This window comes from Streptomyces ziwulingensis (assembly GCF_039542605.1).
In the GTDB taxonomy this organism is placed as follows: domain Bacteria; phylum Actinomycetota; class Actinomycetes; order Streptomycetales; family Streptomycetaceae; genus Streptomyces; species Streptomyces ziwulingensis.
Map to the genome: position 1 here is coordinate 1 of NZ_BAABIG010000046.1, position 57,671 is coordinate 57,671.

38 protein-coding genes and 2 pseudogenes (1 of these 40 running past the window's edge) are annotated in these 57,671 nt (G+C 73.5%); 15 read left to right on the top strand and 25 right to left on the bottom strand.

The genetic code is table 11. The features are described from left to right. Both ABEB00_RS22035 and ABEB00_RS22040 read left to right on the top strand, forming a co-directional pair. Positions 1–242 (top strand): annotated as a pseudogene (locus ABEB00_RS22035) (hypothetical protein); the annotation flags it as partial. Between the two features lie 16 nt (positions 243–258). Then, positions 259–1,023: a bestrophin-like domain gene (locus tag ABEB00_RS22040; protein ID WP_345621729.1), complete on the top strand. Its 765-nt coding sequence runs from the start codon at positions 259–261 to the stop codon at positions 1,021–1,023. A 146-nt stretch (positions 1,024–1,169) separates the two neighbouring features. Here the strand turns inward: ABEB00_RS22040 and ABEB00_RS22045 are convergent, their stop codons facing one another. Continuing rightward, a complete protein-coding gene (locus ABEB00_RS22045) occupies positions 1,170–1,655 on the bottom strand; it encodes a hypothetical protein (protein ID WP_345621730.1) in 486 nt (161 codons plus the stop codon). Between the two features lie 376 nt (positions 1,656–2,031). Between ABEB00_RS22045 and ABEB00_RS22050 the strand changes: the two genes are divergently transcribed. Next, positions 2,032–2,697, top strand: coding sequence for a class F sortase (locus ABEB00_RS22050; RefSeq protein WP_345621731.1), 666 nt, complete (start codon positions 2,032–2,034; stop codon positions 2,695–2,697). A gap of 31 nt (positions 2,698–2,728) precedes the next feature. Here ABEB00_RS22050 and ABEB00_RS22055 read toward each other — a convergent pair whose 3' ends face one another. Further along, positions 2,729–3,571, bottom strand: a complete 843-nt coding sequence (locus ABEB00_RS22055; RefSeq protein WP_345621733.1) for a polysaccharide deacetylase family protein — start codon at positions 3,569–3,571, stop codon at positions 2,729–2,731. 178 nt (positions 3,572–3,749) lie between these two features. On the opposite strand from ABEB00_RS22055, the gene ABEB00_RS22060 reads away from it, so the two are divergent. Then, positions 3,750–4,214, top strand: a complete 465-nt coding sequence (locus ABEB00_RS22060) for a universal stress protein (protein ID WP_345621734.1) — start codon at positions 3,750–3,752, stop codon at positions 4,212–4,214. A 54-nt stretch (positions 4,215–4,268) separates the two neighbouring features. Here ABEB00_RS22060 and ABEB00_RS22065 read toward each other — a convergent pair. Continuing rightward, positions 4,269–4,526 (bottom strand): annotated as a pseudogene (locus ABEB00_RS22065) (CapA family protein); the annotation flags it as partial. 233 nt (positions 4,527–4,759) lie between these two features. Here ABEB00_RS22065 and ABEB00_RS22070 point away from each other — a divergent pair. The 3 genes from ABEB00_RS22070 (at position 4,760) to ABEB00_RS22080 (ending at position 6,785) form a co-directional block, all read left to right on the top strand. Continuing rightward, entirely contained in the window at positions 4,760–5,302 is a 543-nt protein-coding gene (locus ABEB00_RS22070) for a sigma-70 family RNA polymerase sigma factor (protein WP_345621735.1), read from the top strand. Positions 5,303–5,447: 145 nt separating this feature from the next. Beyond that, complete coding sequence (locus ABEB00_RS22075; RefSeq protein ID WP_345621737.1) at positions 5,448–5,963, top strand: hypothetical protein; 516 nt, start codon at positions 5,448–5,450, stop codon at positions 5,961–5,963. 141 nt (positions 5,964–6,104) lie between these two features. Beyond that, positions 6,105–6,785, top strand: coding sequence for a zf-HC2 domain-containing protein (locus ABEB00_RS22080; RefSeq protein WP_345621739.1), 681 nt, complete (start codon positions 6,105–6,107; stop codon positions 6,783–6,785). Positions 6,786–6,822: 37 nt separating this feature from the next. Here the strand turns inward: ABEB00_RS22080 and ABEB00_RS22085 are convergent, their stop codons facing one another. Both ABEB00_RS22085 and ABEB00_RS22090 read right to left on the bottom strand, forming a co-directional pair. Then, a complete protein-coding gene (locus ABEB00_RS22085; RefSeq protein ID WP_345621740.1) occupies positions 6,823–7,686 on the bottom strand; it encodes an Fpg/Nei family DNA glycosylase in 864 nt (287 codons plus the stop codon). A 77-nt stretch (positions 7,687–7,763) separates the two neighbouring features. Further along, entirely contained in the window at positions 7,764–9,872 is a 2,109-nt protein-coding gene (locus tag ABEB00_RS22090) for a SpoIIE family protein phosphatase (protein ID WP_345621742.1), read from the bottom strand. Between the two features lie 158 nt (positions 9,873–10,030). Between ABEB00_RS22090 and ABEB00_RS22095 the strand changes: the two genes are divergently transcribed. Further along, on the top strand, positions 10,031–11,455 hold the full coding sequence (locus ABEB00_RS22095; RefSeq protein WP_345621743.1) for a lipase maturation factor family protein: 1,425 nt from the start codon (positions 10,031–10,033) through the stop codon (positions 11,453–11,455). Positions 11,456–11,464: 9 nt separating this feature from the next. On the opposite strand, the gene ABEB00_RS22100 is transcribed toward ABEB00_RS22095, so the two are convergent. The 4 genes from ABEB00_RS22100 to ABEB00_RS22115 all read right to left on the bottom strand — a co-directional run bounded on the left by ABEB00_RS22100 (position 11,465) and on the right by ABEB00_RS22115 (position 17,730). Beyond that, on the bottom strand, positions 11,465–12,436 hold the full coding sequence (locus ABEB00_RS22100) for an aldo/keto reductase (protein WP_345621745.1): 972 nt from the start codon (positions 12,434–12,436) through the stop codon (positions 11,465–11,467). Then, complete coding sequence (locus ABEB00_RS22105) at positions 12,433–13,188, bottom strand: SDR family NAD(P)-dependent oxidoreductase (RefSeq protein ID WP_345621746.1); 756 nt, start codon at positions 13,186–13,188, stop codon at positions 12,433–12,435. The genes ABEB00_RS22100 and ABEB00_RS22105 overlap by 4 nt, the downstream gene beginning before the upstream one ends. Continuing rightward, the gene (locus ABEB00_RS22110) at positions 13,185–14,543 is read right to left on the bottom strand and encodes an enolase C-terminal domain-like protein (RefSeq protein WP_345621748.1); all 1,359 of its coding nucleotides are present in this window, start codon (positions 14,541–14,543) and stop codon (positions 13,185–13,187) included. The genes ABEB00_RS22105 and ABEB00_RS22110 overlap by 4 nt, the downstream gene beginning before the upstream one ends. Positions 14,544–14,667: 124 nt before the next feature. After that, on the bottom strand, positions 14,668–17,730 hold the full coding sequence (locus ABEB00_RS22115; protein ID WP_345621749.1) for an alpha-mannosidase: 3,063 nt from the start codon (positions 17,728–17,730) through the stop codon (positions 14,668–14,670). Positions 17,731–17,973: 243 nt separating this feature from the next. Here ABEB00_RS22115 and ABEB00_RS22120 point away from each other — a divergent pair, with 243 nt between their 5' ends. The 3 genes from ABEB00_RS22120 (at position 17,974) to ABEB00_RS22130 (ending at position 21,385) form a co-directional block, all read left to right on the top strand. Continuing rightward, positions 17,974–18,999, top strand: coding sequence for an amidohydrolase family protein (locus tag ABEB00_RS22120; protein ID WP_345621750.1), 1,026 nt, complete (start codon positions 17,974–17,976; stop codon positions 18,997–18,999). A gap of 68 nt (positions 19,000–19,067) precedes the next feature. Further along, positions 19,068–19,988: an amidohydrolase family protein gene (locus ABEB00_RS22125; protein WP_345621751.1), complete on the top strand. Its 921-nt coding sequence runs from the start codon at positions 19,068–19,070 to the stop codon at positions 19,986–19,988. Between the two features lie 35 nt (positions 19,989–20,023). Further along, positions 20,024–21,385 carry an MFS transporter gene (locus ABEB00_RS22130; RefSeq protein ID WP_345621752.1) on the top strand — a complete coding sequence of 454 codons (1,362 nt, stop codon included), beginning with the start codon at positions 20,024–20,026 and terminating at the stop codon, positions 21,383–21,385. Positions 21,386–21,428: 43 nt separating this feature from the next. Here ABEB00_RS22130 and ABEB00_RS22135 read toward each other — a convergent pair whose 3' ends face one another. Next, entirely contained in the window at positions 21,429–21,602 is a 174-nt protein-coding gene (locus ABEB00_RS22135; RefSeq protein WP_345621754.1) for a hypothetical protein, read from the bottom strand. Between the two features lie 475 nt (positions 21,603–22,077). On the opposite strand from ABEB00_RS22135, the gene ABEB00_RS22140 reads away from it, so the two are divergent. After that, complete coding sequence (locus ABEB00_RS22140) at positions 22,078–22,527, top strand: hypothetical protein (RefSeq protein ID WP_345621755.1); 450 nt, start codon at positions 22,078–22,080, stop codon at positions 22,525–22,527. 16 nt (positions 22,528–22,543) lie between these two features. On the opposite strand, the gene ABEB00_RS22145 is transcribed toward ABEB00_RS22140, so the two are convergent. The 5 genes from ABEB00_RS22145 to glgA form a co-directional block, all read right to left on the bottom strand. After that, positions 22,544–24,049 (bottom strand): SDR family NAD(P)-dependent oxidoreductase, encoded by a 1,506-nt coding sequence (locus tag ABEB00_RS22145; RefSeq protein ID WP_345621756.1) that lies wholly within the window; start codon positions 24,047–24,049, stop codon positions 22,544–22,546. Positions 24,050–24,283: 234 nt separating this feature from the next. Next, positions 24,284–26,623 (bottom strand): GH92 family glycosyl hydrolase, encoded by a 2,340-nt coding sequence (locus tag ABEB00_RS22150; RefSeq protein WP_345621757.1) that lies wholly within the window; start codon positions 26,621–26,623, stop codon positions 24,284–24,286. 218 nt (positions 26,624–26,841) lie between these two features. Next, positions 26,842–29,493, bottom strand: a complete 2,652-nt coding sequence (locus ABEB00_RS22155; RefSeq protein ID WP_345621759.1) for a PA14 domain-containing protein — start codon at positions 29,491–29,493, stop codon at positions 26,842–26,844. 148 nt (positions 29,494–29,641) lie between these two features. Beyond that, complete coding sequence (gene glgC, locus ABEB00_RS22160; protein WP_345621760.1) at positions 29,642–30,862, bottom strand: glucose-1-phosphate adenylyltransferase; 1,221 nt, start codon at positions 30,860–30,862, stop codon at positions 29,642–29,644. Positions 30,863–30,982: 120 nt separating this feature from the next. Beyond that, positions 30,983–32,149, bottom strand: coding sequence for a glycogen synthase (gene glgA / locus ABEB00_RS22165; protein WP_345621761.1), 1,167 nt, complete (start codon positions 32,147–32,149; stop codon positions 30,983–30,985). Between the two features lie 405 nt (positions 32,150–32,554). Here glgA and ABEB00_RS22170 point away from each other — a divergent pair, with 405 nt between their 5' ends. Next, positions 32,555–33,784, top strand: a complete 1,230-nt coding sequence (locus tag ABEB00_RS22170) for a DMT family transporter (protein WP_345621762.1) — start codon at positions 32,555–32,557, stop codon at positions 33,782–33,784. Here ABEB00_RS22170 and ABEB00_RS22175 read toward each other — a convergent pair. Then, on the bottom strand, positions 33,774–35,120 hold the full coding sequence (locus tag ABEB00_RS22175; protein ID WP_345621763.1) for a transglycosylase family protein: 1,347 nt from the start codon (positions 35,118–35,120) through the stop codon (positions 33,774–33,776). The genes ABEB00_RS22170 and ABEB00_RS22175 overlap by 11 nt on opposite strands. Positions 35,121–35,402: 282 nt before the next feature. On the opposite strand from ABEB00_RS22175, the gene gndA reads away from it, so the two are divergent. Further along, positions 35,403–36,842, top strand: coding sequence for an NADP-dependent phosphogluconate dehydrogenase (gene gndA, locus ABEB00_RS22180; protein WP_345621765.1), 1,440 nt, complete (start codon positions 35,403–35,405; stop codon positions 36,840–36,842). Between the two features lie 480 nt (positions 36,843–37,322). Here the strand turns inward: gndA and panD are convergent, their stop codons facing one another. The 8 genes from panD to ABEB00_RS22220 form a co-directional block, all read right to left on the bottom strand. Further along, on the bottom strand, positions 37,323–37,742 hold the full coding sequence (panD, locus tag ABEB00_RS22185) for an aspartate 1-decarboxylase (RefSeq protein ID WP_345621767.1): 420 nt from the start codon (positions 37,740–37,742) through the stop codon (positions 37,323–37,325). Between the two features lie 204 nt (positions 37,743–37,946). Further along, complete coding sequence (locus ABEB00_RS22190) at positions 37,947–39,725, bottom strand: non-ribosomal peptide synthetase (RefSeq protein WP_345621768.1); 1,779 nt, start codon at positions 39,723–39,725, stop codon at positions 37,947–37,949. A gap of 53 nt (positions 39,726–39,778) precedes the next feature. Next, the gene (locus ABEB00_RS22195) at positions 39,779–40,570 is read right to left on the bottom strand and encodes a thioesterase II family protein (protein ID WP_345621769.1); all 792 of its coding nucleotides are present in this window, start codon (positions 40,568–40,570) and stop codon (positions 39,779–39,781) included. After that, the gene (locus ABEB00_RS22200) at positions 40,567–43,629 is read right to left on the bottom strand and encodes a type I polyketide synthase (protein WP_345621770.1); all 3,063 of its coding nucleotides are present in this window, start codon (positions 43,627–43,629) and stop codon (positions 40,567–40,569) included. Before ABEB00_RS22200 ends, ABEB00_RS22195 begins: the two co-directional genes overlap by 4 nt. Next, on the bottom strand, positions 43,626–44,987 hold the full coding sequence (locus ABEB00_RS22205; protein ID WP_345621771.1) for an MFS transporter: 1,362 nt from the start codon (positions 44,985–44,987) through the stop codon (positions 43,626–43,628). The genes ABEB00_RS22200 and ABEB00_RS22205 overlap by 4 nt, the downstream gene beginning before the upstream one ends. Then, positions 44,968–52,335 (bottom strand): amino acid adenylation domain-containing protein, encoded by a 7,368-nt coding sequence (locus ABEB00_RS22210; RefSeq protein WP_345621773.1) that lies wholly within the window; start codon positions 52,333–52,335, stop codon positions 44,968–44,970. Before ABEB00_RS22210 ends, ABEB00_RS22205 begins: the two co-directional genes overlap by 20 nt. Next, complete coding sequence (locus ABEB00_RS22215; protein WP_345621774.1) at positions 52,332–54,149, bottom strand: acyl-CoA dehydrogenase family protein; 1,818 nt, start codon at positions 54,147–54,149, stop codon at positions 52,332–52,334. Before ABEB00_RS22215 ends, ABEB00_RS22210 begins: the two co-directional genes overlap by 4 nt. Before the next feature lie 23 nt (positions 54,150–54,172). Then, on the bottom strand, positions 54,173–55,711 hold the full coding sequence (locus tag ABEB00_RS22220; RefSeq protein ID WP_345621775.1) for an amino acid adenylation domain-containing protein: 1,539 nt from the start codon (positions 55,709–55,711) through the stop codon (positions 54,173–54,175). Between the two features lie 368 nt (positions 55,712–56,079). Between ABEB00_RS22220 and ABEB00_RS22225 the strand changes: the two genes are divergently transcribed. Continuing rightward, positions 56,080–57,183 carry a DNA polymerase III subunit beta family protein gene (locus ABEB00_RS22225; RefSeq protein WP_345621776.1) on the top strand — a complete coding sequence of 368 codons (1,104 nt, stop codon included), beginning with the start codon at positions 56,080–56,082 and terminating at the stop codon, positions 57,181–57,183. A 339-nt stretch (positions 57,184–57,522) separates the two neighbouring features. Here the strand turns inward: ABEB00_RS22225 and ABEB00_RS22230 are convergent, their stop codons facing one another. Further along, a protein-coding gene (locus ABEB00_RS22230; protein WP_345621777.1) for an ABC transporter permease subunit crosses the window boundary here: on the bottom strand, positions 57,523–57,671 show its 3' end. 688 nt of this gene lie beyond the right edge of the window; 149 of the gene's 837 nt are visible here — the last part of the coding sequence; its start codon lies off the right edge, out of view; its stop codon occupies positions 57,523–57,525.

Here is a 57,671-nt window from a genome sequence, read left to right on the forward strand (position 1 = left end):
CGACGCCCACCCCGACCCCCACGCCGACGCGGAGCGCCGCCCCGGCACCCGCTCCGCCCGCCCCGGCGCCCCCGCCGGCCGGCCCCACGCCCCGTCCGTCGCTGACGCCGGTGCACTACCCCCGCTACCGCAGCTCCCCGCCGCGCCCCCGCAGGCCGAGCCGCGCCCCCTCCCCCCTCGTCTTCGTGCTGCTCATCACGGTTCCCGCACTGGTCGCCGTCGTCGCGCTGCGCCCCCGCTGATCCCTGGAGGCTCCCCTTGCCGGAATGGCTTGTTCTCACCCTCGCGATGCTGGCCGCGTGTGCCGTCGTGGTCGTCATCACTCTCGTACGGCACCGCAGAGCCGCGGCGGACGAGGACATCACCGAGACGCCGGACGTCATCGAGTACATGACGATGTGGATCGGCGTGGTGTACGCCATCGTCCTGGGTCTGGCGATCGCCGGTGTCTGGGAGGCGCGCAGCGCCGCCCAGGACCAGGTGCAGACCGAGGCGGTCGCGCTGCACGAGATCTCGGAACGGGTCCGGGTCTACCCGCCCGAGATCCGGGAGCGGATTCGGGACGATGTCAATGCCTATGTCGGACACGTCGTCACCACCGAGTGGAAGGTGATGCACGAGAGCGGGGAGGTCACCGAGCGCGGCACGGTGCTCCTCGACCGCGTCCGCGCCGACGTCACCGACTACGAACCGCGGTCGGACTTCGAGGCCCAGGCGTACCAGCCCCTCGTCGACCAGGTGGCCGCGGCCGACCAGGCCCGCACCTCGCGTGCGGAGTCCACCGGGGCGACCATGCCGGGCGTGGTGTGGTTCGGCCTCATCATCGGCGGCGCCGTCACCATCGGCATGATCTTCGCCCTGCAGATCCGCCGCACGCCCCGGGAGTTGATCCTCGCCGGGCTGTTCTCCGCGCTGATCGCCTTCCTCCTCTTCCTCATCTGGGACTTCGACTCGCCCTACAGCCGGGGCCTGGGCGCGTCCACGGACCCCTTCCTCAACCTCTTCCCGGGCGTCAAGGACTGACGGTTCCCCGGCGGCCCGACGCTCGCCGGCGGCGCGGTCGGCACGGCGGATGACCTCGCGGGGCGTCGCCCCGGACCCCCTGCCTCAGGGGGTCCGGGGCGACGCCCCGCGCGTGCCGGGTCCCGTGCCCCGCGTTCCGGTGGGCCTCAGACGCGCCGCTCGGCCCGGCGGCGCATCCAGAACAGCCCGCCGCCGGCGACGGCCGCCGCCACGAGTCCGCCGCCGATCGCGATGTCGGCCGGGGTGGCCCCGCTGGAGCTGCTGCCGCCGAGACCGCCGCGGACACCGCCGATGACGGTGAAGGCGGCCGGCCGGGTCAGCGTCCGGCCCGAGCAGTTGACGGTGATGTCGTACGAGCCCGGCGAGGCGTTGTGGTGGATCGTCGCGACGCCCTTCGAGGTCTCGTTGGCACCCCTGACCGGCGTCAGATGGGTCGTCGAGAAAGCCCGGGAGGTCATCGTGCCGCCGTTCGGGCAGCCGTCGACCGTGACGGTCATCTGGCCGCCGCGCGAGATGACGCTGGGCAGGGCGACGATGTTGCTCGGCGTGTCCCAGGCGGAGGCCGTGGGGGCGGCGAGCCCGAGGACAGCTACGGCGGCACCTGTGACCGCCAGGGCACGAGAGGTACGCATGTGATCCTCCGCGGAAGGCGCCCCGGGACCCGTCCCCGGTCGATCGGCGAGAAAGCGCCTCCCGGTACGACCCTCAGTTGGGGTGGCGGCGGCCGCATTTCGGCGATGGTCCGTCCTGGTGAGCCCATTCACCGCACCGGAACCGCGGGAGTGGACATCACCGCAGGTCACGGAGTGTCAGAGAATTCCTGACGGCCCCGCCCCGGATGGCGCACGGCAGGGGCGCGGCACAGGCGCGGCAGGAGTCCCGGGGGCGTGCGGCCACCGTGCGGGCCACCCGTTCGCTTCCGCCCCGTCGCCGGTCGGGCGGGCGGCACCTACCGTGCTGCGTATGCGCGACTGACAGGGCGACGGCCGTGTCGAGAGGGGATGTCGAATGTCTGCGTCCGAGCTGGCCGACGAGGAGGAGCGGCGGCACAAGCGTGCTCCCTGGGGCGTGATAGCGCTGGTGCTGCTGACCGGCCTCGCGCTCATTCGCAACGGTTCGGGGGAGTTCGACGTGGGGCCGCCGCAGCCCGCCGCCGCCGCGGCCGCGGACAGCCGCCGCGCCGAGGTGGGTGAGGCCGTGCAGGTCCCCCGTCCGCTGCCGTACGCGGTACCCGGCCGGGTCCGGATCGACGGCATCCAGGTCGACGCGCCGATGATGCCGGTGGGCCTGGACGCGGACGGCTGGGTCGGGGCGCCGCCGCCGGAGGACTCGAATCTGGCGGGCTGGTTCACCGGCGCGGTCTCCCCCGGCGAGAAGGGCACGGCGGTCGTGGTCGGCCATGTCGACAACAAGCAGGGGCCCGCCGTCTTCTACGGCCTCGGCGCCCTGAAACCGGGGAACGGGGTGGAGATCGACCGCGAGGACGGAAAGACCGCGGTGTTCGAGATCTACGGCATCGAGGTCTTCGAGAAGGACGATTTCCCCGGCGACCGGGTGTACGCCTCCAAGGGCGGTCCCGAACTGCGCGTCATCACCTGCGGCGGCGGATTCTCCAAGCAGAACGGTTACGCGGGGAACGTCGTCGCCTTCGCCCGCCTGACCGAGATCCGCTGAAGCGGTCGCCCGGCCGGGCGGGGGACGTCGCTCAGGCGGGCTGCCGCCGGGGCACGGTGAGGTGGTAGCCGGAGTCCAGGAGCCGCGGCAGATAGGAACGCAGGGCACGCACGCTCTGCGAACGGTCGCCCCCGGCGTCGTGCGAGAGCACCACGACGCCGGGGGCGGCGCCGTCCTCGACCCGGCCGACGATGGTGCGGGTGCCGGGGGCGGTCCAGTCCAGGGTGTCGACGGTCCAGGCGAGCGGCTCCATGCCGAGTTCCGCGCCGAGCTGGAAGGCGGCCCGGTTCCACGCCCCGTACGGTGCCCTGAACCACCGGGGCGGCTCCCCGTACGCCGCGTCGACGACCTCGCAGGTGCGTTCCATCTCGGTGCGGATGCGGCGCCGGGACAGGCCGGTCAGCAGCGGGTGGGACCAGGTGTGGTTGCCGACCACATGTCCGTCGTCGGCCATCCGGGCCAGCAGGTCCCGGTTGTCGTCGGCCATCTCCCCGCACACGAAGAACATCGCGCGCACCTCGTAGGCGGCCAGGGTGTCGAGGATGTCGGGGGTGTAGCGGGGGTCGGGTCCGTCGTCGAAGGTCAGCACCATGGTGCGGCCGCGTCCGGAGACGCTCAGGAGCGGCTCGCGGCGGACCGGGGTCCGCGCGAGGGAGGCCCGCGGCGGACCGTAGCCGGTCAGGGGCTGGAGCCGGTAGGCGGAGGGCCGGAGCGCGCGGCGCGCCGGGGGGCCCGGGGCGGGAGCGGCGGCGGGGACCGGTACCGGGTCGGTCCCGTCGAGCGCGCCGAGCACGCCGGCGGTCGAGGCCGCGCCCGCGGCGGCGGCGTCGGCCAGCAGCGCGCGGCGCCGCGTGAGCAACTGATCCTTCTTCATGACTCATCAGTCGCCCGGTGGCGGACGGGCGCACCAGTACAGCACCGGAGCGGCGGCACGAATCCACCCGCCCGGCGCAGCGGCTGCCGCGGCCGCGGGGCCGGCCGGGCCGGGTCCCGCCGCAGGTCTCCGGGTGCCCCGAAGCCGGTGGCCGGCGCGGGGCCGATAACCTCGCCGCGTGACGGAACAGCAGCACAGCTCTCAGTTCGAGCGCGGCACGGACGGCCCGAAGGTCATCGTGGTCGGCGTGGACGGGTCCGACTCCTCGCTACGGGCCGCGGCCTACGCCGGGGGCCTCGCGCGACGGCAGCGGGCGCTGCTCGCCGTCGTGTACGTACAGCCGATGCTGGCGGGGGGCGCGGCGCTCGGGGCGCCGGTCGCGGAGACGACCGACGAGATCGCCGAGGAACTCGTGGCCCACATCCGGGAGGCGGCCGAGACCGTCAAAGGGATATTCGAGGTGCGCTGGGAGTTCCACACCTTCCGCGGCGACCCCTACAGCGGCCTGTGCGCGGCGGCCGACGAGCTGAAGGCGGACGCCGTGGTGGTGGGCGCCTCCGAGCAGGCCGGGCACCGGATCGTGGGGTCCGTCGCGGTGCGGCTGGTGAAGGCGGGCCGCTGGCCGGTGACGGTGGTGCCGTAGCGGCGTCCGCTACTCCCCCGTCAGCAGGCCGTCCTTGGCCGCGCCCCGCGCGAGCGCCCGGCCGAGGGTCGACCGGTTGCCGCGCATCGGGCGGAAGTCGTGGCCGGTGGCACCGGCGTCGAAGCGGGCCCGGTCGATGACCGAGCGGTAGGGCGGCACGTCGCCGGAGGCGACCAGGGTGAAGGCGCCGGTGTCCTCGGGCGGCGGGGCCGGGCGGCCCGGCGGCGGGTGGTGGTCGCGGGCCTGGCAGGCCGCGCCCGCGCTGAGGACGACGGTCAGGGCCAGGGCCACCAGTCGGCCGCGTGTGATCATTCGTTCACCCCGCTGTGGTCACGCCCGGACAAAAAAGTATGATCTACACACAGATAAGTAAGGGAGTCGGGCGTCTCGGAAGCCCGCCGCGACACGCCCATTAGCCCGTCCGGCGTGCGCGCGGGAGGGGAAGCGACCGTTCACCGAACCGTTCATCGACGCGATCGACCGTCCGCCGCACATCCGTGCGCACGCCCTGTCCCCCGGCCCGCCTCCTGCGATGCCATACGGCCATGACGGCCGGAACCACCCTCACCCACACGACCGCCGAGCACGAGCTCGCCGCCCTCCAGCGCGAGCACGGCCGGCCGCTCTTCGCGCTGCTGCTGCGGCTGTGCGACGGCGACCGGCAGCGCGCCGAGGACCTGGCGCAGGAGACGCTGGTCCGCGCCTGGCAGCATCCGGAGGCGCTGCGCGCGGGCGGTTTCGACTCCGTACGGCCCTGGCTGCTCACCGTGGCCCGGCGGCTGGCGATCGACGCGCGGCGGGCCCGGCAGGCACGGCCGGCCGAGGTCGGCGACGCGGTGCTGCGCAACGCCCCGGCCTGCGCCGATCACGCCGAGCGGGCCGCCGCCGCGCTCGACGTCCGGGAGGCTGTGAAGACTCTCACTCCGCACCACCGTGACGTCCTGGTGCTGGTGTACTTCCACGGGGCGAGTGTGGCCGAGGCCGCGGCGGCCCTGGGCATTCCGGCCGGTACCGTGAAGTCCCGCGCGTACTACGCGTTGCGCGCCCTGCGCGGAGTGTTGCCGGGTTACGCCGCCGACCTGCACTGAAACCGGCGCTTGGGTCAAGCCTCCGTAAAGCGCCTTGCCGAGGACCCCCGCGGGGTAATCGGCTGTCCTCATCCGTGTTCCGGACGGGGCCCCTCGCGGGGCCCGGGTGGGGCGACGCGCACGCACCGGAGGAAGGCAGGAAGGGATGCTGGACAGAGGTCACGAGAGCACGGAGGGCGGCGCCGGGGACGAACTGGTCGTCCCCATGGCGTGGTTGTACGCCGAGTACATCGCCGACGAGCTGCTGCGCAGCGGCGACCTGATGCCGCCGACGTCCTTCGAGTTCCGGGCCGGCCGGGACGCGCTGGCGCTCACCGTCTTCCTGTCCGACACCGACGGCGAACTCAGCGGCATCCAGGTCGTCTCGCATCTGGAGACCTGGCTGTCGCTCACCGCCTACGACCAGCCGTGGCAGGACTGGGTGCGCGAGCGGCTGTCCGAGGCCGCGGCCGGGGCGGCCACCGGTGACGCGCCCGCGCCCGACCTCGCTCTGGCCCGCGCGGCGTGGCGCTGGCTCCAGGAGACCGAACTGCTCGCGCCGGACCTGAACGCGGTGCCCGGCGGCGCCGCGGGGACCGGCGAGGACGAGGGCCCGAAGGTGTGGACCCCGGCCTGGCAGCTCGGCCTCCCGCTGGGGCATCTCGCCATCCACCTCTTCTGAGGCGCACGCCGGAGCACGCCGGAGCGTGAATCGGAGCCGGGCGCTTGAGTGATTCCGCGGTCCGCCGCGTACGGGTGGGGGCGACACGCCCCCCGCCCGCGGCCGGCGGCACCAGATCACGAGGATCACGAGGATGCGAAGATGAGGTCCCTGGAGAGCCATCGCGACGCCGGCGCCTACGCGCTCGGCGTGCTGGACAAGGCGGACGCCTTCCGGTTCGAGGACCACCTCATGGAGTGCCCCCGCTGCACCGTCGCGGTCACCGAGTTCGGTCCGCCGGCACGGCAGTTGACGCTGTACCGGGTGGCCACCCCGCCCGCCGTGCCTCCCTTCGCCCGGCCCGGTCCCGGACTGCTGGACCGCCTGCTGCACCGGGTGGCGGCGGCCCGGCGGGCCGGGCGGCGCAGGCTCTGGCAGGCCGTGACGGCCGCGCTGGTGTGCGCGGCGGCGCCGGGGACCGGACTCCTCCTGCGGCAGGACGAGCCGGCGGTGCGGACCGCGGCGGCCCACGAACGGTCGGGGGTGCGGACCGCGGCGGCCGACGAGCGGTCGGGGGTGTGGGCGCGGGTCACGACCGAGGACGCGCCCTGGGGCAGTGGCGTGCGGGTCGAGGTCAAGGACGCGGCGGGCCCCCGCTCCTGCCGGCTGGTCGCCGTCGGCCGCGACGGCACCGAGGAGACCGTCACGAGCTGGCGCGTGCCCCGGCGCGACGCCCGGCCCAGCACGGTGCGCGGCGGCGTGGCCCTGCATCCCCACGAGATCGCGCGCTGGGAGGTGCGGACGGCCGCCGGGGAACGCCTCGTGACGCTCCCCGCGGGCTGACCGGGCCGCCGGGCCGGACCGGCGGGCCGCCCCGGGGTCACTTCAGCAGCCGGGACAGCCTCCGGTCCGCCAGCGGCCGGCCGCCGGTCTGGCAGGTCGGGCAGTACTGGAGCGAGGAGTCGCTGAAGGCGACCTCGCGGACGGTGTCCCCGCACACCGGGCAGGGCTCGCCGGTACGGCCGTGCACGCGCAGGCCGCTCTTCTTCTCGGCCTTCAGCCGGCCCGCCGCCACCCCCCGGGAACGGGCGACGGCCGCGGAGAGGGTGGAGCGCAGGGCCGTGTACAGCGTGGCCGTCTCCTCGGGGGTGAGCGACGAGGCCAGTTTGAAGGGGGACATCCGGGCGGCGTGCAGGATCTCGTCGCTGTAGGCGTTGCCCACCCCGGCGATCAGGGCCTGGTCGCGCAGCGCGCCCTTGAGCCGGCGCCGCTCGCCGTCCAAGAGCGCGGCGAAGCGCGCCTCGTCGAAGTCGTCGGCGAGCGGGTCCGGGCCGAGCCGGGCCACCCCGGGCACCTCCTGCGGGTCGCGCACGACGTACACCGCGAGCCGCTTCTGCGTGCCGGCCTCCGTCAGGTCGAAGCCGGCGCCGGTCTCCAGCGCGACGCGCAGCGCGAGGGGGCCCTTGCCCGGCCGGGGGAGGCCGTCGGGCAGCGGCTCCCGCCAGTGCAGCCAGCCGGCGCGGGCGAGATGGGTGACCAGATGCGGGCCGCCCTCGGTCGCCACGTCGAGGAACTTGCCGCGCCGGTGCACGGCGGCCACCCGGTGGCCGTCGAGGGCGGTGAGCGGAGGGTCGTAGGTCTTCAGGACGCTGATCGCCACGGGCAGGGTGCGGACGATCTCGTGGCCGGTGAGGTGCTCGGTCAGGAACTCCCTGAGCGCCTCGACCTCGGGCAGTTCGGGCATACGTCCAGGGTGCCACCCGCCACCGACAACGCCAGGCGGGGCCACCGGCCCCACCCCGCGTGACGGTGCGCCCGCCCTCACCCCTCCCGGTGCGGCACCAGGAACTCCGACCACACGCACTTGCCGCCGCCGCGCGCCTCCACCCCCCACACCTCGGTCAGCGTCTCGACCAGCAGCAGGCCCCGCCCCGAGACGCCACAGTCGCCCGCCTCACGGCGGCGCGGCAGGGCGCTGGAGGAGTCCTCGACCTCCACGCGCAGCCGCCGGTCGGCGCCGGAGAGGACCCGGAGGGTGACGATCGCAGCGCCCTCGGTGTGCATGAGGGCGTTGGTGATCAGTTCGTCGGCGACCAGTTCGATCTCGTCGCCGTGGTCCTCGGCGCCCCAGGCCCGGACGGCGGCCCGGATCAGGTGCCGGGCCTCGGTGAGGGCCTCGGGGTCGCCGGGGGCGACGTGCTGCTGGAGCCGGCCGCCCGGCTGCGCGGCGTCCTGGCCGCGGCGGCGCAGCAGGAGCAGCGCCACGTCGTCCTCGCCGCCGCGCTGCTCCGCCTCGTCGATGAGCAGGCCGGCGAGGTCGCGGACCTCCTCGGGGCCCGCGGCGACGGTGGCGGCGAGGGCCCGGACGCCGTCGTCGAGGTCGGCGCCGGGCCGCTCGACCAGGCCGTCGGTGCAGAGCACCAGGGTGCTGCCCGGGTCGAGTTCGAGCGTGCTCACGGGATAGGCGAGGCCCCCGAACTCGGCGGACAGGCCGAGCGGCAGCCCGCCCTGGACGGGCACCCGGCGGCAGGTGCCGTCCGGGTACCGCACCAGGGGGTCGATGTGCCCGGCGCGGACCACCTGGACCACCCCGGTGGTCAGGTCGGCCTCGGCGTACAGGCAGGTGGCGAAGCGGTCGGTGTCGAGTTCGTGGAGGAAGACGGAGGCGCGGGCCATCACGGTGGCCGGGGTGTGGCCCTCGGCGGCGTAGGCGCGCAGCACGATGCGCAACTGGCCCATGACCGCGGCGGCGTGGGTGTCGTGGCCCTGGACGTCGCCGATGACCGCGCCGACCCGGCCTCCCCCGGAGGGGGTGGCGCCGGGCAGCGGGATCAGGTCGTACCAGTCGCCGCCGATGTCGCGGCCCAGGGTGCCGCCGATGGTGGCGGCCCGGTAGCGGACGGCGACGTCGCAGCCGGGCACGCTGGGGATGGTGCGCGGCAGCATGGCCTGCTGCAGCCCCGCGGCGAGGTCCATCTCCTGCTCGTAGAGCATGGCCCGCTGCAGGCTCTGCGCGATGCTGCTGCCGAGGGCGACGAGGACGTTGCGGTCCTCGGCGGAGAAGCCGCGCCGGTCGCTGTAGAGCAGGCCCATGGCGCCGATCGGCCGGGCCTGCGCGATCAGTGGCAGGTAGGCGGCCGAGGTGATGTCGAGGTGCGGGATGTGCCGCCACAGCAGCGGATAGCGCTCGGCGAACTCCTCCGGCGACTCGATGAAGCGCGGGCTGAGGGTACGGACCACCTCGCTCATCGGGTAGGGCTCGTCGATCCGGGTGATCCGGGTGCCGGGGACGAAGCTGTTCTCGGGGCCGTCGGAGATCAGCCGGATGCGGCCGGCCTCGACGAGGCCCATGACGAGGCTGGTGGCGCCCAGGCGGGTGAGGCCGTTGGTGTCCCTGAGGACGTCTGTGACGTCGTCCACGGTGCGGGCGTGGGCCAGGGCCGCGGTGGTGATCTCCACGACGCTGGTCTGCCGGCGCCGCGCCTCGTCCTGGGCCGCCCGCTCGCGGCGGCCCTCCAGCTCGCTCAGTTCCCGGGTGGCGTCGCGGACGATGCCGACGATGCGGCGGGGCCGGCCGGTCGGGTCGCGCCGGATGTAGCCCTGGGTGTGGGTCCAGCGCAGGTGGCCGTCGCGGCAGCGCAGCCGGAAGTAGGCGCCGTAGTTCTCGCTGCCGTCCTTGATGGCCTGGGCGACCAGGGCGTCCAGGCGCAGGCCCTCCGCGCGCGGAATGCGTGCGGACAGGCTCTCCGGACGGCCGTCGAACTCCTCCGGACGCAGGTCGAAGACCTCGTGGGCCTGGGCGTCCATGTGGAACAGGCCGCTCTCCAGGTCCCAGTCGAAGCTGCCCATGCGGTTGAGCGCCAGGATCGGTTCCGGGTGGGCGGGCCAGTCGTCCGGGAGTGACAGGGCGCTCGCTCCCCGATCAACCATGGGGCTACCTTGCCAGGATTTGTCCGATTCTTCGACTCGGTCGTTTATGGTCAGCCCTAATCGGTGGTACTCAGTCGTACTCGGTCGCGGACGATCACCGCGCGGAAACCGAGGTCTGCTTCACTCCGTCCCACGCACGAGCGAAGGAGCGTACGGCCGTGGAGTGGTTCACCGCCCCCGATCAGTGGCTGAGCCGGCTGGTCTGCCAGAAGGCGCTGGCCGCCGTGTACCTGGTCGCGTTCCTGACGGCCGCCCGCCAGTTCCGGGCGCTGATCGGCGAGCGCGGCATGCTGCCGGTGCCCCGGTTCGTGGCGCGGGTGCCGTTCGGGCGGGCGCCGAGCCTGTTCCAGTGGCGCTACTCGGACCGGCTCTTCGCGGGCTGCGCCTGGACGGGGTGCGCGGTGGCGGTGGCGCTGCTCGCGGGCGCGGACTCGGCGCTGCCGCTGTGGGGCGGCATGCTGCTGTGGCTGCTGCCCTGGGCGCTGTACCTGTCGATCGTCAACGTCGGGCAGACCTGGTACGGGTTCGGCTGGGAGTCGCTGCTGCTGGAGACCGGCTTCCTCGCCGTGTTCCTCGGCAACGACGAGGTGGCGCCACCGGTCGTCGTGCTGTTCCTGCTGCGCTGGCTGCTGTTCCGGGTGGAGTTCGGGGCGGGGCTGATCAAGATGCGCGGCGACGCCTGCTGGCGGCGGCTGACCTGCCTGGACCACCACCACGAGACCCAGCCGATGCCGGGCCCGCTGAGCTGGTTCTTCCACCGTCTGCCGCGCCCCGTGCACCGCGTCGAGGCCGCCGCCAACCACGTCACCCAGCTCGTGGTGCCGTTCCTGCTGTTCACCCCGCAGCCGGTCGCCACGGCCGCCGCCGCGCTGATGATCGTCACGCAACTGTGGCTGGTGCTGTCGGGCAACTTCTCCTGGCTGAACTGGCTCACCGTCGTCCTGGCCCTGTCGGCGGTCCGGTTCCCGGCCGGTCCGCCGCCGTCGCCGGTGTCCGCCGCGCCCCGCTGGTTCGAGGTGGTGGTCCTCGCGGTGGCCGCGCTGCTCGTGGCGCTGAGCTGTCGCCCGGTGCGGAACATGCTCTCCCGCCGCCAGGTGATGAACCGCTCCTTCGACCCGCTGCACCTGGTCAACAGCTACGGCGCCTTCGGCAGCGTCAGCCGCGTCCGGTACGAGGTGGTGATCGAGGGCACCGCCGACGAGGTGCCGCGCGCGGACGGGGACTGGCGGGAGTACGAGTTCAAGGGCAAGCCCGGTGATCCGCGGCGCTGGCCGCGCCAGTTCGCCCCCTACCATCTGCGGCTGGACTGGATGATGTGGTTCGCCGCGCTGTCGCCCGCCTACGCCGGGACCTGGTTCGGCGTACTGGTGGAGCGGCTGCTGGAGAACGACCGGGACACGCTGCGGCTGCTGCGCCGCTCCCCCTTCCCGCCGCACGCGCCGCCCCGCCACATCCGGGCCCGCCTCTTCCGCTACCGGTACACGACGTGGCGGGAGCTGCGGGAGACGGGTGCCTGCTGGGAGCGGAGCGAGGTGCGGGAGTACCTGCCGCCGACGCGGCTGGCCGGCCGGTGCGGCGGCTGAGGACGCGGGTCAGGCGGGGACCGGCGCGTGGTCGGGCAGCAGCCCGGTCCGCTTCAGCTCCCGCCAGAACGCGGCGGGTACCGGTACGGCGAGCTGGTCGGCGCAGTCGTGCACCTCGGCCGCCGACCGGGCGCCGACCAGGACGCTCGCGACGGCCGGGTGCGCGCCGCTGAAGGCGAGGGCGGCGGCCCGCAGCGTGGTGCCGTGGCGCTCGGCGAGGGACTTCAGCCGCAGGGCGCGCTCCAGCAGTCCGGCGGGGGCGGCCGTGTAGTCGTACGTCGCCCCGGGCGCGGGGGCGGCCAGCAGGCCGGAGTTGAAGACGCCGCCGACGACGACGCGGGTGGCGCGGGCCAGCGCGGCGGGGAGCAGGTCGTCGAGCGCGCTCTGGTCGAGGAGGGTGTAGCGGCCGGCGCAGAGCACCACGTCGACGTCGGTGTCCAGGACGAACCGGGTCAGCATCCCGGTCCGGTTCATGCCGGCGCCGATCGCCCGGACCACGCCCTCGGCGCGCAGCCTCTCCAGCGCCGGATAGCCCTCCCGGAACGCCTGTTCGGCGTGGTCGTCGGGGTCGTGCAGGTAGACGGCGTCCACCCGGTCCAGGCCGAGCCGGCCGAGGCTGGCCTCCAGTGAGCGGCGTACACCGTCGGCGCTGAAGTCCCACACCCGGCGGTGGGTGGCCGGCACGGCGAAACCGTGGGCGCGGTCGTCGCCGGTGCCGGGCGGGGCCGGTACGAGCAGGCGGCCCACCTTGGTGGAGAGGGTGTAGGAGTCGCGGGGCCGGTCCCGCAGGGCGGCGCCGAGGCGGCGTTCGGAGAGGCCGAGACCGTAGTGCGGGGCGGTGTCGAAGTGGCGCACGCCCCGCTGCCAGGCGGCGGTGACGGCCCGGTGCGCCTGCTCCTCGCCGACCTCGGTGAAGAGGTTGCCGAGCGCGGCGGCGCCGAAGGCCAGCCGGCCGGCCGCGGTGCCGCCGGGCGTGTTCACCGGCCCGCCGGACGCGGCCGCAGGCCCTGCATGCCGCCGTCGACGGCGAGTGCGGTGCCGGTGGTGGCGCCGGAGAGCGGGCTGGCCAGATAGGCGATGGCGCCCGCGACCTCGTCGGCGGCGACCAGCCGGCCGGTGGGCTGGCGGGCCGCCAGGGCGGCGCGTTCGGCGGCCGGGTCGGGGGCGCGGGCGAGCAGCCGGGCGATCCACGGGGTGTCCGCGGTGCCGGGGTTGACGCAGTTGACGCGGATGCCCTCGCGGACGTGGTCGGCGGCCATGGCGAGGGTGAGCGCCTGCACGGCGCCCTTGGTGGCGCTGTAGAGCGCCCGCTGCGGCAGCCCGGCGGTCGCGGCTATCGAGCAGACGTTGACGATCGCCGCGTGGCCCGAGGCGCGCAGGTGCGGCAGACAGGCGCGGCTGGTACGGACCATGCCGACCACGTTGACGTCGTAGACCCGGTGCCACTCGTCGTCGCCGTTGTCCTCGACGGTGCCCTGCGCGCCGATGCCCGCGTTGTTGACCAGGACGTCGAGGCCGCCGAGGGCCGTCGTGGCGGCGTCCACCGCCGCCCGCACCGAGGCGTCGTCGGTGACGTCGGCGCGGTGGGCGAGGAGCGGCCCCGGCAGGCGCGGGACGTCGAGGTCGAGGACGGCGACCGCGGCGCCGCGCGCGGCGAGGAGATCGGCGGTGGCCCGGCCGATGCCGGCGGCGCCGCCCGTCACCAGGGCCCTCAGGCCCGCGAAGTCGCTCATGCCGCCCGCCCTCCCACCCGCTCGGCGGCTGCCTTCGCGGCTGCGTCCGCGGTCCAGAAGGTGCCGCCGGGGTAGGTGTAGCGGGCGATCGACTCGGGCCGCAGGGCCGCCGAGAAGCCCGGTGCGGTGGGCGCGGTGTAGTGGCCCGCGCGGATCACCACCGGGTCGAGGAAGTGGTCGTGCAGATGGTCGACGTACTCGATGACCCGGTCCTCGGTGGTGCCGGTCAGGGCGAGGTAGTCGAACATCGCGAGGTGCTGGACGAGTTCGCACAGGCCGACGCCGCCGGCGTGCGGGCAGACCGGGACGCCGTACTTCGCGGCCAGCAGCAGGACGGCGAGGTTCTCGTTGACGCCGGCGACGCGGGTGGCGTCGATCTGGACGATGTCGACGGCGCCGGCCTGGAGGAACTGTTTGAAGACGATCCGGTTGGCGGCGTGCTCGCCGGTGGCGACCTTCACCGGGGCCACGCCGCACCGGACGGCCGCGTGGCCGAGCACGTCGTCCGGGCTGGTGGGTTCCTCGATCCAGTACGGGTCGAACTCGGCGAGCGCGTTGGTCCAGCGGATCGCCTCGGGCACGTCCCAGCGCTGGTTGGCGTCGAGCGCCAGGCGTACGCCGGGGCCGATCGCGGCGCGGGCGGCGCGGCAGCGCCGGATGTCGTCGTCGAGGTCCGCGCCGACCTTGAGCTTGATCTGCCGGAAGCCGTCGGCGACGGCCCGGACGGCGAGGCGGGTGAGCTTGTCGTCGTCGTAGCCGAGCCAGCCCGGGGAGGTGGTGTAGGCGGGGTAGCCGGTGGCCAGCAGGCGGTCGGTGCGCGCGGCGGCGCCCGCGCGTCCCCGGCGCAGCAGTTCCAGGGCCTCGTCGGGGGTGAGCGCGTCGGTGAGGTGACGGAAGTCGACCTGGCCGACCAGCCACTCGGGCTCGGCGTCGGCGAGCAACCGCCACAGCGGCTTGCCGGCCCGCCGCGCCGCCAGGTCCCAGACGGCGTTGACGACCGCGCCGATCGCCATGTGCATCACGCCCTTCTCCGGTCCCAGCCAGCGCAGTTGGCTGTCCCCGACCAGGTCCCGGTAGAGCGTGCCGGGGTCGGCGCACAGCGCGTCGACGGACCGCCCGAGGAGATGGGGGCGCAGTGCGTGGACCGCGGCGACCTGCACCTCGTTGCCGCGCCCGATGGTGAAGGCGAAGCCGTGCCCGCGCGGGGCCTGCTCGGCGTCGGTGCGCAGCACGACGTAGGCGGCCGAGTAGTCCGGGTCGGGGTTCATCGCGTCCGAGCCGTCCAGCTCGCGCGAGGTGGGGAACCGGATGTCGTAGGTGTCGACGGCGATGACGCGGGCGTCGGTGGCGGGCACGCGGCTCCTCGGGGAAGAGTGACCAGTTCCCGCATATTTATCAGACCACTTGACGTCACCGACACCCTCAGGCATCGCGTAATGTCTGCTATGTGCCAGTTGGCGAACTTACTGACACGGCAAGTCATCCGATGACTTCCGCTCCTTCCTCCGGCCGGGACCGCCGCGCCGCCCGCCTCAGCCGCAGGGTGGTCAACTGGAACGGCCGCAGCCGTACGGTGATCCGGTCGCCGTCGGTCTCGGGCGCCGGCTCCTCGTCCAGCGGGCGTTCCAGCAGGTCGGTCACGGTCACGCCGGCCACCGCGAAGCCGGCGGTGAGGGTGGCGCGGGCCCGGCCGCCGTGCGCCTCGTGGCAGCGGACCACGACGTCCCCGCTGCCGTCGTCGGCCAGCTTCACGGCGGTGAGCACGACCGCGTCGTCGTCGGCCGTCACCAGCGGCGCGACCTCGCCGGCGCCGGTGGCGTGCCGTGGGGGCAGGTTGATCCGCCAGCCCTCGCGGACCGCGTCGCCGACCCGGGCGCCGGGGACCAGGGCGTGCCGGAAGCGGTGCAGGCCCTGGTCGGTCTCCGGGTCGGGGAAGCGCGGGGCGCGCAGCAGGGAGACCCGGACGGTGGTGGTCGTGCCCCGGTCGCCGTCGGTGCGGACGGTGCGGGTGACGTCGTGGCCGTAGGTGGAGTCGTTGACGACCGCGACGCCCCAGCCGGGTTCCTCCAGGTGGACGAAGCGGTGGTTGCACGCCTCGAACCTGGCCGCCTCCCAGGAGGTGTTGGTGTGGGTGGGGCGGTGGAAGTGCCCGAACTGGGTCTCGGCGGCGTACCGCTCGGTGTGCAGGTCGAGCGGGAAGGCCAGTTTCAGGAACTTCTCCGTCTCGTGCCAGTCGACCTCGGTCGCCACCTCCAGCCGCCGCTCCCCGGGCGCCAGGGTCAGCACCTGGGTGACGCGGGAGGAACCGAAGGAGCGCACCACGCGCACCGAGGCGCCGTCCTCGCCGGGGGCGACCTCGTCGGCGCCGGTCAGGTCGGTGACCGTGTGGCGGTAGAACTCGTCCACGTCCCAGGCGTCCCACATGTTGGGGAGGTCCTGGTGGAGCTGGAGGAGGCTGGCGGCCCGGCCGGGGGCGACCGTCTCCCGGCCGGCCCCGAGGTCTCGGACGGAGACGACCAGCCCGCGGGCGTCGATCCCGACCCGCAGCAGGCCGTTGTCGAGGACGTGTCCGCCGCCCGGACGCGGCGTCAGTGTCGTCGCGCCCTCGCGCACCGGCGTGCGGGCGCCGCCCGCCGGGACGCCGTCGCGGGTGTGCGGGGCGGAGTTGAAGACGAGCGGGGTGCCGCCCCGGCCTGCCAGCGCGCGCTGGGCGGCGCCGATGATCGCCTCCAGCTCCCCGGCGATCCGCTCGTAGGTCCGCCGGGCCTCGCGGTGCACCCAGGCGATGGAGGAGCCGGGCAGGATGTCGTGGAACTGGTGCAGCAGCACCGTCTTCCAGAGGCGGTCGAGTTCCTCGTACGGGTAGGCGTGCCCGGTGCGCACGGCGGCGGTGGCCGCCCACAGCTCGGCCTCGCGCAGCAGGTGCTCGGCGCGGCGGTTGCCCTGCTTGGTCCGCGCCTGGCTGGTGAGGGTGGCGCGGTGCAGTTCGAGGTACAGCTCGCCGACCCAGACGGGCGGCTCGGGGTACTCGGCGGCGGCCCGCTCGAAGAAGGCCCGCGGGGTCTCCCAGGTCACGGTGGCCGAGCCTTCGAGGTCGCGCAGGCGGGCCGCCCTGGCGACCATCTCGCGGGTGGTGCCGCCGCCCCCGTCGCCCCAGCCGGTGGGGGCCAGCGAGTGCCGGGCGACGCCCTTGTCCCGGAAGTTGCGGGCCGCGTGGGCGATCTCGGCGCCGGTCATGGCGCAGTTGTAGGTGTCGACGGGCGGGAAGTGGGTGAAGATCCGGGTGCCGTCGATGCCCTCCCAGCGGAAGGTGTGGTGGGGGAAGCGGTTCGTCCGCGACCAGGAGATCTTCTGTGTCAGCAGGTACTTCGAACCGGCCGCCCGGATGATCTGCGGCAGGCCGGCCGCGAAGCCGAAGGTGTCGGGCAGCCACACCTCGTCGTTCTCGATGCCGAACTCGTCGAGGAAGAACCGCTTGCCGTGCACGAACTGCCGGGCCATCGCCTCCGAGCCGGGCATGTTGGTGTCGGACTCCACCCACATCCCGCCGGCCGGCACGAACCGCCCGCCGGCCACCGCCTTCTTCACCCGGGCCCACACCTCGGGCCGGTGGTCGCGCACCCACGCCCACTGCTGGGCCTGCGACATGGCGAAGACGAACTCCGGTTCGTCGTCCAGCAGGGCGGTCATGTTGGCGGCGGTGCGGGCGACCTTGCGCACGGTCTCGCGCAGCGGCCACAGCCAGGCCGAGTCGATGTGCGCGTGCCCCACCGCGCTGATCCGGTGGGCGGAGGCCGCGGCGGGGGCGGCGAGGACGCCGGTGAGCGCCGCGCGGGCGCGGGCCGCGGTGCCGTTCACGTCCTGGAGGTCGAGGGCGTCCAGCGCCCGGTCGACGGCGCGCAGCAGGTCGTACCGGCGCTGCGAGTCGGCCGGCAGCTCGGCCATCAGCTCACCCAGCACCTCCAGGTCCGCCACGAGCTGCCGGACGGTCTCGTCGAGGACGGCGAGATCCATCCGGGCCAGGGTGTACTGCGGCGCGTCGCCCGCGGTGTGCCGGTCGCCGAGCGGGGTGGGCACGAAGGGGCGGGGGCCGAGCACGACGGGGTTCGCGGCGGCCTCGACATGCAGCAGCACCCGCTCCCCGCCCTCGACGGGGGCGCCGATCCGCACCCACTGGTTGCGGGGGTGCAGGCCCTTCACGGGGGTGCCGTCGGGGCGGTAGACCAGGCCCTCGCACTGGAAGCCGGGCAGGTTCTCGTCGAAGCCGAGGTCGAGGAGGGCCTCGACGGTCCGGCCGGCCCACCGCGCGGGGACGGTGCCGGTGACGCGGAACCAGCTCGTGCCCCAGGGCGCGCCCCAGCGGGCGCCCACCTCGATCGGCTCGGGGACGGCGGCCAGCCCCTCGGCGACCGGCACGGGCTCGCCCGGGGCGTGCCACACCGCGACCTCCAGCGGCACCGAGTCGGGGTACACGGCCGGGCGGACCCGCTCGTCGAGGACCCGCCCGAGACGGCCTTCGACCAGGCTGCGGTCGTCATGCATACGGGATGCTCCGTGGTGGTCGGGGGCACGGGGTCACCCGTCCAGCGTCCGTCCGGCGGGCGGGTTCGACAACCACGCGCGCGAGTCACACACCCGGCGCGCGGGCGCGACCGGGCCGTGCGCCCGGCTCGGAAACTTTCCCGTCACACTATTGTCAACAATTTCGTTGGCCGTTACGTTGAATCCTGCTCCGCGCCTCGTCGCACACTCCGGGGCGACCCTTCACAGCAGTCAGGAACGACGATGATCATCGATTGCCACGGCCACTACACCACCGCTCCCCCGGCGCTGGCGGCCTGGCGCGAGCGGCAGATCGCCGCACTGGGCGACCCCGCCGCCGCCCCCGCCCGGGCCGGCCTCGTGATCAGCGACGACGAGATCCGCGAGAGCGTCGAGTCGAACCAGCTCCGGCTGATGGACGAGCGCGGCATCGACCTGACCGTCTTCTCCCCCCGGGCCTCCTTCATGGCCCACCACGTCGGCGGTTTCGAGACCTCCGCCGAGTGGGCGTCGATCTGCAACGAGCTGTGCTTCCGGGTCAGCCGGCTCTACCCGGAGCGGTTCGCGACGGCCGCCATGCTCCCCCAGTCCCCGGGCGTCGACCCGGCCACCTGCCTGCCGGAGCTGACCCGCTGCGTCGAGGAGTACGGCGCCGTCGCGCTGAACCTCAACCCCGACCCCTCCGGCGGCCACTGGACGGCGCCCCCGCTCACCGACCGCTCCTGGTACCCGGTCTACGAGAAGATGGCCGAGTACGACATACCGGCGATGGTGCACGTCAGCACCAGCGTGAACCCCGCCTTCCACACCACCGGCGCGCACTACCTCAACGCCGACACCACGGCGTTCATGCAGCTCGTCCAGGGCGACCTGTTCCGGGACTTCCCCACCCTGAAGCTGGTGATCCCGCACGGCGGCGGCGCGGTCCCCTACCACTGGGGCCGCTTCCGCGGCCTGGCGATGGCGCTCGGCAAGCCGGAGCTGACCGAACACGTCCTGGGCAACGTCTTCTTCGACACCTGCGTCTACCACCAGCCCGGCATCGACCTGCTGCTCGACGTCGTCCCCGCGAAGAACGTCCTCTTCGCCTCGGAGATGATCGGCGCGGTCCGCGACCTCGACCCGTGCACCGGCTTCCACTTCGACGACACCCGGCGCTACGTGGAGGCGGCCGAGCTGCCCGCCGGGCACCGGGCGGCGATCCAGGAGGGGAACGCGCGCGCCGTCTACCCGCGGCTCGACGCCCTGCTCAGGAGCCAGGGGCGCTGACCCGAGGCACCACCGGAACACCGCACCACGCGGCGGGCGGCACCGCCGCGGCGAAAGGAACCACCCCGATGAGCACGCTCGCCCCCAAGACCCCCGGCTGGCTCGACTGGTACGCCGGCCCGTCGAAGCCCGCGTTCCGGCTCCCGCCGGGCACGGTCGACGCCCACTGCCACGTCTTCGGCCCGCAGGCGGAGTTCCCCTTCGCGCCGCAGCGCAAGTACACCCCCTGCGACGCCTCCAAGGCCGATCTGTTCGCCCTGCGCGAGCACCTGGGCGTGAGCCGGAACGTCATCGTCCAGGCCACCTGCCACGGCGCGGACAACTCCGCGATGGTGGACGCCGTACGCGCCTCGGACGGCACCGCGCGCGGCATCGCCACGGTCCGCCCCGACATCACCGAGGCCGCCTTGCGCGAGCTGGACGAGGCGGGGGTGCGGGGCGTCCGGTTCAACTTCGTGCGCCGCCTGGTCGACAGCGCGCCCGAGGAGGACCTGCGCACCGTCGCGCGGAAGATCGCCCCGCTGGGCTGGCACATCGTCCTGTACTTCGAGAGCGCCGACCTGCCCGACCTTGAGGGCTTCTTCTCCTCGCTGCCCGCCCCGCTCGTCATCGACCACCTCGGCCGCCCGGACGTGACCCGGCCGGTGGACGGCCCCGAGTACGCCCGGTTCCTGCGGTTCGTCGCGGGCAACGACGTCTGGGTCAAGGTGAGCTGCCCGGAACGGCTCAGCGTCACCGGCCCCGCCGCCCTGGACGGCGAGCGCCACGCCTACACCGACGTGGTGCCGTTCGCCCGGCGCGCGGTCCAGGAGTTCCCGGACCGGGTGCTCTGGGGCACCGACTGGCCGCACCCCAACCTCACCGACCACATGCCCGACGACGGTCTGCTCGTCGACCACGTCCCGCTGATCGCCCCCGGCGCCGAGGAGCGGCACAAGCTGCTCGTCGCCAACCCCATGCGCCTGTACTGGCCCGGCGAGGCCGGCTGAGCGTCTCCCGTCCCCCCAATGGCAAGGGCTCCACCATGCACCGCGTCAACGCTCTCAACCGGCTGGACAGGCTGCCGGTCTCCCGGTTCCACAAGACGACCCTGCTGGCCGTCTCGTTCGCGTACTTCTTCGAGTTCGCCGACATCAACAGCTTCGCCGTCACCGCGCCCAAGCTGATCGACCTGTGGGGCGTCAGCGTCAACCAGGTCGCCTACGTGACCTCCCTGTCGTTCGTCGGCATGTTCCTCGGGTCCATCGCCGCCTCGACCCTCGCCGACCGCTGGGGCCGAAAACGCGCCCTGATGCACACGACGCTCTTCTTCGGCTTCTTCTCCTTCCTCTCGGTGTTCTCCTGGGACCTCGTCTCCCTCGGCGTCTTCCGGGTCCTGACCTCGGCCGGCCTGTCGGCGATGACGGTCGTGGCGGTCATCTACGTCAACGAGATGTACCCGTCGGCCGTGCGCGGCCGGTACCAGGCGTACGCCATCGTCATCGGCATCTGCGGCACCCCCGTCACCAGCCTGATCGCCAGCGCGGTCGTCCCGATGGAGGACTGGACCTGGCGCCTGGTCTTCCTGTGGGGCTCGCTGGGCATGCTGCTGGTGCTGTTCACCCGGCACCTCAAGGAGTCGCCGCGCTGGCTGGAGAGCCGGGGCAAGTACGCCGAGGCGGAGGAGGTGCTGCGGGAGATCGAGACCTCGGTCGTCGCCGAGCGGGGGCCGCTGCCCGAACCCGCCCCGCCGGTGGCGGAGGCGCCGGTGACCAAGGCCCCGCTGCGGCTGCTGCTGCAGCGGAAGTACCTGATGCCCACGCTGCTGCTGACGGTGGTCTGGGTGACGCAGACGATCGGCTTCTTCGGCTACTCGAGCTGGGCCCCCACCCTGCTCTCCAAGGAGGGCTTCAGCGTCGAGGACTCGGTCTTCTACGTGGCCCTCACCACCGTGGGCGCGCCACTGGGCTCCTATCTGGCGGCCCTGGTCACCGACCGGTTCGAGCGCAAGTGGTGCCTGGTCGCCTTCGGCACGGTGATCGCCCTGTGCGGCCTGCTGTACGGGCTCACCTTCAACCCGGTGCTCATCATCGTCTTCGGTTTCCTGGTGAACCTCTTCGAGCGCGGCTACACCGCCCTCGGCTACGCCTACTCGCCCGAGCTGTTCGACACCCGCAGCCGCTCGCTGGGCACCGGCGTCTCCTACGGTCTGGGCCGGCTCTCCAACGCGGCCGGGCCGCTGGTGGTCGCCGCGCTGTACAACAACAGCGGCTACCAGAGCGTGTTCTTCTTCATCGCCGGGAGCTGGCTGCTGGGCGCCCTCGTCCTCGCGGTGTTCGGGCCGCGCACCCGGGCCGCCCGGCAGGCGGCGGCCGCCTCGGCGCCCGCGCGGAAGACCCCCGCCTGACCGGACCGGCATGGGCGTGCGGGGTCACGCCCATGCCGTCGCGTCAGTCGACGCTGGGCAGGATGTGGGGCTCGGCCAGATCGTCCTCGTAGCCCGCGAGCCGGATGGGGGCGGACCGGGCCCACACGTCGAGGCTGCCGATCTCGCCGGGTCTGCGGCCGGCTCGGTCCGCGCGTTCCTTGGGACGTTTCTCGCGATTCGTCGTTTCCGGTGTCACCGCGCACTCCTTATGTGTCGGGTCACCCTCGGGCCTCTCCGGCCAGTCTGCTGTCCGGTACATGACGCCCGCTGGGATCTGAGTCGAAAAAGTCAGTTCGGTCGCGGTGGCGCCGGTAACTCGGGGCAGCGGGCCGCTGGTGCGCCGGCTCGTCCCATGACGGACCGGTGGGTGTGGGTAGGACCCGTACTGCTGTCCGTCCGGACCAGATTAACCAAATGAGCGGCAGTCCGCTCTATGGCGCTGCAAACTCCTGGTAATCATCACGCTTCGTACCGCGCGCAGTTGAGCCGGCATCGCCCACGTCCGTCACCTGTCGTTCACCGCGTCCGTCACCCGTTCGGCGGACAGCGTCGCGCCGGTCCGCGAACCGCGGGGGCGGGGCGGCGGGGCAGTTCAGGTGGCGTTGGCCGGGCCGCAAGCTCGTCATGGTCTGCTGCCGTGCGCAAGGGCTGTCTCGCGGGAGGACCGGCGCATGGAGCTGCGGAGCGTCGACGAGCTGATGGACCTGCTGTACGCCTGCCGGGGCTCCCGGGAGACCGCCGGTCCCGGCGCCGGCCCCGGTGACCCGCACGGCCATGCGCTGCGGACCGCCGCGCTGCTGCGCCGCAGCCGTCCCGCGGACAAGGAGCTGCAGGTGGCGGGTCTGGTGCAGAACGTCGGCCGGCTGCTGTGGCCCGGCGACGAGGCCGACCGCGCGGCGCGCACCGCCGACGCCGTCCGCCCGCTGCTCGGCGCCCGGGTCGCCCGCCTCCTGCTGCGCCGGGCCCGCCCGGACGCCCCGGCCGACGAGGACGCGCTCCGGCTCCGCGAGGCGGCGGCGGAGGGACGCGGCGCCGACTTCGACGCCGGTGTCCTGGAGGACTGGCGCCCGGTGCTGGAACTGGTGGCCTCGCGCCACTTGCGGCTGGGCGCCGTCGACTGACCGGCCCGGCCGCGGCTCACCACTTGCCGGGCGCGTAGTCCTTCATGAAGACGCCGTACAGGTCCTCGCCCGCCTCGCCGCGCACGATCGGGTCGTATACGCGGGCGGCGCCGTCGATCAGGTCGAGCGGGGCGTGGAAGCCCTCCTCGGCCAGCCGCAGCTTGTCGTAGTGGGGGCGTTCGTCGGTGATCCAGCCGGTGTCGACCGAGGTCATCAGGATGCCGTCGGCCTCGAACATCTCCTGGGCACTGGTCCGCGTCACCATGTTCATGGCGGCCTTCGCCGCGTTGGTGTTCGGATGGCCGGCGCCCTTGTAGCCGCGGGCGAACACGCCTTCCATGGCGGAGACGTTGACGACGTAGGCGCGCTTCGCGGACGCCTCGCGGGCGGCCTCGGCCATCGCCGGGCGCAACTTGCTGATGAGGATGAACGGCGAGGTGTAGTTGCAGAGCTGGGTCTCCAGCAGCTCGACCGGGGAGATCTGCTCGATGGTCTGCACCCAGGTGTTGCTGTCGACCACGTCGGGGACGAGGCCGCCCGCGTCGATGGCGGTGCCGGCGCGGTGCCGGACCACGCTGGCGTTGCCGGCGACCAGGGCGAGGTCGGCCACGGCTTGCGCGTCGAGCCCGGAGACCCCGGCCGGCAGCGCCGCCAGCGCCTCGACCGCGCCGGAGTCGAAGGCGCCGATCACGTGGTGCGGGGGCAGCTCACCGGCCGGCAGCGGGGCGCTCTCGCCCTCGACCAGCGCGGCGTAGGCGGAGGGCAGGCGGCGTACGGTCTGGGTGGCGTTGTTGATCAGGATGTCGAGCGGTCCCTGTGCCGCGACCTGGTCGGCCAGGGCGACGGCCTGGGCCGGGTCGCGCAGGTCGATGCCGACGACCGCCAGGCGGTGGAGCCACTCGGCGGAGTCGTCCATGGCCTTGAAACGGCGGATGGCGTCCTTGGGGAAGCGGGTCGTGATCGTGGTGTGCGCGCCGTCGCGCAGCAGCCGCAGCGCGATGTACATGCCGATCTTGGCCCGGCCGCCGGTGAGCAGCGCGCGCTTGCCGGTGAGGTCGGCGCGGGCCTCGCGCCGCATCCGGTTCTCGGCGGCGCAGCGCCGGCAGAGCTGGTGGTAGAAGTAGTCGACCTCGGCGTAGCGCTGCTTGCAGATGTAGCAGGAGCGGGGGCGCTGGAGTATCCCCGCGATGGTCCCCTCCTCGGTGCGGGAGGAGGGGAGGATGCCCTCGGTCTCGTCGTCGATGCGCTCGGCGGACCCGGTGGCGGTGGCCTCGGTGACCGCCTTGTCGTGGGCCGTCTTGGCGGCCCGGCGCTCCTGGCGGCGGCGCTGCTTGACCGTCCGGTAGATGTGCGAGGTGGCCCGGCGCACCGCGATCGCGTCGGGGTGGTCGACCTCGATCCGGTCGAGTTCCTCCAGTACGCCGAGGCAGACGGCCAGCCGCCCGGGGTCGATCCCGGGGCCGTACGCGGACGCGGTCACCTCGTCGTCCGTGGTCGCCGAACCGTCCTGTGTCACCGTCATCGCCGCTGCCGTTCCCTGGTCGCTCGCGGCGCTCCGACTCGCGTCCGCTTTCGCAAGCCGGGATTTTACGCGAGCGGTGGGCCCGCTGGCGAAACCGTCCGGATCAGGGCCCGCGGGCCGTGCTCGGCACCGCCGCCGCGTTCGATCACGGTCGAGTGCGATCACGCTGCGCACAGGTGACGCCGGAGTGAGCCCCGCCCCTTGCGCGGGGCGGGGCTCACGGGGCGACCGTGATCACCTCAGGGCGGGTGGCGCCGCCTGCGCCGACGTGCCCCACCCGGACGGCCGCGGGCCGACGGTGAACGCGAGCGTCCGCACCGAGCGCAGCGCGTCGGTGGTGAGGTAGGTCCGCGGGTACGCCTTGCCGTCCGTGCGGGCGGACTGGATGTAGCGGTCGGTGTCCGAGGTGCCGGCCGCGGTGACGGTCAGGGCGCCGCGCGGGTGGTAGCGGCGGTCCAGGGTCAGGTCGACCCGGTCGAAGACGGGCGTGGACAGGCCCCAGGTGTCGTAGCCGGGCTGGACCGGGAAGACGCCGATCGACGACAGGACGTTCCAGGCGGACATGGTCCCGAGGTCGTCGTTGCCGGTCATGCCGGTCGGCGTGTCCGTGAAGAGGGTCAGCGCCGCGTGCACCACGTCGGTGGTCTTCCAGGGCTGCCCGGTGGAGAGGTAGGTGTACGGGGCGATGAGGTCGGGTTCGTTCTGCGGGTTGTACTTGTCGGCGTTGTAGTAGTCGTACGGCCCGTTGACCCACACCTCGCGGGCGGTGCCCGCGGGGTCCTCCAGGAGCTGGTCGTAGGCGAAGAAGGAGTCGAGCCGCGTGTTCGCCGCGTCGGTGCCGCCGATCAGGTCGATCATGCCGGGCAGGTCCTGCGGGACGAGCCACTGGTACTGCCAGGAGGTGCCCTCGTGGAAGCCCTCGCTCCGCGCCGGGTCGGCCGGTCCGGTGAAGGCGCCGGAGGCGTCCCGGGCGCGGAAGAAGCCGGTGGCGGGGTCGAAGACGTGGCGGTAGCTCTGGGCGCGGTCCGCGTACCGCTCGGCGTCCCGCTCGTGGCCGAGGTCGTCCGCCATCCGCGCGAGCATCGCGTCCGACAGCGCGTACTCCAGGGTGGCCGAGGCGCCGTGGTCGTAGTCGGAGTCGCCCGGCTTGGCGTGCGGGCGGCCCTTGACGTACGGGGCGAAGCCGTCGGTGAGGTACTCGCGGTTGGCCTCCCGGCCCACCGCGGGCGAGTCGGCGGACGGCACCCCGTCGGCGTTCTTCCGCAGCGCCCGGTAGGCCCGCTCCTCGTACCCCTTGAGCAGGCCCTGCTGGTAGGCGTTGGTGAGGAAGGGGGTCACCGGGTCGCCGGTCATGATGTTGGTCTCGACCGTGCCGTAGCCCCACTTGGGCAGCCAGCCGCTCTCCTCGTCGACCCTGATGACGGAGATCGCCATGTCGCGGGCCTCACGGGGCGCGAGCAGGGAGAGGAGCTGGGACTGGGTGCGGTAGGTGTCCCACAGCGACCAGTTCTGGTAGTACGTGAACCCCTTCGCCCGGTGCACCTTCTGGTCCCAGCCGGTGTAGCGGCCGTCGGCGTCGCTGCCGATGTTGGGCGCGAGGAACGACCGGTACAGGGACGAGTAGAAGGTGCGGCGCAGGGTGTCGTCGCCGCCCTGGACGCGGATGTCGTCGAGCCGGTTCTCCCAGGTGCGCTGCGCCCGGTGGCGTACGGAGTCGAAGGAACGGCCGCCCTCGGCACGGAGGTTGCGGGCCGCGCCGGGGGCGTCGACGTAGCTCAGGGCGGTGGTCGCCTCCACCGTCCGGTCCTCGGTGGTGTCGAAGCGCAGGTAGGCGCCGTTGCGCCCGCCGTCCGCCGTGGAGCGGTCGGAGCCCGCGGTGACGGTGTCGCCGTTCCAGGTGCCGGAGGAGGCGAACGGGCGGTCGAAGCGGGTGACCGTGTACAGCGTGTACGGCTCGGTGTCCTGGCAGAAGCCGCTGCCGGTGATCGCGGTGCGCACGGTGCGGCGGTCGAGGATCTCGACCTCGGTGTGCAGGTTCTTGTGCAGCGACTGGCCCGCGTTGAGCAGCACGTTGGCCTTGTCGGTGGCCGGGAAGGTGTAGCGCTGCACGCCCGTGCGCGCGGTCGCGGTCAGCTCCGCGCCGATCCCGCTGTCCAGGCCGGCCCGGTAGTAACCGGGGCTCGCGCTCTCGTCGTCGTGGCTGAACCCGGCGGCGTACTTCGCGTAGTCGGTCTCCGTGACGTCGCCGGTGGTCGGCAGCACGGGCAGGTCGCCGCCGAGGCCGCAGCCGACGCCGGAGAGGTGGACCAGGGAGAAACCGCGGATGTGGTCGTCGGAGTGGTCGTAACCGACGTTGTGGCCGGTGTCCGGCGAGAACTGCACCATGCCGAAGGGCACGGCGGCGCCGGGATAGGTGTTGCCCTCGTTCTCGGTCCCGATGAACGGGTTCACGAGGTCGGTCAGCGGGCCGTCGTGCGCCGCCGCCTGCGCGGAGGGCACGGCGAGCGCGCCGGCGAGGAGCGCCGCCGCCGCGGCGGCCGTCGCCGTTCCGCGCAGCCGTGGGGTCCATCTCATGTCGGGGGGCCTTCCATGGGGCTCGGACAACGTTGTCAAAGCGGAGCGGGACCATTCTTCGGACTGTGCGTGTACTCGTCAAGGGTGGCGCGGGTGGTGGCCGCCGGGGCCGGGAGGGCGGCGCACCGCGGGTGTGCGGTGCGCCGCTCCCCGGCCCGGCCGGCCGGCGTGCGGCGTCCGGCGGGAGCGGGGAGGCGTCCGCCGGGGCCGCCCGTCGGTCAGGCGCAGTTCGCGGGGGCCGGCCGCGAGATGTCGGTGATCAGCCGCTCGTGCGCCGCCCTGAGCCGCGCCACCTCCGGCTTGACCACCTTCCGGTCGTACGTCAGCAGGCCGTTCAGCTCGCCCTCGACGTCGGTGATCTGGGTGTAGACCGCGCCGTTGCCGCCCGCGCAGGCCAGGGCGCGCACCTCGGCCAGCTTGGTGAGGTAGTCGTCCGTGTAGGTCGCCGGGTCGACGTCCACGTAGGACTGCTGGACCGACCAGGCGTGTCCGGGCACCGCCAGTCCCAGGCCGCCGTACTCGCCGCTGACCAGGGCCCGTTCACCGTCCGGCCGGGGTGGCAGGGCGGGACTGGGGTAGCCGTGCTCGTCCATGAGGTCGCCGGCCCCGCCGTCGGCCCCGAGGTTCAGGCCGGACTGGTTGTTCACCAGGCGCGTCGGGTCCCAGGACTTCGCCTGCTCGGCGATCCGGCCGACGTCGTACTGGCCCCAGCCCTCGTTGAAGGTGACCCACATGATCACCGAGGGGCTGCTGACGTGTTCGTCGATGATCTCCTTCATCTCCCGCTCGTACTCCGCGCGGGCGGCGGTGGACGGGTTCACGCCCGCCGTCATGGCCGGCATGTCCTGCCAGACCAGCAGGCCGAGCCGGTCGGCCCAGTAGAACCAGCGGTCCGGCTCGACCTTGATGTGCTTGCGCACCGAGTTGAAGCCCATCTCCTTGTGCGCCCTCAGGTCGTACGCCAGGGCCTCGTCGGTGGGGGCGGTGTGCAGGCCGTCCGGCCAGAAGCCCTGGTCGAGGGTGGCCATCAGGAAGACCGGCTCGCCGTTGAGCAGGGTGCGCGGGGTGCCGTTCACCTTCGCCACGGAGACGGACCGCATGCCGAAGTAGCCGCCGACCCGGTCGGCGCCGACGCTGACCCTCAGGTCGTACAGGAACGGGTCGTCCGGCGACCACCGGCGCGGGTCCGCGATCCGCAGGGTCAGCGGGGTGCCGGTGCGTCCGCTGACCGTGGCCACCTCGCGGTGCCCCTCGTACGCCGTCGCGGTGATCCGTACGCCGTCGCGCACGCCCCGCGGTTCCACGGTCAGCGTGGACGCGCCGATGTCCGGCGTCAGCTTGAGGGAGTCGACGTGGTCGCGGGCGACCGGCTCCATCCAGACGGTCTGCCAGATGCCGGAGGAGGGCGTGTACCAGATGCCGCTCGGGTCCAGGCGCTGCTTGCCGAGCGGCGGGTTCTCGCCGTCGGCGGCGTCGGTCGGGTCGTACACCCCGACGATCAGCTCCTGGGTGCGGCCGGGCCGGAGCGCGTCGGTGACGTCGGCGCTGAACTTGTCGTAACCGCCCTTGTGGGCCGCGACCTCGACGCCGTTGACGTACACCTGGCTCTGCCAGTCCACCGCGCCGAAGTTGAGCCGCAGGCGCCGGCCGGAACCGATGTGCCAGTCGGCGGGGACCGTGAAGGTGCGCCGGTACCACATGCGGTCCTCGTGCCGCTGGACGCCGGAGAGCTGGGACTCCACCGGGTAGGGCACGAGGATGCGCTCCGTCAGCGTCCGGCCGACGGGGGGCCGCTCGCCCGCCTCGGCGGCGGCGAACTGCCAGCGCCCGTTGAGGTTGCGCCAGTCGGCGCGGGTGAGCTGCGGGCGCGGGTAGTCGGGCAGCGCGTTGTCCGGCCCGACCTCGTCGGCCCACTCGGTGCGCAGCTCGTGCGTGGAGTGGTTGGGGCCGCTGGTCCAGAAGGCGTTGACAACGTTGCCTTCGGCCGTGGTGAGACCGCCCTCGCCGTCGTAGCGGATCTCCGCGGTGCCGGGTGCGGTGCCGGTCTTGTTCCCGACCACCGGCTGGTCGAGGGCGACGAGGACGGAGCTGGGGTCGGCCGGGTCGAGCCGGGCCGTCCCGAGGGGCCAGGCGGCACCGCCGATCACCGCCCGGAGGTGGCCGGTGAGGCCGGCCGGGGGTGCGGCGAGCGGCTGGGCGAAGTCGAGTCGCAGGGTGCGGCCGGTGCCGAGGACCGTGGCGGCGGTGGCGCCGTCGTAGTCGAAGCCGTCGGGCAGCCGGAACGCCGAGCGCGGGACGGCCCGCTTGGCGCCGGCCGGCTCGGTCCAGCGCAGGTGCAGGTTCGAGCCTCCGTAGTGCTCGAAGTACTCCAGCTTGATGTCGTACGACCGCCCCGCCGTCAGGCCGACCGGTTCGGCGCTCTGTTCGCGGTCCCAGTCGTCAACCCAGTGGTCGATGGCGAGCTGCCCGCCGATCCAGAGGCGGAAGCCGTTGTCGCCGGTGATCGAGAACGTGTGCGGGCCGGTCTTCTCGGGGACCAGCTTGCCGGTCCAGCGGACGCTGACGTCGTCCGCCTGGCCGGTCGCGAACCGCAGGCGCGATTCCAGGTCGGCGAAGTCGAGCTGCGGGTCGAAGCCGGTGGCCTTGAGCTGGTCGAAGTCGAAGGCTCCGGGGGCCGATTGCGTGTAGTACTCGCCCTTCAGTCCCTGGACCGCCGCGGCCGGCGCGGCGGCCGCGCTCGCGGCCCCGTCGGCGGCGGCCGCCGACGCGGGAGGCGCCGCGGGGGCGGCGGGGGCGGCGGTGAGTACGCCGATGCCGAGTGCCGCGGCGAGCAGTAACGTCGCTCGTTCTCTGAGTCGTCTGATGCGCACGGATCCTCTCCTTCGCGGGAAAGCCCGGTGATTACATCGATGTAACGGCAGATGCATGACAACACGGATTCCGATGCGCGTCCAGGGAGACGACAACAGCCCCGTCCGTTTCTCGCGACGGGGCTGTGCGGGGGCGGCCGGCCTCCGGTCAGGGGACGCGCTGGCCCTTGCCGAGGCCGATCACGCCGCCCTTGGAGACGGTGTACAGCTCGGCGTCCCGCTCCGGGTTGACGCCGATCGTCGCGCCCGGCGGCACCTGGACGTTCTTGTCCAGCACCGCCCCGCGCACGACGGCGCCCCGGCCGATGTGCACGTTGTCGTGGAGCACCGAGCCCTGCACCACCGCACCCGGGTCGACCACCACGCCCGGCGACAGCACGGACCGGGTGACCTGCCCTCTGATCAGGCATCCCGCGCTGACGATCGACTCCCCGGCGATGCCGCCGGCGTTGAACCGGGCGGGCGAGTGCTGCCCGGAGGAGGTGTAGATCGGCCACTGCCGGTTGTAGAGGTTGAAGGCGGGGCGCTCGGCGATCAGGTCCATGTGGGCGTCGTAGTAGGCGTCGAGGGTGCCCACGTCCCGCCAGTAGCCCTGGTCCCGGGCGGTCTCCCCGGGCACGTGGTTGGCGCTGAAGTCGTACAGTCCGGCCTCGCCCCGGTCGGTGAGCTGGGGCAGGATCGAACCGCCCATGTCGTGCACGGAGGTCTCGTCCTCGGCGTCCCGCTGGAGCGCCTCGATCAGGGCCTTGGTGGTGAAGACGTAGTTGCCCATCGAGGCGAAGACGCACTCGGGGTCGTCGGAGAGGCCGGGCGGGTCGGCGGGCTTCTCCAGGAAACGCTCGACGGTCCGGCCGTCGGAACCGGGGGTGATCACCCCGAAGGCCGAGGACTCGGCGCGGGGCACCCGGATGCCGGCCACGGTCACGCCCGCGCCGGACTCGATGTGCTGGGCGACCATCTGGCGCGGGTCCATGCGGTAGACGTGGTCGGCGCCGAACACCGCGACGTACTCGGGCTGTTCGTCGTGGACGAGGTTGAGCGACTGCAGGATCGCGTCGGCGCTGCCCAGGTACCAGCGCGGGCCGAGGCGCTGCTGGGCGGGGACCGGGGTGACGTAGTTGCCGAGCAGGCTGGACATCCGCCAGGTGGTGGTGATGTGCCGGTCCAGCGAGTGCGACTTGTACTGCGTGAGCACGCAGATGCGCAGGACGTCGGCGTTGACCAGGTTGGACAGCACGAAGTCGACCAGGCGGTAGGTGCCGCCGAAGGTGACCGCGGGTTTGGCGCGGTCCGCGGTCAGGGGCATCAGGCGTTTGCCCTCGCCGCCCGCCAGAACTATTCCGAGCACCGAAGGACCTCCACGACGCATGGCCGCTCCCCTCACCCTCGCTGTGGTGGCCCACACCTGCCCCTGGACCGCCCGCCTAAGCCTGCTTGCGTACTTGCACCGCCGCCTCGGAAGTCGCTCCGTCCGGGGACTCGCGCCGCCTCAGGACCTGCCGGCGGAGAGGACTTCCTCGTAGAGCCGGACCGTTCGGCGGGCCACCGCGTCCCAGCCGAACTCGCCCACCGCGCGCTCCCGTCCCGCCTCGCCCATGCGGCGTGCGGCCTCGGGGTCGCCGATGACCGAGTCCAGTGCGCGCGCGAGCCCCGCCTCGAAGTCGTCGTCCACGGTGACGAGTACCCCCGTTTCGCCGTCTGCCACGACCTCGGGGATACCGCCCACCCGCGAGGCCACCACGGGCGTGCCGCAGGCCATCGCCTCCAGGTTGACGATGCCGAGCGGCTCGTAGACGGAGGGGCAGGCGAAGACGGCGGCGTGGGTGAGGAGTTGGATGACCTCCGGGCGGGGCAGCATCTGCGGTATCCAGTGCACGCCCTCGCGGTCCCGGCTCAGTTCGGCGAAGAGGTCGCGGAACTCCCGGTCTATCTGCGGGGTGTCGGGCGCGCCGGCGCAGAGCACGACCTGGACGGACGGGTCGATGTGCCGGACCGCGCGCAGCAGGTGCGGCACGCCCTTCTGGCGGGTGATGCGGCCGACGAAGAGGACATAGGGGCGGGACCGGTCGATGCCGAGCCGGTCCAGGGTGTCGGTGGCGGGGTCGGGGCGGTACAGGCGGGTGTCGATGCCGTTGTGCACGACGTGCACGCGGTCCTTGTCCAGCGCCGGGTAGCAGCCGAGGATGTCCTCGCGCATGGCGCCGGAGACGGCGATCACCGCGTCGGCGGCCTCGACGGCGGTGCGCTCGGCCCAACTGGAGAGGGCGTAGCCGCCGCCCAGTTGCTCGGCCTTCCAGGGGCGCAGCGGCTCCAGGGAGTGCGCGGTCACCACATGGGGCACGCCGTGCTGCAGCTTGGCGAGGTGGCCGCCGAGGTTGGCGTACCAGGTGTGGGAGTGCACCAGTTCGCGGCCTTCGAGGGCGGCGGCCATGGCGAGGTCCACGGAGAAGGTGCGCAGCGCGTCGTTGGCGCCGTCGAGGGCGGCCCAGGGGCGGTGGCGCAGCACGCCGCCGGCGTCGGCGCCGGACGCCTCGCCCCAGCAGTGCACGTCCAGGTCGACCAGGGCGGCGAGTTCCCGGGCCAGGAACTCCACATGGACGCCGGCGCCCCCGTAGACGTCCGGCGGGTACTCCCGGGTCAGCAGTCCCACACGCACCCGGAACCTCCACTCTCGACGACTGATCACCTCATGGTCACCTACGGGGGGCGCGGGGGGAAGAGCGCGAGGGGTCGGAACCGGCTCGGGGCGGGGCGGGCGGTGGCGGCGGTGGCGGTCCCGGGGCACGCGGGGCGGGGAAGGCAGCGGTGGCGCGCGGAATCCAGGATCGGGGCAAACGCCCACAGTACGTACTGACGGCACGTACGGGCGGACCCCGGCACCACCCACCTCTGGGAGGAGTGTGCGCCCGGCGTACTCCATCGGCAGTAGGACCCAATGCGTGCTCAGGACTGACGACGGGAAGCAATCGGCGCGGCAGGCTGTTGCCATGGATGCCGACCGTTCGCCGCGCCGGGCCGGGCCCCTCGGGTCAGACCCCCGCCCCACGCAGAGGAGGCGCCGATGAGCGCCCTCGCGCTGTCAGTGGTGCTCTCCCTCGTGTCCGCGGTCGCCTACGCGGGCGGGGCGATCGTGCAGGAGCAGGTCGCGGTGTCCTCGCCGGGCCGGCAGTACGCGCCGCTGCGCCGCCCCGGCTGGTGGGCGGCGGTCGCGCTGAACGGCCTCGGCGGACTGCTGCACGTGGTGGCCCTCGCCTACGGCCCGCTGAGCCTGGTGCAACCGCTGGGCGCGCTGACGATCGTGGTCGCCCTGCCCATGGCCGCCCTCTTCGTGGGACGCGCGGCCGGCGCGACGGCGTGGCGTGGCGCGATCATGGCGACCGTCGGACTGGCGGGTCTGCTCTCCCTGGTCGGCTCGACCGAGTCACGGTCGCTGGACACCGCGCAGCGGATCGGGGTGGCGGTCGTGACCGCCGGGGTGGTCGTGGCGCTGATGATCGCGGGCCGGGCGGCCCACCGGCACCCGGCCGTGCGCAGCATGCTGCTGGCGACCGCGTCCGGTATCGCCTTCGGCATGTCCTCGGTCTTCACCAAGACCGTGGCGGTCGACTGGTCCGACGGGATCTCGACGGCCGACGCGCCGTCCCTGGCGGTGATCGGCGTACTGGCCACGGCGGGCATGCTGCTGTCGCAGGCGTCCTACCGGGGCGCGGGCCTCACGGCGCCGCTGGCCACGCTGACGGTGGTGAACCCGGTGGTCGCCGCCGCGGTCGGCATCACGATGTTCGGCGAGACCTTCCGCTACGGCACGGCCGGCACGGCGCTGGCGCTGGGCTGCGGCGTGGTGGCCGCGGGCGGCCTGATCCTGCTGACGACGGAACGTCTCTCCCGTCCGGAGGAGGAGGACGCGGGCGCGACGGACCGGACGCCCCGTGACGAACGGCGGCACGCGGTGGAGGCGGGGCGGGAAGACCCGACGGACGAGCAGCGGCCCCGCGCGGAGGACGGGCGCGGGGAAAGCGCGCGGGTGGGGGGCGCGCGGGTGGAGGGTGAGCGTACGGAGGGGGCGGGGGCGGTGCCGGACTCCGGTCCGCTGCCCGGCAAGGTCATGGTGCCCGCGCCGGCCGCGGCGGAGGTGACCGACGCGGCCGGGGTGGCGGCGCGCGGGGCCGGCGCGGCGGAGGAAACCGCGGCGCGGGCCCCTTACTGCGTCCTGTACGGCGGCGTCTTCCACGGCGGCCCGTACGTCCCGCTGCCCCTGCCGGGCCGGCACCGGGTGCGGGTCAGATCCTGACCCCGCCGGCCCGCAGATAGGCCAGTGGGTCGATGTCCGAACCGAAGCCGGGCCCGGTCCGCACCTCGAAGTGGAGGTGCGGGCCCGAACTGTTGCCGGTGGACCCCGAGCGGCCGAGGCGCTGGCCGGCGCTCACGCTCTGCCCGTCCCGCACGGAGATCGCCGAGAGATGGGCGTACTGGGAGTACCGGCCGTCGCTGTGCCGGACGACCACCTGGTAGCCGAAGGAGCCCTCCCAGCCGGCGCTGACCACCTGGCCGGAGGCGACCGACCTGACGGTCGTGCCGGTGACCACGGGGAAGTCGACGCCGGTGTGGTACCCCTTCGACCAGGAGGAACCCGCCTGGTGGTAGGCGGTGCCCGTGGCCGCGGCGACGGGGGCCACGAGGGCGTGGCCGGAACTCGCCTTCTTCGCGTCGCTCGCCGTGGAACTCTGCTTCTTCGGCTTCGCCGAGGGGGCTTCGCGCTCGGTCTTCTTCTCCGCCGCCTTGCGGTCGGTCTTCTTCCCCGCCTTGCGGTCGGTCTCCTTCTCCGCCGTCTTGCGGTCGGCCTCGCGCTCCGGGGCGCGCTCGGTGGTGCGCCCTGCTCCCTCGCCGCTCAGCGCCAGGCGCTGACCGGGCAGGATCAGGTCGGGGTCCCTCCCTATGACGCCGCGGTTGGCGTCGAAGAGGTTCTGCCAGCCGCCCCGGACCCGCTTTTCCTCCGCGATGCCCGACAGCGTGTCACCGGAGATCACGGTGTACGTCCGGGACCGGCCGGCCCGGGACTGCGGGGTGGTCTGGGGCCGCACGTCCGCCGCGGCGGACCCCTCGGCCTTTGCCTTGCCGCCCCCCTTGGTCCGGCCCTCGGACCCGGTCTTCCCGCCGCTCTTCCCGGCACTGTCGGTGCCCTTCGCGGCGTTCTTCTCCTTCACCTCCGCCCGCGCGGAACCCGCCGGGCGGATGTCCGGGGTGTCGCCGCCCCGGGTCAGTCCGGCCCGCGCCGAGCACACCGGCCAGGCGCCGGGCCCCTGCCCGTCGAGGACCCTCTCCGCGACGGCGATCTGCTGGTCCCGGGTGGCCAGGTCCGCGCGGGGCGCGTACCGGGCGCCGCCGAACGCCTCCCAGGTGGACTGGGTGAACTGCAGTCCGCCGTAGAAGCCGTTGCCGGTGTTGATGTCCCAGTCGCCGGTGGACTCGCAGGCGGCGACCTTCTCCCAGGTCTCCACGTCGGCCGCCTGCACGGTGCCGGTGCCGATGAACGGGAGCGCCATCCCGGCACCGCCCGCCGTCACGGTCAGTGAAGCGCGGTTGATCCTGTTCGGCTGATACCGGCGGTGCCGGCCGCGTACGGCCATCGACTTCCCCCTCGCCACTGCGTCAGGAGGGGCAAAAGTAAGCGCTGCGAACCGGACAGGACAAGACGGGTACCGGCCGCGCACGGAGGCGAAGTGGCAGAGATTCAGCGCTCACCGGGCGCCGGGGGCGCACGCGCGGTGAGCGGTTGAGCCCTCCGGCGCGTACCGCAGGACACCTCGGCGCACCGCCTTCACTGACATGCGGCCGAGGTACCGGCGCGTCAGGATGGTCGGGCAGCGATACTGACGTACTCGAATCCAGGTGATGAGGAGCCCCCGCACATGAGCACAACAGCGCAGATCGGTGTCACGGGTCTCGCGGTCATGGGCCGCAATCTCGCCCGCAACTTCGCCCGCAACGGCTACTCGGTCGCCGTCCACAACCGGACGGCCTCGCGCACGAAGGCGCTGGTGGAGGAGTTCGGCGGGGAGGGCGACTTCGTCGCGACGGAGACCGCCGAGGAGTTCGTGGCGGCGCTGGAGCGCCCCCGCCGCCTGGTGATCATGGTGAAGGCCGGGGAACCGACCGACGCCGTGATCCAGGAGTTCGCCCCGCTCCTCGAACCCGGCGACATGATCATCGACGGCGGGAACGCGCACTTCGCGGACACCCGGCGCCGGGAGCGGGAACTTCGTGACAAGGGCATCCACTTCGTCGGTACCGGCATCTCCGGTGGCGAGGAGGGCGCCCTGAACGGGCCGAGCATCATGCCGGGCGGTTCGAAGGAGTCGTACGGGTCGCTCGGCCCGATGCTGGAGAAGATCTCCGCGAAGGCGTCGGACGGCGCGCCCTGCGTCACGCACGTGGGGCCGGACGGCGCCGGGCACTTCGTGAAGATGGTGCACAACGGCATCGAGTACGCCGACATGCAGCTCATCGGGGAGGCGTACCAGTTGCTGCGGGACGTGGCCGGGTACTCCCCCGCGCAGATCGCGGAGATCTTCCGCACCTGGAACACCGGTCGCCTGGACTCGTATCTGATCGAGATCACGGCGGAGGTGCTGTCGCACGTCGACGCGGCGACGGACCGGCCGTTCGTGGACGTGGTGGTCGACCAGGCCGAGCAGAAGGGCACGGGCCGCTGGACCGTGCAGATCGCGCTCGACCTCGGGGTGCCGGTGTCCGGGATCGCGGAGGCGGTCTTCGCCCGCTCGGTGTCCGGGCACGCGGCGCTGCGGGAGGCCTCGCGCGAGCTGGCCGGGCCGCGGCCGTCGCCGCTGTCGCAGTCGGAGGCGGCCGCCTTCGCCGACCGGGTGGAGCAGGCGCTGTACGCGTCGAAGATCGTGTCGTACACGCAGGGCTTCCACGAGATCGCCGCGGGCAGCGAGGAGTACGGCTGGGACATCGACCTGGGCGCGGTCTCGGCGATCTGGCGGGGCGGCTGCATCATCCGCGCGGCCTTCCTCGACCGTATCCGCGAGGCCTACGGCACCCGGCCCGACCTGCCCAGCCTGCTGTCGGACGAGACGTTCGCCCGGGAGATCGCGGGCGCCCAGGACGACTGGCGCGAGGTGCTGGTCGCCGCGGTGCGCCAAGGCGTGTCGACGCCCGGTTTCGCCGCGGCCCTCGCGTACTACGACGCGCTGCGCGCGGAGCGTCTGCCGGCCGCGCTCACCCAGGGGCAGCGGGACTTCTTCGGGGCGCACACGTATCGCAGGACGGACCGGGACGGCGCGTTCCACACGCTGTGGGGCGGGGACCGGTCGGAGGTGCCGGCCTGAACGCACCCTGCGGGCGGTGACCGGGAGGGTGGGTCCGGTCACCGCCCGGCGTGTGCCGCGCGGGGGCGCGGTGTGCGTGCGGCCGGTCAGCTCAGCGGGGGTCCCGGCTCCGGGTGCGGTACGGGCTCCGGGCCCGGCGGCACCGGAGCGGGCGAGGGGTCCGGCGGACCCGGCGGCACCGGCTGCGGCCCGGGTCCCGGCGGCTGGGGCGTCGGCTGCGGGCCGGGGCCCGGAGGGGGCTGCGGGGGCTGGGGGCCCGGGCCCGGGGTGGGACCGGGCGGGACGGGGTCCGGATACGGGTTCGTCATGGCAGGTGTCCTCCGGCCAGTGGATCGTCGGGCGTCGGCTCTGGACTTCTCCCCCGCCTACCCGGCGGCCGCTCCCCCAAGCCCTCCCCCTCGCTCCCCGGGAGAACCGTGTGACCCGGACGGGTCCTCCCCGGCCTCCCGGCCCGCCCGGGGCCGGCGGCCGGCGGCGGGCTCAGGCCGGCACGGCGTGCGGGCCGCGCTCCTGATCCGAGCCCGGCACCGGCGCGGACGGGTCGGCGCCCAGCTCCACGATGCGGTTGTCCGCGTCCACATGCACCACCCGCGGCTTCAGCGCCCTGGCCTCGACGTCGTCGACCTGGGCGTAGCTGATGAGGATCACGAGGTCGCCGGGGTGCACCAGGTGGGCGGCGGCCCCGTTGATCCCGATCACACCGGAGCCCCGCTCGCCCTCGATGACGTAGGTCTCCAGCCGGGCGCCGTTGGTGATGTCCACGATGTGCACCAGCTCACCGGGCAGCAGGTCGGCGGCGTCCAGCAGGTCGGCGTCGACGGTGACGGAACCCACGTAGTGCAGGTCGGCCTGGGTGACGGTGGCTCGGTGGATCTTGGACTTGAACATGGTACGAAGCATCGGGAACTCCCACACTAGGCTCCCTGCCTGCGTTTTTGCAGGTCAAGGGCTATTTCCACACCCTACAACGCGTCGCACGCACGAGCAGCTTCGGCTTGGTCCCGCTTGGTCTCGCTTGGTCTCGCTGGACGACCGCACAAGCCTACGCAGCACCCTTCGGGAGGGGACCGTGATCGCTGTCACTCTTGCTTCGCCCTCTGTACCTCACCCCTTGCTCAGATAGGTGGTCATGGTGCGCACGGTCGGGTATGCGAAGAGGTCGACGGCGGGGATGCGCCGGTTGAATCTCTCGGAGAGCCGGCGCTGCACCTTTATCAAGAGCATCGAGTGGCCACCGATGTCGAAGAAGTTCTCGTCCCGGTCCACGTGCGCGACGTTCAGCACCTCGCACCACGTCGCGGTGACGATCTCCTCCACCGCTGCCGGGGCGTCCGGCAGATCCTCCCGGGGCGCGATGCGCACCGGTGTCTGCGGGGCGGGGGCCGGCAGTCCGGCCAGGTCGAGCTTGCCGCTGCCCAGCAGGGGGAGCGCGGCCAGCGGGACGATCGAACGGGGCCGCATCGCCGTGGCCAGGTTCGCCGCCAGATACGACCGCAGCTCCGTCGTGTTCTGCGAGCCGGTCACCGCGTAGGCCACCAGGTACGGGCCGTCACCGTCGTCGAAGGCACGCACATGTGCCTGGCGTACCAGCGGATGGGCGGTCAGCAGGGCGGCGATCTCCTCGGGTTCGATCCGGTGGCCCCGGATCTTCACCTGGTCGTCCGCCCTGCCGACGTACACCAGGCCGGCTTCCTCGGCGCGCACCAGGTCTCCGGTCCGGTACGCCCGCGGCCAGCCCTGGGCGGGAGCGAATCGCTCGGCGTCGAGGACCGGGTCGAGGTATCTGCCCAGGCCGACCCCGCCGATGACGAGTTCACCGGTCTCGCCCCAGCCGACCCGCTGGAGACTCGCGTCGACGACGGCGAGCCGCCATCCGTCCAGGGGCAGGCCGATGCGGACGGTGTCCTCGGCCGTGAGCCGGGCGGCGCTGCAGCCCACCGTCGCCTCGGTGGGGCCGTAGATGTTCCAGACCTCACCGCCCGCGGCGACACCGGCGACCAGCCGGCGGGCGAGTGCCGACGGGCATGTCTCGCCGCCCACGATCAGCAGGCGGACGCCGGCGTAGGCGGCGTCCGGCCACTGCTCCGCCAGGGTGGGCACCGTGGAGACGACCGTGACGCGCCGCTCCCGGAGCCATGGGGCGATGTCGGCTCCCGACCGCACCAGCACGCGCGGAGCCGGGACCAGGCAGGCTCCGTGGCGCCAGGCCAGCCACATCTCCTCGCAGGAGGCGTCGAACGCCACGGAGAGGGCGGCGAGTACGCGGTCGCCGGGCCCCAGTGGCGCGGTCGGCAGGAAGACGCGGGCCTCCGCGTCCACGAACGCCGCGGCGGCTCGGTGGGATATCGCCACCCCCTTGGGCCGGCCGCTGGTACCGGAGGTGAAGATCACCCAGGCGTCGTCGTCCGGTCCGGGGACGCCGGTGACGGAACGGGGCGGGGTGCCCTCCCGCAGCCGGGTCGTCCCGCCGGCTTCGAGGACCGCGCACACCTGGGCCTCGGTCCACACCCGCTCCGCCCGCGCCGGGGGATCGTCGGCCTCGACCGGCACGTACGCGGCGCCGGCGGCCAGTACGGAGAGGATCGCGACGTAGAGCCGCGCGGTGCCCGAGGGGATCCGAATGCCGACCCGGTCACCGACGCCGATCCCCAGCGTCCGCAACCGCTGGGCGCCTGCCTCGACTTCGGCGGACAGTTCGCGGTAGGTCAGCCTGCGGGTGCCGTCGTCCACGGCGGCCTGTCCGGGGTGGGCCGAAACGGTCTCCCGGAGTATGCCGAGGAGGGTTCTCGGCGGCGGTGGCGCCGCCTCGGGCAGCACCGCCGGGCGGGGTTCCACTTCTGGCACGGTCGGGTTCCGGTCGTGGTGGGCACCGGGTGCGTACATCGCAGTCACCTGTTCTCCGTGGCGGCCGGTCGGTGGGGGGAACGGGGCGGGGATCACCGCGCCGCGGCCGGCGCGCCGGCGGGGGCGGGCGCCGTGGCGGAGCCGAGTACGGTGCGCAGGGTCCCGGCGAGCGCCTCGGGGGCGTCGCGGAAGTAGAAGTGACCGCCGTCGTACCGGTGGGTCCGGCACGGGCCGGTGGTGTGCCGGTCCCAGGGCGCCAGATGATCGGCCGTGACGGTGTCCTGCTCCGCGCCCAGGATCTCGAACGGGACCGGCAAGGGGGCCTGCGCCCGGTGCCGGTACCTCTCCAGGACGGTGAAGTCCGTCCGGAACGCGGGCAGGAGCATCGCCATCAGTTCGGGGTCGTCGGCCACTTCCGGCGGTATTCCGCCGTAGCGGCCGCCGACGGCTGCTGCCAGTTCGCGGTCCGGCAGCTCCGCGAGGGGGGCGCCCGCCCGGGGCAGGTGGGGCGCCGGAAAGGCCGAGAGGATCAGTCTCGTGGGCAGCGTCAGACCGCGTGCGCGCAGCTCACGGGCCACCTCGAAGGCGACGAGTGCGCCGAGGCTGTGCCCGAAGAAGGCGAACGGACCGCTGAACCGGACGCTGTCCGCCAGTGCGGCGACCAGTTCGTGCATCTCCTCGACGGGTGGCTCCGCCGCGCGGCCGCCGCGGCCCGGCGGGCAGATCCCGTAGACCTGCACACCGGGCAGGTACCTGCCCAGGCGGATGTACTCGCCCACCAGCCCGCCCGAGTGGGGGAAGCAGTACAGGACGTGGGCGGGGTCCCCGGGCATCGTCCTGCCGACGACCCACGGGCCGCGGTCCGAGGGGTGCGGGGCGGTCATCGGGTGCTCCCGTCGGGGGCGCCGGCGCCCCACAGTGAGGTGAGGGTGTCCGCCGTTTCCGTGCGGTCCTGGATCAGCCGGGCGAGGGAGGCCGCGGTCGCGGCCTTCAGGATGTCGGCGGCCGACACCGACACCTGGAACTCGGCGGTCGCCCAGGCGGCGAGTCTGGTGGCCACCAGGGAGTCACCGCCGAGATCGAGGAACCCGTCGTGGCCTGCCACGTCCGGAATGCCCAGCGCCTTGCCGAAGGCGCCGAGCACCGCCTCCAGGACGTCCCGCTCCGCACCGGTGCCGTCCCGCTCCGCACCGGTGCCCGGTCCGCCCGTCCCGCCGGCCGCCTCGGCCCTGTCACCGGACGCCTCCGGTACCCGCGGCGGGTCGATCCAGGACCCGAGCGGCCGCGGTGCGCGGTCTGGCCGTTCGGAGGTGACGGCGGGGACGAGGAAGCGGGTGCGCTCGAACGGGTAGGTCGGCAGCGGCACCCGCCGGCGCCGTTCGTCACCTTGCGGAGCGCCGAGGTCCACGTGGGCGCCGTGGGACCAGAGCCGTCCGACGGCGCCCAGCAGCGTGGCCAGGCCGGAGGTGGCTTCGGCGGGGTGGGGGGAGGTGTGCACGACCAACTGCCCGTCGTGGTAATCCGGGTGCTGCCGTGCGAGGGTGGACAGCGTACGGCCGGGACCGATGTCCACCAGGGCCGTGCCGGGACGGGCGGACAGCGTGCCGAGAACCTGCCCGAACCGTACCGGGCGGCGCAGGTGGCGCACCCAGTACTCGACCGACCGCAGCGCGCCGGGGTCCGCCCACTCCCCCGTGGTGTCCGAGATCATCGGCAGCCGCGCCTCCTCCCTGGCCGTCCCCGCCAGGAAGTCGGCGAAGCGCGCCAGGACGGGTTCGACCAGCGGGGAGTGCCCGGCGGTGGCGATGCGCAGCATCCTGGCCTGCACCGCACGGTCCCGCTGCGCACGGACGTAGTCGGCCACCAGGGCGGCGGGGCCGCTCACCGTGCACTGGCCGGGTCCGTTCACCGCTCCCACCGACAGGCCCGCGGGCAGTGAACGGGTCACCGCCTCCTCCGGGAGACTCACCGCGGCCATGGCGCCGGCCGGCAGTGAGCCGAGCAGCCGGCCGCGCTCCACCACCAGGTGTACGGCGTCGGGCAGGGCGAAGACACCGGCCAGGCAGGCCGCGGCGTAGGCACCGAGGCTGTGGCCGGCGACGGCGGCCGGCCGTACGCCCCACGACATCAGCAGGCGGGCCTGGGCGTACTGCACGGCGAACACGGCGGGCTGGCCGACGGCGATGGAGTTCATGTGCTGTGAAGCCGGGCCGCATCCCCGTTCGCCGTCGGGGAAGAGCACCGCGCGCAGGTCCAGGCCGAGCGGGTCGGCGGCCAGTTCGCAGATCTCGTCCAGGTGCCGGCGGAAGACCGGTTCGTGCTCGTACAGGTCGCGTGCCATGCCGGTCCGCTGGCCGCCCTGGCCGGCGAACAGGAAGACGGGTACGGGTTCCGTCCGCTCCACCTGTCCGCCGGCCGGACCGCCGGCCCGCAGTGCCGCGGCGGCCTCGGCCGCGGTGCCCGCGACCGCGAACCTCCGGTGCGTGTGGTGGGTGCGTCCCGTGCGCAGTGTCCAGGCCGCGTCGGCGAGGTCGGTCGCCGGGTGGTCCTCGAAGTGGGTGGCGAGGCGGCTCGCGGCCCGGTCCGCCGCGGCCGGTGTCCTGCCGGACACCAGGAGGAGCTGGTGCGGCCTGCCGCTGCTGGTTCCGGTGCCGGCCGGGGCCTGGGCGACCACCACATGGGCGTTGGTCCCGCCGAGGCCGAGCGAGTTGACACCCGCGACGCGTGGCCGTCCGTCCGGCGTGCGCCACGGGACCGTGGTGGCGTTGACCCGGAAGGGGGTGGACTCGAAGTCGATGTCGGGGTTGGGCTCGTCGAAGTGGAGGCTGGCGGGGAGTACGCCGTGTTCCACGGCGAGCACGGTCTTGATCAGCCCGACCACGCCGGCCGCGGCGTCGGCGTGGCCCAGGTTGCCCTTGACCGAGCCGATCCGGCAGTAGCCGCGCAGCTCGGTGCTCTCGCGGAAGGCGGCGGTGAGGGCCGCCACTTCGACGGGGTCGCCGAGCGGGGTCGCGGTGCCGTGTGCCTCCACGTAGCCCACCTCGTCCGCGGTCACCCCCGCCGCGCGGTGTGCCGCGCGGACGGCCGCGGCCTGGCCGGGCACGCTGGGCGCGGTGAACCCCAGCTTGTCCCGCCCGTCGTTGTTGACGGCCGAGCCGAGGATCACCGCGTGCACGTGGTCGCCGGCCGCGAGCGCGTCGGCCAGCGGACGGAGCACCACGAGCCCCACCGCGCCGGCTCCGACCGTGCCGGCCGCCGCGGCGTCGAAGGGCCGGCAGTGGCCGTCGGGGGCGATGACGCCGCCCGGGACGTAGGGGGTCGAGGGTGCTTCGGGCAGTACGCTCGCGCCGCCCGCGAGGGCCATGGCGCACTCGCCGTCCAGCAGCGACCGGACGGCCAGGTGGACGGCGACGAGCGAGGTGGAGCACGCCGACAGGACCGTCACGGCGGGACCGGTCAGGCCCAGCTTGTACGCGACGCGGGAGCTGAGGAAGTCCGCGTCGTTGCCGTGGGCGACCTGCCAGGCGTCGATGAAGGGCATCTCGTCGAGCCGCGCCCGTACCCGTTCGCCGTACCTGGTGTGTGATCCGCCGACGAACACACCCGTCGTGGGGCGCCGGGGCGAGGCGCCGTGACCGGCCCGTTCCAGTGCCTCGTGCGCGCACTCCAGCGTCTGCCGCTGCTGGGGGTCGGTGATCAGGGCTTCCTGAGGGGAGTAACCGAAGTACTCCGCGTCGAAGGCCGCCGCGTCGGTCAGCAGCCCGTAGGCCGGCCGGTACTCCGGCTGCCGGGAGGAGCGCCGGTCGTCCAGTGCGGTGAGGGACTCGGTGCCCGCCACCAGGTTGTGCCAGAACCCTTCCACGGTGGAGGATCCCGGGAATCTGCCGGCCATGCCGATCACGGCGACGGCGCCCCGGGAGTGTGCGGAGTCGTTGGCTGTCATGCCGTTCCTTCCTGTTCCGGCCGGGCGTCCGTGGGCGGAACGTCGGTGTGCGCCCGGACCGCGTGGGCGCGGTCCGGGGGGCGGACGGGTGTCGCGGGCGCTGTCCCCGCCGCCGGCGCCGCCGGTTCGGCGCGGGTGGTGACCAGGCCGTAGGTGAAGAGCACGGCGGCGGCCGCCTGGAGGACGGCCAGAGCGGCGAAGGCCGCGGTCAGGCCCAGTGACTGGGCGGTGGGACCGGCCAGGGCCCAGCCCGCCGTACCGCCCGCCAGCACCAGTGCGGTCGCCACGGTCAGCCCCTCGGTCCGGGAGCGTTCCGGCATGCGCAGGAGACGCACCGCGGTGGCCGGTGCCAGGGAGACGCCGTTGAGCAGGCCGGTCACCGCCAGGCAGCACGCCGTCGCGCTCACGCCCAGGGGCAGCGACAGGAGCGGGAAGACGGCCGCGCACCCGATCCGCCCGGCCGCGGCCAGGGTTCGGGGCGGTACCAGGCGCAGCGCGCGGCCCACGGCCACCGATCCCAGCAGGGTCCCGCCGCCGTAGGCGGCGAGCAGGGCTCCGGCCGCCACCGGGGAGGCGGCCGCCCGAGCCAGGGTGACGAGCGGGATCAGCGCGAACATCGCCTGCCAGGCCACTTCGTTCAGGGTCAGGCCGAGGCTCCAGCTCCGCACCAGCCGGTCCGACCGCAGGGCGCGCAGCCCCGTGCCGAACGAGGACCGCGGGGGTGGCGCCGCGCCGGTCGTCGTGGGCAACCGGCGGCCCAGCAGCAGCGCGGAGACCACGAAGCTGAGGGCGTCCCAGAGCAGTACCTGGGACGCCGTCACCGTCGCGATCAGCACTCCGGCGAGCAGCGGGCCCAGCAGCATGCTCAGCCGAGTGGCGGCCTGGAACGCCGCGTTGGTCCGGGTGAGAAGCCTCTCGTCGGTTCCGGCGACGGCCAGGAGCACGCACTGCTGGCTCGCCAGGTACGGCGCGAAGGTGGCTCCGACGGTGAACATCACCGCGGCGAACACGCCGACGGACAGCCGGTCCACCGCGTGCAGCAGGGGCAGCAGGGCCAGCAGCGCGGCACAGAGCAGATCGCCCCCCACCATCACCCGGCGAGGTCCCAGCCGGGCCACCCAGGAGGCGCCGATCATCCCGAAGACGGCGACGCCGGCGAACTGGGCGGCCGTGACCAGGCCCATGGCCGCCGGTGAACCGGTGAGGGTGAGGACCAGCCACGGGGTGGCCACCGTGCTGAGCTGCGTGCCCAGGATGGACACCGTCTCGGCGAGCAGTACGGCGCGCAGGACCGGATGGCCTCTCAGCCGGGTGCCGTCCGGGGAGGTGACGGCCACCTCAGCCCCGCCCGCGCTCATCGGCGGCACCCGGCCGGGGGTCCGGGCCGGCGGGGGGCGTCGCGGCCCGTGGACCGCGGCCGGCCACGGGCTCGGCCAGGCGGTCCGCGAAACTCTCCAGTGTGCGGCCGAAGGCGACGGCGATGTCCTCCATGTCCTGTCGCCGGTAGCGGTCGCCGCGGTACCCGATCCGGCCGGTCAGCCGGTCCCCGTCCAGGACCAGCGACACGGTGGCACCGCTCTTGCCGAGGAATCCGGCGCCGGTGCGCGCGAGGTCCATGGGGCGCAGGACGTGTCCGCCGAGCGCGGGCGGTGCCGCGGCGGCCGTCCTGAACTCCAGGGAGATGTCGCCGTAGGGCACCCGGCCCGGCGTACGCGGCGGGTTGACGGCCCTCACCACCTCGTCGAAGGGGGTGCGGGCGTGCTCGAAGGCGGCGAGCACCTCGGCCCGGACGGCGTGCAGCGCGTCGAGCAGGGTCGTGGTGTCCTCGATCCGCGAGCGCAGCACCACGGTGTTCTGGCAGGGTCCCAGCACCCCGGCGCAGTCCGGGGTGGCGCGGGTGCTCATCTCACTGGAGACGACCACGTCGGGCTCGGCGCTCCACCGGTGGAGCACGGCCGCGAGGCAGGTCACCGCGATCATGTACGGGGAGACCCCGTGGCGGGCCAGCAGCGGTCGCAGCGCGGGGATCGGCCGGGACGGCAGCGGGAGGTCCACCACCCCGTCGGGACCGGGCCTCGCGGGGAGCGGGAATCCCAGGTGGACGGGGGCGCCGTCCAGCCGGGCCCGCCAGTGGGCGAGGTCGGCACGGTGCGCCTCGGTGTCGAGGGCAGCCCGCTGCGCCGCCAGCAGGTCACGGTACTGGCGTACGGGCGGACCGGCCGGGGCGGGGGACGACGGCGGTGCGTCGGCCCAGGTGGTCAGCAGCCTCACGAGTTCGTCGGCCAGGGCCTGGGCGTCGGCGTGCCCCACCCGGTCTCCCTGGTGGGCGAGGTGGGCCGTCAGCTCCCCCGCGCGCTCCGCCACGGTCAGGACGAGGGGGAACTTGGGCGATCGTGCCTGGAGCGCTTCGGGCCGGTGGGCTTCGAGGGGCAGGCCGCCGAGCACCGGGGGCCGGCCGGGCCACGAGATCATGTTCAGCATGACGTCCACGTAGGGCGTCCGCCCGGGGTCGCGGTCGGGCTCCAGCCCGCCGATCACGTCGTCGAACGGAGCGGCCAGGTGCTCCCTCGCGGTCAGCAGTTCGGCGTGCATCTGGCGTATCGCCCCGGCGAGGTCGTCCCGCGTCCCGGCGGGGGCGCCGGCCTCCGAGCGCAGCACCACGGTGTCGAGGCACGGGCCCAGCAGGTCACGGAAGCGCACCGGGTCCCTGGTCGACACCGGTGTGCCGAGGGTGAGGGACCGCCGGCCGGTCCGGCGGTGCAGGGCGAGGGCCAGGGCGGCGCAGAAGACGATGAACGGCGTGGCGTGGTGCGCGGTCAGCAAGGGGCGCAGCCGGTCGGGCAGATCGGCGGGCAGGGCGAGGCGTACGACGCCGTCCGGCTCCGGGCGGGCCGGTGCCGGGAAGTCGGTGCGGACGGGGGCGTCGACCAGCTTCTTCTGCCAGTGGGCCAGGTCGTCGTGGTACCGGGGGCTTTGGCGGGTCGCTTCCTGCGCGGCGGTGAAATGCCGGTACTGCCGAGCCGGCGGCGGCGGGCGGTGGCCCCCTCCCGCGGCCTGGTAGCAGCGCTCCAGTTCGCTGAGCAGGACCGGTACGGAACCGGCGTCGACGACCAGGTGGTGCAGGCAGACCAGCAGTGCTTGCCGTCCTGCTCCCAGGTCGGCCAGCGCGGTGCGCAGGAGGCGGCCGGTGGCCGGATCGAAGGGACGGCCCGCGGCTTCGGTCAGCCACCGCGTCAGCTCTTCGTCGGGGTCCGGTGCGGCGCTCAGGTCGAGCCTTTCGACGGGCGGCTGCCAGGGCTCGCGCACCACCTGACGCAGGGTGCCGGTCTCCATGACGAAGGCGGTGCGCAGCAGTTCGTGCCGGTCGACCAGGTGCGCGAGGGCCCGGGCCAGCCGCTCGGCGTCCAGGGAACCGGTCAGTTTCCAGGCCAGCGGGACGTTGTAGCGGGTGCCGCCCGCCACCTGGTCGGCGAGCCACACGCTGCGCTGGAAGGCACCGGCGGGCGGATCGTTCGGGGAGTGCCGGGGCCTTGGCGCGCGTACGGCGTCCTCGGCGGGGACCGACGACTCGCGGTCGATGAGGTCGGCCAGGTCACGCAGGCGCGGCTGCTCGAACACGGCGCGTACCGGCAGGGTGACGCCGAACGACTCGCGGATCCGGCCGACCAGTCGAACCGCGAGCATGGAGTGGCCGCCGAGCAGGAAGAACGAGTCGTCGGCCGCGACCTGACCGACACCCAGCAGGGTGCCGCACAGTTCGGTCAGGGCGGCCGCGGTGGGCGTGGGGGGCGCTGCGGGCCCGGGGGTGGCGGCGCCGGCGGCGGTCGTTCGCAGGGCCCGCACGTCCCGTTTGCCCTGCGTGGTCAGCGGCATCGCGGTCACCGTCTTGAAGAGCGACGGGATCATGTACTCGGGGAGCAGGGTGGCCAGGTGGGCGCGCAGCGCCTCGGGGGCCGGCGCGGAAGCGCTCTGCACCACGGCGACCAGGCGCTCGTCCTCGGCGTACACCGCCGCGTCGGTGACCGCCGGGTGCCGGCGCAGGCCGGCCTCGACCTCGGCTGGCTCGATGCGGAAGCCGCGCACCTTGAGCTGGTCGTCCGCGCGTCCCAGGAACCGCAGCGAGCCGTCCGGGAGGTGGTGGGCGAGGTCACCGCTGCGGAAGAGCGTGCCGGATCCGAACGGGGAGTCCACGAAGCGCTCGGCGGTGAGGTCCGCACGGTTGAGGTAGCCCGCCGCGACTCCGGCGCCGCCGATGTGGATCTCGCCCACCGCGCCGACCGGGAGCAGTCTGCGGCCGGAGTGCCGGTCCAGCAGGTACAGGGTGGTCGTCGGCAGGGGCCGGCCGATGACGCTCAGATCCGCGTCGATCTCGGCCCGGGTCACCGTGTGGATACTCGTGTAGACGGTGGTCTCGGTCGGGCCGTACATGTTGACCAGCCGTATCCCGGGGCGGGCGTGCGCCCAGGTCTTCAGCATCGCGGGGTGCAGCGCCTCGCCGGCGAGGATGACACAGCGCAGGGCGTCGGGGACGGCGGCGGCGCCCGGCTCGGCCCGCAGGAGGCCGCGGAAGGCCGACGGGGTCTGGCACAGGACCGTGACGCCCTCTCGTCGCAGCAGGTCCAGCAGGAGGGTGGGGTCCTGCGCCTGCTGTTCGGTGACGAGGACCACTCGGCCGCCGTGCGACAGCCCTCCGAGGAGTTCCCACACGGAGACGTCGAAGGTGTAGGCGTGGAACACGCTCCACACGTCCGACGGCCCGAAGGAGAAGGGGAACCGGTCGTTGTGCAGCAGCCGGATCAGGTTGCGGTGGCTGATCACCACGCCCTTCGGGCGGCCGGTGGTGCCCGAGGTGTAGATGCAGTACGCGGGAGAGTCGAGCGGAACGGCGGGAAGCGCCCGGTCGCCGCCGGCCGCGCTCAGCGCCGCGCCGCGCAGCGACCGGCCGGTGTATCCGGTCAGTGCGGGGTGGGGTTCGGTCTGCTCGTCGGGGACCACCACGAAGCGTGCGGCGGAGTCGGCGAGGAGGAAGCGGAGTCTGTCCCGCGGGGTGTGCGGATCGATCGGCAGGTAGGCGGCGCCGGCGAGGAGGACGGCGAGGATCGTCCGGACCTGCTCGACGCCTCTGGGGAGCAGGAGTGCCACCCTCTCGCCGGGGCGTACTCCTGCCTCCAGCAGCCCCCTGGCCGTGGCCTGCGCGCCTTCCAGCAGCTCACGGTAGGTCAGTTCGGTCCGGCCCGCGCGCACCGCGATGGCCTGCGGACGGGCGAGGGCGTGCCGGCGGATCACGTCGTGCACGGGCACCTGCGGGTAGCCGGCCTCGGTCGCGTTCCACGCGGCGATCTGCGTGTGCCGCTCGGCCTCGGTCAGGGGCTCGGCCTCGCCGACCGGACGACCGGGTGCGTCGAGGAGGAGTGCGAGCAGCCGGACGTAGTGCCCGGCCATGGTCCGTATCCGGTCCTCGTCGAAGCACCTCGCGTCGAAGACGAGGGCGCTCTCGAACTGCCCGGCTCGGCGTCGCACCACGAGCGCCAGGTCGTACGGCCCGGCGCCGGCCGGGGGGTCCAGGTCGGTACCGGGCGCGGGCGCGGCCCCGCCGCCGGTCTCCATGGCGTCGTCGTCGTAGTCGAAGAGGACGGTGACCGCGGGGTCCCGCTCCGCGGTGCCCGCGGGGTCGACGCGCCGCATCATCTCCCGGAGGGGGACCCGCGGGCAGGCGACGGCCTCGGCCAGGTCGGCGGCGGTGCGGGCGGCGAGCCCGGCGAAGTCCACGCCCGCCTCCGGCCGCAGCCGGACGGGGAGCACCTCTTCGAGCGGGCCGACGACCTGGCGGCCGGACGGCGCTCGCCCGTCCGTCCGGACGCCGACCAGCAGGTCCTGCCGGCCGGTGTACCACCCGAGCAGGGCGGCGAAGGCGGCCAGCAGCAGGTCCTGCGAGCCCAGGCCGAGCTTCTCGGCCGCCGACCGCACCACCTGCTCCGGGGCGGCGGTGAACCCGACGCGCTCCGGCGCGTACGGGGCTCGCGCCGGGTGCGTGTCCCGGGGGCGGCGTCCGGGCAGCGTCAGTTCTTCGGCGGCGGGCCGGAGCACGGCCGCGCGGGCCTCCAGGGCGGCCCCCGGGTCAGGGCACGAGGGCGTGTCGTACCAGTCGGCACGGCTGCTCGGCCGGGGTGGTCCGCCGCCGTCGAGGAGGCGGAAGATCTGGTGGGCCACCAGCTTCAGCGACCGCCGGTCCACCGCCGAAGGGTGGCCTGCCAGGGTGAGCCAGCCGCCCGGGCCGGGGCCGGGCAGCACCGCGAGGCGCAACAACGGGCCGTTCGGCGGGTCGCAGGGCTCCCGCGCCCACGTCCGCAGCCGGTCGGGCACCTCGGACGCGTCGGACGTGTCGGCCGGGGTCCGCGGGGGGAACCACACCGGATGCACCGCCGGTGTGCCGTCCGCCTCGTGCGGGGCCGGGCCGGATTCCGGCGCGGCCGTGCGGCGCAGGGCCTCGTGTGCCTCCACGACGGCGCCCACCGCCTTTTCCAGCGCGCTCGCCTCGGGCAGCCGGCCCAGGCGCAGGTGCAGGGACACGCCGGGCCGCTCCCCCTCCCGGGCCGCGGGGGCCGCCGCCTGTGCGTGGGCGTAGTCGGCGGCCAGTTCCCGAAGGAAGATGTCCGTCGACTCGCCGTCCCACAGCAAGTGGTGCGGGCAGAGGAAAAGCACCTGGCCACCGTGTCCCGTCTCGATGAGAGCGGCGGTCAGCAACCGCCCCGAGGCGGGGTCGAGGCGGTGCCGGGCGGCCTCGTGCAGCCAGTCGCTCAGCCGCTGCTCGGGGTCGGGCAGACGGCTCAGATCCACCGACTCGACCTCGGGCGCCCAGGGCGGTCCCACCACCTGCCACGGCTCTCCGTCACGGTCCTCGAACGCGGTGCGCAGGATCTCGTGCCGTGCCACCGTACGAGCGAGCGCCCGGGTCAGGACCGCGCGGTCCAGGCCGCCTTCGGCGATCCGCCAGGCCATCGGCACGTTGTAGGCGCCCTGGCCGGTGTCGAGCTGTTCGGAGAGCCAGACGCGCTGCTGGAAGGCCGATGCGGGGAACGCGGCGGGGAGCGCGGGCGGGGCCGGCCGGGGCCGGGCCGGAAGAACGGCCGCGGCGAAGTCCGACAGCCGCGGCTGCTCGAACAGCGTCCGCAGGGCGACCTCGCGGCCGAATCTCCGGGAGACGGCGACGGTGAGCTGTTCGGCGAGGAGCGAGTGCCCGCCCAGCTCGAAGAACGAGTCCCCGTCGTCGATGCCCTCGATGCCGAGCGTCTCCTCCCACACCCGCCGCATGGCGTCCGGCACGGTCCCGGCCGCCGGGACCGGCGCCGTCCTGGCGGCGGGGCGAGGCGCGGGCCCGGCGGGGGCCGGGTTCCGTTCCGTCTCGGCATCCGCCGAGGCGGCCAGGGGCGCGTACGGATCGGAGGCGATGGTCTCCAGCACCCGCCGGTAGCCGGACGCCAGCGCCGCCACCTGGGTGCTGCCCACCGCCCCGGCCGGGTCCTTCCACAGCAGATGCGTTCCGGCGCTGTCCTCACGGACCGCGAGGGCGAGGCGGAAACCGGCGCCGCTCTCCACGTCGAGGACGCTCAGTACGGCGGACGCGCCGGGGGCGTCCAGGGGCACGTGCCGCAGATCGACACCGTCGCGCAGCCCCGCGTGCCAGTACTGGAACACCGTCTGGTGAGTGTCGGCGTACGCCTCGGGACCGGTGAGGCCGGCGGCGCGCATGATGGCGGGCAGCGGCAGGTCGCCGTGGCGCAGTGCGTCCTTCACCCCGCGGCGTACCCGGGACAGCAGGTCGGCGTGGGTGTCACGGTCGTCGGTCCGGATCCGGATCGGCAGCGCGTTGACGAAGTAGCCGACCCGGTCCCGCAGCGCTCCGTCCGTCCGGCCGTGGAAGGGGAGGAACACCAGCAGGTCGTCCGCCCCGCTGTGGTGGTGCAGGGTGGCGTGGTAGGCGGCGAGCAGGACGGTGACGTAGGAGACCCCCAGCTCTGCCGCGCGGGCCCGGAGCCGAGCGGTCAGGCCGGCCGGCAGCCGTTCGCCGAGCATCAGGTAGGCGGGCTCGTCCACGGTCTGCCGCAGCAGTCGCCGCGGCGCCCTGTCCCCCAGTGCGCGACGCCAGTACGCGCGGGCGGCGTCCCCCGCCGGGGTGTCCGTCAGCGCGCGGGAGCGGTGGGCGTACTCCGTCAGCGCGCTCGGCGAGTCCGCGGGCGGCAGGGGCTCGCCCGCGTAGGCGCGCCGGAGCGCGTCCACCAGGATCAGTGTGGACGCCCCGTCGGAGACCAGGTGGTGCATGGCGAGGAGCACCACCGTGTAGTCCGGTCCGCGCAGCACGTCGACCCGGGCCAGCGGACCGCGGCGCAGGTCGAAGGGGACCTGCCAGGCACGGCGGACGGCCTCGTCCCGGCGGAGCGACGTGGTCGACTCCCGGACGGGGATGCCCGGAGCGTCCGACCAGTCGAGTTCCGGTCCCCGGGCACCGGTGGTGACTCTGCCCCGGATCTGCGGGTGGGCGTGGCCGACCGCGGCGACGGCGGCCGCCAGTCGGGCCACGTCGATGACACCGTGCACCAGGAAGGGGAACGGCATGATGTGGGTCCACTGTTCGGGTTCCCGTCGCCAGGTGACCCACATGGCCTCCTGGCCGACGGAGAGCGGGATCCGCTCCGTTGTGCCGTTCACGCGCCGGCTCCTTCCGTACGGTGGTCGCGGCCCGCGGTGGCACCGGTGTCCTGGGCGGTCGTGGAGCGGGCCGGGTCCTGGAGCCAGGCATCGCTCACCGCGGCGAAATCAGCGGCGTCGCCGGTGGCCAGCCGCCTCTTGACGTCGGCCACTCGGTGTCGGGCCGAGGCGCAGTAGAGGTCGGCCAGGTTCTGCCCGGCGTCGTCCCCCTGCCCGGCCATGGCGTCGGCGCGGGCCAGGACGAGGGACATGGTGAGCAGTTCCCGCGCCAGCCGGGTGAGGAGGATGAGGGTGCGTTCCTTCTCCAGCAGCGCCGAGCGGTCGGGGTGCGCGCGGGCCAGTTCCGCGCAGGTGTGCCCGAACGCGCGGATCTCCGCGGCGACCGTCCCGAGGTGCTCGGTGTTGCGGTCGCTCAGGTACCCGGCCCCGGTTTCGGACGCGGTGGCCGCGGGGGGCACGGGGGGCACGGGCAGGTCCGCCCCGGGAGCGGCAGCGCCGTCAGGTCCGGGGTAGTAGTAGGTCAGGATGTAGGAACGGGCGATCCAGTTGTCGATCTGGAAGTCCACGCCGCCGGAGATCCGCATGCTCCGCAGGTCCCGCATGAGCCGCTCGACCGGCGTCGCGGGGACGCCGCGCCGGGTCTTGCTGCCGGACGTCTCGTAGCCTTCGGCCCCCATGAGGGAGACCGTGCGGTCCACGATGTCCCAGGCGAGTTCGGAGCCGATGTTCTTCGCCACGTTCTGCTCGAAACGCAGGTTGACGTCCCGGTCCTGGTCCAGGGGGAGGAGGCACCACTGGGCGACCGTCTCGATGGCGAAGGTCTCGGCGAGCGAGTCCGCCATCTGACGCCTGATCTCCTCGTACTCCCCCAGGGGCCGGCCGTCGACACAGCGCCGGGCAAGGAAGTCACGGGCCCAGTGGAGGCAGAGTCTCGCCGCGGCCAGGGACGGCGCCACGATCATGTGCAGTCTGCCTCGGCCGACCAGCTCGCCGGAGGTGGCCGTCATCCGCACCTGGTGTCCGGTGTCCGGCTCGGTGAGCATCTGGCCGGCGGGTACGAGCACGTCGTCGAAGCGCAGCGGGCCGTTGGGGAAGCCTTTGAGCCCCATGTACTCGTGCCCCGGCCCGGCGGTCACACCCGGGGTGTCGGTGTGGACGAAGAACTCCCGTACCCGGTCCCGGTCGCCCTCCCGCACCGTGGCCGTGACCCCCACGAGGCCGGCCACGGGGGCGTGGCCCACGAAGACCTTTTGCCCGTTGAGGAGGTAGGCGTCCTGGCCGGGAACGGGCAGCGCGGTCGTGGAGCGGCCCTGGTTGGCCGCGCCGGCCGGTTCCGAGTCCGCGCTGGCCGACAGGCCGTTGGCGCGGACGTGCCGTAACAGCAGCTCGCGCAGCGGGCCTTCGGGGGCGAACGGGAGGAAGGCGCCGGCTCCGAGGGTGTTCTCGATGGTGAGAGAGGAGGCCACCGGCATGCACCAGCGCGCGGCGGCCTCCGCCGCCCGGAACATGTTGTAGTGGGACAGTCCGTGTCCGCCGAGTTCGGGGCCGGTCTGGAGCTTGAAGTAGCCCCGGTCGGCCAGCTCTTCGAGGAGGCCGTCGGGGAGGCGCCGCGCGGCTTCGACGGCCTCGGGGTCCACCCTCTCGCGCAGCAGCGCCGTCAGCTCGCCGATGACGTGACTGCCTCGGTCGGCGTCCGTCCGGCTCTGTTCCGGGAAGTCGCGGATCAGGTCGTAGCGGAAGTTGCCCCGGTAGAGGTGTTCCAGGAAGCTTTCGCGGTGCGGGTCGCTGTGGGCGTTGCGGGTGGTCGTTCCCACTGTCCGTTCCCTTCGGGCTCGGGTCACGATCGCTCCGCGAGCACTCGCCGGTCGGTCTTGCCCGACGGAGTGTGCGGCAGGGCGTCCAGCCGGACGAAACGGCCGGGCACCATGTGACGCGGCAGCAACTCAGCGGCTCGCGAGGCGAGTTCGTCCGCCGGGGGGTCCGCGTGCGCGACGTAGAAGGCGGTCAGGACGATGCCGCCGATCCTGCTGCGCACGGGTACCACGGCCAGATCGTCGACCGCGGGGAGCCGGCGCAGGACCGATTCGATCTCGCCCGGCTCGATGCGGAAACCGTTGATCTTGACTTGGCTGTCGGCCCGGCCGGCGTAGCGGAAGGTGTGGTCCCCGGTCCGCCGGGCCAGGTCTCCGCTGCGGTACCAGCGGGTCTCGACGCCGTCCTCGTTCTCGCGGGTGCGGAAGCGCTCGGCGGTGAGGTCCGGTCTGCCGGTGTATCCCAGCGCCACCCCGTCGCCGGCCACCCAGATCTCGCCCGTCCCACCGGGGCCGACCGGGCGGCCCTCCTCGTCGAGGACCTGGATCCGCCAGCCGGACAGCGGCGTTCCCAGTTCCGCGGCCGAATCGCCGCCGTCCGGCCCGGTCGGCGGGACCTCCCGGGTCAGGTCCTTGGTGCTGACGAACACCGTGGTCTCGGTGATGCCGTAGGTGTTGATGAACTCGCAGGTCGCGCTCACCGTGCGCCGCCAAGCGCGGATGTCCTCCACGTCGACGGCCTCGCCTCCGAAGATGATCCGCCGCACAGTGGTCGGCGGCCGGGGCGACCGCCCGGCCGCGGCCGTCAGGTAGCGGAACACCGAGGGGACGACGTTCAGCACCGTCACCCGTTCCCGCGCCAGCAGTTCGGCGCTGTCCCGGGGCGACAGCATCGTCTCGGCGGGCACCACCACGAGCGTTCCGCCCGTCGCCAGCGCCCCCCACATCTCCCACACCGAGAAGTCGAAGGAGTACGAGTGGAACAGCGTCCACACGTCCTCGCCGGTGAACTCGAACCGCCGGCTCATCGCGTCCACCATCGCCGCGACGCCGCTCCGTCGTATCTCGACGCCTTTGGGGCGGCCGGTCGATCCCGAGGTGTAGATGACGTAGGCGACCCCGTCGGGGTCGGTGTCGGCGGCCTCGACAGGCGGCCCGCCGCGGGACCAGTCCACGGCGTCCAGCCGCAGGAGTTCCCCGGCCACGGCCGCCGCGGGCGGCTCCTTGTCGCAGACGACCAGGGAGAGCCTGCTGTCGGCCGCCATGAAACGCAGCCGCTCGTCCGGGTACGCCGGGTCCAGGGGCACATAGGTGTGGCCGGCGGCGCACACGGCCAGCACGGCGAGGACGACATCCGCGGTGCGGTCCAGGTAGAGACCGACACGCGCGCCGGGTTCGGGGCAGCGTTCCCTGAGCGCCGCGGCGAGCACGTCCACCCGGCGGGACAGCTCTCCGTAGGTCAGGTCGGTGCGGTCGTCACGCACCGCCGGCCTGTCCGCGTTCGCTGCCACATGCCGGGAGAACAGGCGATACATCACGGAGCCACCCGATGACGGAGTAGACATGATTCGACGACCACCTCACTTGGGGGTTGGCAGGAGTCCGCAGGGCGGAGCCGAGAGGGGAAGCGGGAGCTGGAGTTCTGTGAGACGACGACGGCTGATGAGGCTCGCAAGGGCCATCTATAGATACCCGTTAGGTAGAGCGGAGGCAATGGAAAACCCTCATAGTCGAGTATTAAGGCCGAAAACTGCCGATCACTTTGGAGCCTGCTGCCTACCTGTTGAGAATAACTGTTATGTAGCAGAGCGTCGAGGCGTGAGCGCGCTCAGCGATCACTGGCCGGCGATCGGTGGTCCTCGGGGCAGGGGCCGGACGGCTTGGCGCGTGCGGTGTTGACCCTCGACCTTGTCGAGGGGTCAGAGTTCCGGGTGTGGAGAACGAGATGCGCGGTATCGGGGAGATGGCGCGGGACGGCGGACTGAGCGTGAGCGCGCTGCGGTTCTACGACCGTGCCGGTGTGCTGGCACCCGCCTGGGTGGACCCGGTCAGCGGCTACCGCTGGTACGAACCCGGACAACTGGACGAGGCCCGGCTACTGGCCCGGCTGCGCCGGGCGGGCATGCCGCTGGCCGACATCCGGCTCGTGCTGGCCGGCTGGGCCGGTCGGGACACGGACCTGGTGCGGGGGCTCCTCCAAGCGCACCTGCGCCGGCTGGATCTGGGGCTGTCCGCTGCCCGCGGCGAGTTCTCCACGCTCCGAGCGCTACTCGACCACAGGGAGACAGACCCCATGACCTCACTCCGCACGGCCACCGCCACCGTCCGGTTGTCCGTTCCCGCCCCGGAGTTGGCCGCCGCGCTGGACGCGGTGCGTTTCGCCGCCGGCACCGACGCGGAGCTGCCGATGCTCGGCGGGATCCTGTTCGACGTCGAGGCGGACGAACTGCGCCTCGTGGCCACCGACCGCTACCGGATGGCGGTCGCGGCAGTACGCACCACCGGGCACGACGGGCCCCGGACGCAGGTCACGGTGGCTCTGCCGCTCGCCGACGCGATGCGGGCGCTGCTGACCGGCCAGGAGTCCGTCCAGCTCGGGGTGGACGGTGACCGGGTCACGCTGGAGAGCGGGGACCGGCAGACGTCCGGCCGGAGCATCGGCCACGAGTTCCCCGACTACCGTCGCCTCGTCCACCTTCCGGCCGGCCGCCGGGTCCGGGTCGGCACGGCGGCCTTCCGCCGGGCGCTGGAGGCCGGTCCGGTGCGCGCGGGCGAGACGCGTGAACCGGGCGGTGAGCCGTACGACCTCAGTGTGCTCAGGGTGGCGGCGGACGGGACCGTGATCGTGTGCGCCGACGGCGACGACGATCAGCACCACGTCGCCGTCAACCGCGAGTTCCTGGTGCACGCGCTCACCGCCGGGGCCCGGGACGAGCTGATCCTGGAACTGGGCGCCCCCACGGCACCCCTCGCGATCCGCCGGCCCGACGACGAACGGACCTTCTCGCTGCTCATGCCGGTCCGGCTGGAGGACTGACAAGGCAGGGGTGTGCTTGTCCGGGTTTTCGATCTTCTGGGGGCGCTGAGAGGGCGGTTCCGCGAGGTTGGTCCGGTCACGACGACCGGAGGGAGCGCGGGTTGCGGCAGGACGGGGAGCCGGAGGACCTGATCGAGGTCTGGGCGCTGCTGGAGGAGGACCAGGAGCGGCTGCGGAACAAGTCGGGGGCGAACCGGCTGGGGTTCGCGTTGTTGCTGAGGTTCTTCGAGTCGGAGGCCCGGGTTGACCGGCTCCGGCAAGGAGTCCCAGGAGGTCTCCATGTGGCGCCGGGCCGGGTAGGGGCCCGAATCCACCGCGCTCGTGGTCGGCTCGATTCGGCTACGCGTCGCGCCTCTGCAGCAGCAGGCCGCCGACCAGCAGCGCGGCCGCGGCCCACGTGGTGAGCACGCCCAGGCCGGCCCATGGGCCGATGGGCAGCTCGTGCAGATGGACGGTGGCTTGGACCGCGAGTCCGGCGGACATGGGCG

What these genes read in the sequence shown, in the direction of transcription:
- gndA (WP_345621765.1), top strand. Translation starts at nt 35,403, where the DNA reads ATGAGCACAACAGCGCAGATCGGTGTCACGGGTCTCGCGGTCATGGGC.
- ABEB00_RS22115 (WP_345621749.1), bottom strand. Translation starts at nt 17,730, where the DNA reads ATGCATGACGACCGCAGCCTGGTCGAAGGCCGTCTCGGGCGGGTCCTC.
- ABEB00_RS22105 (WP_345621746.1), bottom strand. Translation starts at nt 13,188, where the DNA reads ATGAGCGACTTCGCGGGCCTGAGGGCCCTGGTGACGGGCGGCGCCGCC.
- ABEB00_RS22145 (WP_345621756.1), bottom strand. Translation starts at nt 24,049, where the DNA reads ATGACGGTGACACAGGACGGTTCGGCGACCACGGACGACGAGGTGACC.
- ABEB00_RS22140 (WP_345621755.1), top strand. Translation starts at nt 22,078, where the DNA reads ATGGAGCTGCGGAGCGTCGACGAGCTGATGGACCTGCTGTACGCCTGC.
- ABEB00_RS22050 (WP_345621731.1), top strand. Translation starts at nt 2,032, where the DNA reads ATGTCTGCGTCCGAGCTGGCCGACGAGGAGGAGCGGCGGCACAAGCGT.
- ABEB00_RS22190 (WP_345621768.1), bottom strand. Translation starts at nt 39,725, where the DNA reads ATGTACGCACCCGGTGCCCACCACGACCGGAACCCGACCGTGCCAGAA.
- ABEB00_RS22195 (WP_345621769.1), bottom strand. Translation starts at nt 40,570, where the DNA reads ATGACCGCCCCGCACCCCTCGGACCGCGGCCCGTGGGTCGTCGGCAGG.
- panD (WP_345621767.1), bottom strand. Translation starts at nt 37,742, where the DNA reads ATGCTTCGTACCATGTTCAAGTCCAAGATCCACCGAGCCACCGTCACC.
- ABEB00_RS22125 (WP_345621751.1), top strand. Translation starts at nt 19,068, where the DNA reads ATGAGCACGCTCGCCCCCAAGACCCCCGGCTGGCTCGACTGGTACGCC.
- ABEB00_RS22045 (WP_345621730.1), bottom strand. Translation starts at nt 1,655, where the DNA reads ATGCGTACCTCTCGTGCCCTGGCGGTCACAGGTGCCGCCGTAGCTGTC.
- glgC (WP_345621760.1), bottom strand. Translation starts at nt 30,862, where the DNA reads ATGCGTCGTGGAGGTCCTTCGGTGCTCGGAATAGTTCTGGCGGGCGGC.
- ABEB00_RS22170 (WP_345621762.1), top strand. Translation starts at nt 32,555, where the DNA reads ATGAGCGCCCTCGCGCTGTCAGTGGTGCTCTCCCTCGTGTCCGCGGTC.
- ABEB00_RS22220 (WP_345621775.1), bottom strand. Translation starts at nt 55,711, where the DNA reads ATGTCTACTCCGTCATCGGGTGGCTCCGTGATGTATCGCCTGTTCTCC.
- ABEB00_RS22120 (WP_345621750.1), top strand. Translation starts at nt 17,974, where the DNA reads ATGATCATCGATTGCCACGGCCACTACACCACCGCTCCCCCGGCGCTG.
- ABEB00_RS22175 (WP_345621763.1), bottom strand. Translation starts at nt 35,120, where the DNA reads ATGGCCGTACGCGGCCGGCACCGCCGGTATCAGCCGAACAGGATCAAC.
- ABEB00_RS22085 (WP_345621740.1), bottom strand. Translation starts at nt 7,686, where the DNA reads ATGCCCGAACTGCCCGAGGTCGAGGCGCTCAGGGAGTTCCTGACCGAG.
- ABEB00_RS22130 (WP_345621752.1), top strand. Translation starts at nt 20,024, where the DNA reads ATGCACCGCGTCAACGCTCTCAACCGGCTGGACAGGCTGCCGGTCTCC.
- ABEB00_RS22070 (WP_345621735.1), top strand. Translation starts at nt 4,760, where the DNA reads ATGACGGCCGGAACCACCCTCACCCACACGACCGCCGAGCACGAGCTC.
- ABEB00_RS22205 (WP_345621771.1), bottom strand. Translation starts at nt 44,987, where the DNA reads ATGAGCGCGGGCGGGGCTGAGGTGGCCGTCACCTCCCCGGACGGCACC.
- ABEB00_RS22150 (WP_345621757.1), bottom strand. Translation starts at nt 26,623, where the DNA reads ATGAGATGGACCCCACGGCTGCGCGGAACGGCGACGGCCGCCGCGGCG.
- ABEB00_RS22075 (WP_345621737.1), top strand. Translation starts at nt 5,448, where the DNA reads ATGCTGGACAGAGGTCACGAGAGCACGGAGGGCGGCGCCGGGGACGAA.
- ABEB00_RS22080 (WP_345621739.1), top strand. Translation starts at nt 6,105, where the DNA reads ATGAGGTCCCTGGAGAGCCATCGCGACGCCGGCGCCTACGCGCTCGGC.
- ABEB00_RS22090 (WP_345621742.1), bottom strand. Translation starts at nt 9,872, where the DNA reads ATGGTTGATCGGGGAGCGAGCGCCCTGTCACTCCCGGACGACTGGCCC.
- ABEB00_RS22055 (WP_345621733.1), bottom strand. Translation starts at nt 3,571, where the DNA reads ATGAAGAAGGATCAGTTGCTCACGCGGCGCCGCGCGCTGCTGGCCGAC.
- ABEB00_RS22200 (WP_345621770.1), bottom strand. Translation starts at nt 43,629, where the DNA reads ATGACAGCCAACGACTCCGCACACTCCCGGGGCGCCGTCGCCGTGATC.